At 60.9% G+C, this 56,614-nt stretch carries 57 protein-coding genes, 1 tRNA gene and 1 pseudogene (1 of these 59 running past the window's edge); 27 read left to right on the forward strand and 32 right to left on the reverse strand.

Annotation, left to right across the window (positions count from 1 at the left end; genetic code table 11):
* The first annotated feature begins 51 nt into the window (after window positions 1–51).
* The 4 genes from IVB19_RS20430 (at window position 52) to IVB19_RS20445 (ending at window position 4,658) form a co-directional block, all read left to right on the forward strand.
* Window positions 52–2,901 (forward strand): bifunctional DNA primase/polymerase, encoded by a 2,850-nt coding sequence (locus IVB19_RS20430; protein WP_247819849.1) that lies wholly within the window; start codon window positions 52–54, stop codon window positions 2,899–2,901.
* Window positions 2,902–3,196: 295 nt separating this feature from the next.
* A complete protein-coding gene (locus tag IVB19_RS20435) occupies window positions 3,197–3,712 on the forward strand; it encodes a hypothetical protein (RefSeq protein ID WP_247487660.1) in 516 nt (171 codons plus the stop codon).
* 139 nt (window positions 3,713–3,851) lie between these two features.
* On the forward strand, window positions 3,852–4,373 hold the full coding sequence (locus tag IVB19_RS20440) for a hypothetical protein (protein ID WP_247487662.1): 522 nt from the start codon (window positions 3,852–3,854) through the stop codon (window positions 4,371–4,373).
* 120 nt (window positions 4,374–4,493) lie between these two features.
* Window positions 4,494–4,658: a hypothetical protein gene (locus IVB19_RS20445; protein WP_247487664.1), complete on the forward strand. Its 165-nt coding sequence runs from the start codon at window positions 4,494–4,496 to the stop codon at window positions 4,656–4,658.
* Window positions 4,659–4,856: 198 nt separating this feature from the next.
* On the opposite strand, the gene IVB19_RS20450 is transcribed toward IVB19_RS20445, so the two are convergent.
* Window positions 4,857–5,138 carry a hypothetical protein gene (locus IVB19_RS20450; protein ID WP_247487666.1) on the reverse strand — a complete coding sequence of 94 codons (282 nt, stop codon included), beginning with the start codon at window positions 5,136–5,138 and terminating at the stop codon, window positions 4,857–4,859.
* A gap of 5 nt (window positions 5,139–5,143) precedes the next feature.
* Entirely contained in the window at window positions 5,144–5,500 is a 357-nt protein-coding gene (locus tag IVB19_RS20455) for a hypothetical protein (protein WP_247819850.1), read from the reverse strand.
* Between the two features lie 571 nt (window positions 5,501–6,071).
* On the opposite strand from IVB19_RS20455, the gene IVB19_RS20460 reads away from it, so the two are divergent.
* The gene (locus IVB19_RS20460; RefSeq protein ID WP_247487669.1) at window positions 6,072–6,656 is read left to right on the forward strand and encodes a recombinase family protein; all 585 of its coding nucleotides are present in this window, start codon (window positions 6,072–6,074) and stop codon (window positions 6,654–6,656) included.
* 286 nt (window positions 6,657–6,942) lie between these two features.
* On the opposite strand, the gene IVB19_RS20465 is transcribed toward IVB19_RS20460, so the two are convergent.
* Window positions 6,943–8,796: a caspase family protein gene (locus tag IVB19_RS20465; protein ID WP_247819851.1), complete on the reverse strand. Its 1,854-nt coding sequence runs from the start codon at window positions 8,794–8,796 to the stop codon at window positions 6,943–6,945.
* Between the two features lie 437 nt (window positions 8,797–9,233).
* Between IVB19_RS20465 and IVB19_RS20470 the strand changes: the two genes are divergently transcribed.
* Both IVB19_RS20470 and IVB19_RS20475 read left to right on the forward strand, forming a co-directional pair.
* Entirely contained in the window at window positions 9,234–10,622 is a 1,389-nt protein-coding gene (locus tag IVB19_RS20470) for a hypothetical protein (RefSeq protein WP_247366692.1), read from the forward strand.
* A 210-nt stretch (window positions 10,623–10,832) separates the two neighbouring features.
* Window positions 10,833–11,861 (forward strand): hypothetical protein, encoded by a 1,029-nt coding sequence (locus tag IVB19_RS20475; protein WP_247487673.1) that lies wholly within the window; start codon window positions 10,833–10,835, stop codon window positions 11,859–11,861.
* A 167-nt stretch (window positions 11,862–12,028) separates the two neighbouring features.
* On the opposite strand, the gene IVB19_RS20480 is transcribed toward IVB19_RS20475, so the two are convergent.
* A complete protein-coding gene (locus tag IVB19_RS20480; RefSeq protein ID WP_026233905.1) occupies window positions 12,029–13,399 on the reverse strand; it encodes an IS1182 family transposase in 1,371 nt (456 codons plus the stop codon).
* 719 nt (window positions 13,400–14,118) lie between these two features.
* Between IVB19_RS20480 and IVB19_RS20485 the strand changes: the two genes are divergently transcribed.
* The 5 genes from IVB19_RS20485 to IVB19_RS20500 all read left to right on the forward strand — a co-directional run bounded on the left by IVB19_RS20485 (window position 14,119) and on the right by IVB19_RS20500 (window position 18,129).
* Window positions 14,119–14,274 carry a hypothetical protein gene (locus IVB19_RS20485; protein ID WP_524536668.1) on the forward strand — a complete coding sequence of 52 codons (156 nt, stop codon included), beginning with the start codon at window positions 14,119–14,121 and terminating at the stop codon, window positions 14,272–14,274.
* A gap of 348 nt (window positions 14,275–14,622) precedes the next feature.
* Window positions 14,623–14,748 (forward strand): hypothetical protein, encoded by a 126-nt coding sequence (locus tag IVB19_RS40255; protein WP_256474559.1) that lies wholly within the window; start codon window positions 14,623–14,625, stop codon window positions 14,746–14,748.
* 77 nt (window positions 14,749–14,825) lie between these two features.
* Window positions 14,826–16,307, forward strand: coding sequence for a hypothetical protein (locus IVB19_RS20490; RefSeq protein WP_247819852.1), 1,482 nt, complete (start codon window positions 14,826–14,828; stop codon window positions 16,305–16,307).
* A gap of 104 nt (window positions 16,308–16,411) precedes the next feature.
* Window positions 16,412–17,701, forward strand: coding sequence for a pectate lyase family protein (locus IVB19_RS20495; protein WP_247819853.1), 1,290 nt, complete (start codon window positions 16,412–16,414; stop codon window positions 17,699–17,701).
* Between the two features lie 110 nt (window positions 17,702–17,811).
* Window positions 17,812–18,129 (forward strand): hypothetical protein, encoded by a 318-nt coding sequence (locus tag IVB19_RS20500; protein ID WP_247819854.1) that lies wholly within the window; start codon window positions 17,812–17,814, stop codon window positions 18,127–18,129.
* A gap of 719 nt (window positions 18,130–18,848) precedes the next feature.
* Here IVB19_RS20500 and IVB19_RS40260 read toward each other — a convergent pair.
* Complete coding sequence (locus tag IVB19_RS40260; RefSeq protein WP_256467330.1) at window positions 18,849–18,974, reverse strand: hypothetical protein; 126 nt, start codon at window positions 18,972–18,974, stop codon at window positions 18,849–18,851.
* A gap of 193 nt (window positions 18,975–19,167) precedes the next feature.
* Between IVB19_RS40260 and IVB19_RS20505 the strand changes: the two are divergent.
* The 5 genes and pseudogenes from IVB19_RS20505 to IVB19_RS20520 form a co-directional block, all read left to right on the forward strand.
* Window positions 19,168–19,303: pseudogene (locus IVB19_RS20505) on the forward strand (SOS response-associated peptidase); the annotation flags it as partial.
* Window positions 19,304–19,449: 146 nt separating this feature from the next.
* Entirely contained in the window at window positions 19,450–19,695 is a 246-nt protein-coding gene (locus IVB19_RS20510) for a hypothetical protein (protein ID WP_247487928.1), read from the forward strand.
* Between the two features lie 146 nt (window positions 19,696–19,841).
* A complete protein-coding gene (locus IVB19_RS40715) occupies window positions 19,842–20,096 on the forward strand; it encodes a DUF7662 domain-containing protein (protein ID WP_524536669.1) in 255 nt (84 codons plus the stop codon).
* A gap of 124 nt (window positions 20,097–20,220) precedes the next feature.
* Entirely contained in the window at window positions 20,221–20,919 is a 699-nt protein-coding gene (locus IVB19_RS20515) for a COG3904 family protein (RefSeq protein WP_247487926.1), read from the forward strand.
* Window positions 20,920–20,950: 31 nt separating this feature from the next.
* Window positions 20,951–21,232: a hypothetical protein gene (locus IVB19_RS20520; RefSeq protein ID WP_247487925.1), complete on the forward strand. Its 282-nt coding sequence runs from the start codon at window positions 20,951–20,953 to the stop codon at window positions 21,230–21,232.
* Window positions 21,233–21,238: 6 nt separating this feature from the next.
* Here the strand turns inward: IVB19_RS20520 and IVB19_RS20525 are convergent, their stop codons facing one another.
* Window positions 21,239–21,421 (reverse strand): hypothetical protein, encoded by a 183-nt coding sequence (locus IVB19_RS20525; RefSeq protein ID WP_247487923.1) that lies wholly within the window; start codon window positions 21,419–21,421, stop codon window positions 21,239–21,241.
* 412 nt (window positions 21,422–21,833) lie between these two features.
* On the opposite strand from IVB19_RS20525, the gene IVB19_RS20530 reads away from it, so the two are divergent.
* From IVB19_RS20530 to IVB19_RS20540, 3 genes are all read left to right on the forward strand, one after another.
* A complete protein-coding gene (locus IVB19_RS20530) occupies window positions 21,834–22,259 on the forward strand; it encodes a hypothetical protein (RefSeq protein WP_247487920.1) in 426 nt (141 codons plus the stop codon).
* Between the two features lie 12 nt (window positions 22,260–22,271).
* Window positions 22,272–22,754 carry a hypothetical protein gene (locus IVB19_RS20535; RefSeq protein WP_247819855.1) on the forward strand — a complete coding sequence of 161 codons (483 nt, stop codon included), beginning with the start codon at window positions 22,272–22,274 and terminating at the stop codon, window positions 22,752–22,754.
* Between the two features lie 124 nt (window positions 22,755–22,878).
* Complete coding sequence (locus IVB19_RS20540; protein ID WP_247487916.1) at window positions 22,879–23,379, forward strand: hypothetical protein; 501 nt, start codon at window positions 22,879–22,881, stop codon at window positions 23,377–23,379.
* Window positions 23,380–24,575: 1,196 nt separating this feature from the next.
* Here IVB19_RS20540 and IVB19_RS20545 read toward each other — a convergent pair.
* The 3 genes from IVB19_RS20545 to IVB19_RS20555 form a co-directional block, all read right to left on the reverse strand.
* Window positions 24,576–24,881 (reverse strand): addiction module antidote protein, encoded by a 306-nt coding sequence (locus tag IVB19_RS20545; protein WP_247487914.1) that lies wholly within the window; start codon window positions 24,879–24,881, stop codon window positions 24,576–24,578.
* A gap of 66 nt (window positions 24,882–24,947) precedes the next feature.
* Window positions 24,948–25,697 (reverse strand): outer membrane protein, encoded by a 750-nt coding sequence (locus IVB19_RS20550; protein WP_247288204.1) that lies wholly within the window; start codon window positions 25,695–25,697, stop codon window positions 24,948–24,950.
* A gap of 351 nt (window positions 25,698–26,048) precedes the next feature.
* The gene (locus IVB19_RS20555) at window positions 26,049–26,642 is read right to left on the reverse strand and encodes a hypothetical protein (protein WP_247819856.1); all 594 of its coding nucleotides are present in this window, start codon (window positions 26,640–26,642) and stop codon (window positions 26,049–26,051) included.
* A 340-nt stretch (window positions 26,643–26,982) separates the two neighbouring features.
* Between IVB19_RS20555 and IVB19_RS20560 the strand changes: the two genes are divergently transcribed.
* Entirely contained in the window at window positions 26,983–27,276 is a 294-nt protein-coding gene (locus IVB19_RS20560; protein ID WP_247454344.1) for a hypothetical protein, read from the forward strand.
* Window positions 27,277–28,055: 779 nt separating this feature from the next.
* Here IVB19_RS20560 and IVB19_RS20565 read toward each other — a convergent pair.
* The 3 genes from IVB19_RS20565 to IVB19_RS20575 form a co-directional block, all read right to left on the reverse strand.
* Window positions 28,056–28,301, reverse strand: a complete 246-nt coding sequence (locus IVB19_RS20565) for a hypothetical protein (RefSeq protein ID WP_247454190.1) — start codon at window positions 28,299–28,301, stop codon at window positions 28,056–28,058.
* Window positions 28,302–28,862: 561 nt separating this feature from the next.
* Window positions 28,863–29,039 (reverse strand): hypothetical protein, encoded by a 177-nt coding sequence (locus IVB19_RS20570; protein WP_247523762.1) that lies wholly within the window; start codon window positions 29,037–29,039, stop codon window positions 28,863–28,865.
* A gap of 418 nt (window positions 29,040–29,457) precedes the next feature.
* Window positions 29,458–29,664 carry a hypothetical protein gene (locus IVB19_RS20575; RefSeq protein WP_247487905.1) on the reverse strand — a complete coding sequence of 69 codons (207 nt, stop codon included), beginning with the start codon at window positions 29,662–29,664 and terminating at the stop codon, window positions 29,458–29,460.
* A gap of 583 nt (window positions 29,665–30,247) precedes the next feature.
* Here IVB19_RS20575 and IVB19_RS20580 point away from each other — a divergent pair.
* The 3 genes from IVB19_RS20580 (at window position 30,248) to IVB19_RS40720 (ending at window position 32,209) form a co-directional block, all read left to right on the forward strand.
* A complete protein-coding gene (locus tag IVB19_RS20580; protein ID WP_247487903.1) occupies window positions 30,248–30,460 on the forward strand; it encodes a hypothetical protein in 213 nt (70 codons plus the stop codon).
* Between the two features lie 424 nt (window positions 30,461–30,884).
* Window positions 30,885–32,038, forward strand: a protein-coding gene (locus tag IVB19_RS20585) for an IS3 family transposase (protein WP_088930867.1) whose coding sequence is annotated in 2 segments (ribosomal slippage) — window positions 30,885–31,134 and window positions 31,134–32,038 — 1,155 coding nt in all. Because the reading frame shifts where the segments join, the coding sequence is not laid out codon by codon here.
* A 36-nt stretch (window positions 32,039–32,074) separates the two neighbouring features.
* Window positions 32,075–32,209, forward strand: a complete 135-nt coding sequence (locus IVB19_RS40720; protein WP_524536670.1) for a hypothetical protein — start codon at window positions 32,075–32,077, stop codon at window positions 32,207–32,209.
* Window positions 32,210–32,592: 383 nt separating this feature from the next.
* On the opposite strand, the gene IVB19_RS20590 is transcribed toward IVB19_RS40720, so the two are convergent.
* The 3 genes from IVB19_RS20590 to ligD form a co-directional block, all read right to left on the reverse strand.
* The gene (locus IVB19_RS20590) at window positions 32,593–32,817 is read right to left on the reverse strand and encodes a hypothetical protein (RefSeq protein WP_247487889.1); all 225 of its coding nucleotides are present in this window, start codon (window positions 32,815–32,817) and stop codon (window positions 32,593–32,595) included.
* Between the two features lie 751 nt (window positions 32,818–33,568).
* Window positions 33,569–33,772: a cold-shock protein gene (locus IVB19_RS20595; RefSeq protein WP_085348421.1), complete on the reverse strand. Its 204-nt coding sequence runs from the start codon at window positions 33,770–33,772 to the stop codon at window positions 33,569–33,571.
* A 1,934-nt stretch (window positions 33,773–35,706) separates the two neighbouring features.
* Entirely contained in the window at window positions 35,707–36,585 is an 879-nt protein-coding gene (gene ligD, locus IVB19_RS20600; RefSeq protein WP_247487887.1) for a non-homologous end-joining DNA ligase, read from the reverse strand.
* A 614-nt stretch (window positions 36,586–37,199) separates the two neighbouring features.
* Between ligD and IVB19_RS20605 the strand changes: the two genes are divergently transcribed.
* A complete protein-coding gene (locus tag IVB19_RS20605; RefSeq protein WP_247819857.1) occupies window positions 37,200–38,729 on the forward strand; it encodes an SUMF1/EgtB/PvdO family nonheme iron enzyme in 1,530 nt (509 codons plus the stop codon).
* A 732-nt stretch (window positions 38,730–39,461) separates the two neighbouring features.
* On the opposite strand, the gene IVB19_RS20610 is transcribed toward IVB19_RS20605, so the two are convergent.
* The 7 genes from IVB19_RS20610 to IVB19_RS20640 form a co-directional block, all read right to left on the reverse strand.
* Window positions 39,462–39,539: transfer RNA gene (locus IVB19_RS20610), tRNA-Pro, on the reverse strand.
* Window positions 39,540–39,649: 110 nt separating this feature from the next.
* Window positions 39,650–40,228, reverse strand: coding sequence for a MerR family transcriptional regulator (locus IVB19_RS20615; protein ID WP_007611070.1), 579 nt, complete (start codon window positions 40,226–40,228; stop codon window positions 39,650–39,652).
* A 27-nt stretch (window positions 40,229–40,255) separates the two neighbouring features.
* Window positions 40,256–40,597 (reverse strand): integration host factor subunit alpha, encoded by a 342-nt coding sequence (locus IVB19_RS20620; protein WP_018456841.1) that lies wholly within the window; start codon window positions 40,595–40,597, stop codon window positions 40,256–40,258.
* Between the two features lie 133 nt (window positions 40,598–40,730).
* Window positions 40,731–41,711, reverse strand: a complete 981-nt coding sequence (locus tag IVB19_RS20625; protein WP_026233249.1) for a beta-ketoacyl-ACP synthase III — start codon at window positions 41,709–41,711, stop codon at window positions 40,731–40,733.
* Window positions 41,708–42,769: a phosphate acyltransferase PlsX gene (gene plsX / locus IVB19_RS20630; protein ID WP_247338762.1), complete on the reverse strand. Its 1,062-nt coding sequence runs from the start codon at window positions 42,767–42,769 to the stop codon at window positions 41,708–41,710. Before plsX ends, IVB19_RS20625 begins: the two co-directional genes overlap by 4 nt.
* Before the next feature lie 297 nt (window positions 42,770–43,066).
* Window positions 43,067–43,630, reverse strand: a complete 564-nt coding sequence (locus tag IVB19_RS20635) for a YceD family protein (RefSeq protein ID WP_247338764.1) — start codon at window positions 43,628–43,630, stop codon at window positions 43,067–43,069.
* On the reverse strand, window positions 43,627–44,178 hold the full coding sequence (locus tag IVB19_RS20640) for a ubiquinol-cytochrome C chaperone family protein (RefSeq protein WP_085383899.1): 552 nt from the start codon (window positions 44,176–44,178) through the stop codon (window positions 43,627–43,629). The genes IVB19_RS20635 and IVB19_RS20640 overlap by 4 nt, the downstream gene beginning before the upstream one ends.
* A gap of 98 nt (window positions 44,179–44,276) precedes the next feature.
* Between IVB19_RS20640 and IVB19_RS20645 the strand changes: the two genes are divergently transcribed.
* Window positions 44,277–44,762, forward strand: coding sequence for an outer membrane protein assembly factor BamE (locus tag IVB19_RS20645; RefSeq protein WP_018456846.1), 486 nt, complete (start codon window positions 44,277–44,279; stop codon window positions 44,760–44,762).
* A gap of 85 nt (window positions 44,763–44,847) precedes the next feature.
* Entirely contained in the window at window positions 44,848–45,849 is a 1,002-nt protein-coding gene (locus IVB19_RS20650; protein WP_026233252.1) for a Bug family tripartite tricarboxylate transporter substrate binding protein, read from the forward strand.
* A 79-nt stretch (window positions 45,850–45,928) separates the two neighbouring features.
* Here IVB19_RS20650 and IVB19_RS20655 read toward each other — a convergent pair whose 3' ends face one another.
* The 10 genes from IVB19_RS20655 to ribD all read right to left on the reverse strand — a co-directional run.
* Window positions 45,929–46,192, reverse strand: a complete 264-nt coding sequence (locus IVB19_RS20655) for an acyl carrier protein (protein ID WP_085353407.1) — start codon at window positions 46,190–46,192, stop codon at window positions 45,929–45,931.
* Window positions 46,189–47,667: a hypothetical protein gene (locus IVB19_RS20660; RefSeq protein ID WP_247476028.1), complete on the reverse strand. Its 1,479-nt coding sequence runs from the start codon at window positions 47,665–47,667 to the stop codon at window positions 46,189–46,191. The genes IVB19_RS20655 and IVB19_RS20660 overlap by 4 nt, the downstream gene beginning before the upstream one ends.
* A gap of 35 nt (window positions 47,668–47,702) precedes the next feature.
* Window positions 47,703–49,253: an amino acid adenylation domain-containing protein gene (locus tag IVB19_RS20665; RefSeq protein ID WP_256474560.1), complete on the reverse strand. Its 1,551-nt coding sequence runs from the start codon at window positions 49,251–49,253 to the stop codon at window positions 47,703–47,705.
* Window positions 49,250–50,458: a class I SAM-dependent methyltransferase gene (locus IVB19_RS20670; protein ID WP_247487882.1), complete on the reverse strand. Its 1,209-nt coding sequence runs from the start codon at window positions 50,456–50,458 to the stop codon at window positions 49,250–49,252. The genes IVB19_RS20665 and IVB19_RS20670 overlap by 4 nt, the downstream gene beginning before the upstream one ends.
* A 353-nt stretch (window positions 50,459–50,811) precedes the next feature.
* A complete protein-coding gene (locus IVB19_RS20675; protein ID WP_026233254.1) occupies window positions 50,812–52,932 on the reverse strand; it encodes a sodium-translocating pyrophosphatase in 2,121 nt (706 codons plus the stop codon).
* Window positions 52,933–53,167: 235 nt separating this feature from the next.
* Complete coding sequence (thiL, locus tag IVB19_RS20680; RefSeq protein WP_247487880.1) at window positions 53,168–54,166, reverse strand: thiamine-phosphate kinase; 999 nt, start codon at window positions 54,164–54,166, stop codon at window positions 53,168–53,170.
* 176 nt (window positions 54,167–54,342) lie between these two features.
* Window positions 54,343–54,840, reverse strand: a complete 498-nt coding sequence (gene nusB / locus IVB19_RS20685; RefSeq protein WP_007611091.1) for a transcription antitermination factor NusB — start codon at window positions 54,838–54,840, stop codon at window positions 54,343–54,345.
* Window positions 54,841–54,842: 2 nt separating this feature from the next.
* Window positions 54,843–55,334 (reverse strand): 6,7-dimethyl-8-ribityllumazine synthase, encoded by a 492-nt coding sequence (gene ribH / locus IVB19_RS20690; protein WP_018456854.1) that lies wholly within the window; start codon window positions 55,332–55,334, stop codon window positions 54,843–54,845.
* 72 nt (window positions 55,335–55,406) lie between these two features.
* The gene (locus tag IVB19_RS20695) at window positions 55,407–56,030 is read right to left on the reverse strand and encodes a riboflavin synthase (RefSeq protein WP_018456855.1); all 624 of its coding nucleotides are present in this window, start codon (window positions 56,028–56,030) and stop codon (window positions 55,407–55,409) included.
* On the reverse strand, window positions 56,030–56,614 hold the 3' portion of the coding sequence (ribD, locus tag IVB19_RS20700) for a bifunctional diaminohydroxyphosphoribosylaminopyrimidine deaminase/5-amino-6-(5-phosphoribosylamino)uracil reductase RibD (protein WP_247487877.1). It continues 564 nt past the right edge of the window; 585 of the gene's 1,149 nt are visible here — the last part of the coding sequence; its start codon lies beyond the right edge, outside the window; it ends in the stop codon at window positions 56,030–56,032. Before ribD ends, IVB19_RS20695 begins: the two co-directional genes overlap by 1 nt.

Genomic DNA, 56,614 nt, shown 5'->3' on the forward strand with positions numbered 1-56,614 from the left:
CGCCATTTGCATCGGCTTAAGCCGATCCGCTCACCCGTCGCGGTGTGACCAATGACCGGTACGACGAATGTAGAGCACGCGCTCGACGCCGCCCGCCGCGGCCTCCGCGTCTATCCGTTGGCCGCTAACGCCGAAGAACCTGCTTTTCCCGAGGCCGACACTGCGGCCACCGCTGACGAAAGTCAGATACGAGAATGGTGGGCCCTCTGGCCAGACGCCAATATCGGCATCGCAACCGATAATTTGCTCGCAATTCGGATTGATCCTCGATGCACTGACGAGGTGTTCCGCGACACGCTCGGCACACTATTCCAGCAGCATGGTGGTCGAACCGGTAGCCTCGTGCTCGTGGGAGAGCTCGTCGGCAGCTACGTCATGTTCGAGCTGCCGGCTGGCGCATTGGTGCAAGGCCAGTCTAACTTTCTGTCGGAGCACATGAGCATATTGTCGTCTGTCGATGATGTGCTGATCGGGCCAGGATCCACCATCAACGGTCTCGCCCCTTATCGCTTCCACAATGAGAGATCGCTATCCCCGGCGCCCCCGTGGCTGATGCAAATGTGCGGCGTCGAGCTGCCGGAAAGCAAAACAATGACCAACGTTGTACCTCTGAAGAGACCAGCGGCGGCGCCGACAGCTGCACCGATGAAAACAAAGCTGGAATGGGCTCTTGAGGCCTCGCACCATGTGCCGGTCCACCCCTGCCGCTGGTACGTCGACCCTGGCCCTGACGCCAACCCCGATGAACGCAAGAAGGCAATAAGGGCAGCGAAAGAACCGCTGACCAAGTGGAAGGACCTGGCCACGCAAGACTCAGAGCAGATTCGGAAATGGTGGGGCCAGTGGCCAGACGCCAACATCGGCGGAGTTACTAACCAACTCTTGGTGCTCGACGTCGACAAACAGAACGGCGGTTGCGAGACGTTTGAGTTCTTCCGGCTCGTTGAAGACTTCCCCGAGACAATGACGAACAACACGCAGGGCGGTGGCCAACATCTATTTTATGTAATGCGTGCAGGTGAGCCACTCAAAAACGGCACACATACGCTAGGCCCGGGCATCGATGTCAAGACCGATGGCGGATACGTCCTGATGCCAGGCAGCACGATTGGAGGCCGCTCGTACACGCGCGCCAACGATGCGCCGATCGCATTCGCTCCCACCTGGATTGTCGAGCAGTGCAAAAACGCAAAGCCGAAAGCGAGTGCAGCCGGCAAACGCATCGTTGAGGAAGATGACATCGCGATCGAACTGTTCACAAAGTGGATACGCGATCGAGCGCCATACGCCGAACTCGGCAAGATCGACGACACGACCTTTATTGTGTGCGCGCGAGGTTACGACTTTGCTTGCTCGCCGGAAACTGTCTACGAAAAAGCACTGGGTTGGAATGAAACCCACTGCAACGGGCTCGGTGACTTGGAGCGCTTGGCTGTAGTCGTCGAATCTGCCGGCCGTAACCGTCAAAGACCCATCGGGTGCGATCACCCGTTGGCACCAGGTTTCGATGCGGTTGAGATCGACGAATCCAAAGCGCCCCTTGCAGCCGAGATCGACGAGAGTGAGGCGGCCGCAGTGGACGCCACAATACCGACCGCGAGAAGCGGCGATGTAAGAGCGTGGGAAAATGAGCCCAATGCGATCTTCGTTGACCATCTGAAGCCCGGTGACTTGCCGGCCGGCGTTCTCCCGGAAGTGGTGGAGCAGTTTGCGCACGACAGTGCTCGCCGGCTAGGCGTAGACGCTGGCGCGCCTGCCGCGGCATTGGTAACCGCGCTCGGATCGCTTGTGCCTGCCGGGAACCGTCTGCAGATGCGTCAACGCGATACCAAGTGGACCGTGAAGCCCATCCTCTGGACGGCCATCATAGCCCCGTCTGGCTCGAACAAGTCGGCGACCATCAATGCCGCGATGGACCCCGTAAAAACGCTTCAACAAAAGTGGCGGAAAACGTTCACGGCTGACGAGCACAAGCGGAAGCTTGACGAGACGCGCCGCGCAACGGCTGAAAAGGCAGGCAAGGGCAAGCCGGAAAGCACTGACCAGGTGTTCGAGGGCGAAGCCGAACCGGAGAAGCCTAGATTCAGACAGAAGATTTACAACGACGCGACGACAGAAGCCCTGGCGGTGGCGTTGTGCGAGAACCCGGAAGGGCTGCTGTATCATGCTGACGAGCTTGCGGGTTGGCTGGCTGGCATGGACGCATATCGCGCCAAGGGCGGAAAGGACCGCGCCTTCTGGCTGCAGGCGAAGGAAGGCGGCGACTTCATCGTCAACCGGAAACTGTCAGAGCGGATATGCGTCGAAAACTGCGCCATCTCGGTCTTGGGTGGTATCCAGCCCGACAAGATCAAGGCGCTTAAAACCAGCATGTCGGATGACGGGCTGCTGCAGCGATTTACGCCAATTGTCCTTCATCGCCGGGATAGCGGCGCCGACATCAACCCCGATACATCCTTGGACGAAAGGGTAGGCACGCCGCCGGCCAGCATCAGCCGCGACACCGCGGTGCGGGCGCGACGGTATCTGACCAAGTTCGTCTATTCGCACGCGTTGACATTCTACCTGAAGGATCTGGGTGCATCCACGATGGACGAGCACGCCCTTTGGATCGCCGGCTTTGTGCTGGCGCGCGGGCTGCCTGCCATCTCGAGCCGGGACATTTATCGCGCCTATCCCGCCCTGAAGTCGCCGGAGAAGCGGAGCCTGATCATGGCGACGATGCGCGTCCTGGAAATGCACGATTGGGTCAAGCCGGCCCACATCGATCGACATGGCGCCGAGGACCGTTGGACCGTTAATCCGGCGGTACATGACGGCAGGTTCGCAGAAATCGCGGCAACGGAACGGAGCCGGCGGGATGGGGTGCAGGAACGCATCAAGCTGGGTGCAGCTGCATGATTGTCACCGGTGTCACCGCCTGTCACCGCGTTTCCAGACAGTCGCGGCGTAACGGTTTGTCACCATTGTCACCGTCTGTCACTTGCGCGCGTGAGAACCATAAAAGCCCTTCTTCTAATAATAGAAGCCAGAGACCCACTGGCCGTCTTTCCTGCAAATTCCCTCAAGTGACAACGGTGACAACCGGTGCCCGTCCTGAGCAATGCCAATTACGTCAACACTGGCCGATTCCAGAAAAGGAAAGCCGACTCGCCGCCGGCGCCCATCAATCGATCCACGAACCCGAGACCAAAACATGCGACGAACCGATACCGCCGCCGGTGCCAAATTCACCGTGCGCGGCCAAGTCTACATTCAGACCGGCCATTTTTATCACACCATGGGCAATGACCGGGAGGTGCGAGTCCTCGAGCTTCAAACCTCATGCCCGGAATGCTCGCAGCCTTTCGATGTCACGGCGTCAATGCGCCAGATCAGCACCCGTCAATTGGTCCGCCGTTGTCCGCGGTGTCGCAAGATCCACACAGGCCCGGTGTCGATCGCCAAGCCGGTCGCGCGCAAGACCGTCAAAAAGAACACCACTGGCCGGAAGATGCCGGCACCAGCCGCATCACGGCGAGCTGCGGTTCGCAAACTCGAGTCGCCTTCCCAAATCACGCTTTTAGAAATCCGGCCGGTAGATGTGCGACGAGGGGAAACGCCGGTGGCGGCGATGCAGCGGGCGTTGTCCGGGACGCTGGACGGACCAGCCGAGCCGCCGGCGGACTTGGCACAGCGCCATTGGTGCGACATCTCGGGCATGCTGGATTAGGATGAAGCGGTCAACGAATCGTCTTGTGTTATAATTTCGCGAGCTATTCCGTCTATCCAACCGCGTTTTTGTGGCGGTTACCAAGCCGTCTGCTGCGGATTAAATCGTTGGATGGATCGCATCACGACAAGGGGTAGGCATGCCTGCTTTCAATCTCCAGTTCCCGGCGGACCCGGAAGAATGGCTCGCACATATTTGGCGCCTGCTCGATGAAGCCGACCAAACGTGGCGATTTACGAAGAAAGGCGACAAGCGGCCGCTTTGCGACATCGGGGCGTCAGTCGAGGCGAAGCGCCGAAAGCGGGCTGTCCGGCAGGAAGCAGCTGCCGAACGCATCCTGGCTGCCGTTCGAGCGCGCAACCTGTGCCGAGCCCTTCCCGGTCAATCGATCGCCGATCGCATGCTGCGAGTAATGCGGCCCGGCGAATGGTTAGGCATGGGCGATATTGCGCGCATGGCCGGGATCCACAAAAGCGGCCGCGGGAAGGTGCACCAAGTTTTGCTGCGCCGGGGATGGGTCGAGAAGGCTCGCAATCCGGCATACCAGGGGATCCTAGACCCGTGGCAAATTAAGGCCGGCGCCGAGCCGGAGCCTTTGCACCTCTTTCGGCTGACAGAGTTGGGTGAGCGCGTGAAAGCGGCGCTGCCGGCATCACAGTAGTCTGGTCGCTGCGCGCCAAGCGCGTGCAGATCGATCATTGCGTTGGGTCAGAAAAACATTCAGTTGCCACCGACGCGGGTCGGGTACAAACTCGCGATTTACTCAACGAGGTTAGCCGCCATGACGGAAGCCATCGTGTGGATATTGGTTTCTTTTTTCATTGTTTTGCCGGCGGCAATCCTTGCCGGAAAATTTGTATGGTGGGCATTCCGGATGGTTTTCTGGTTGTGCATCATCGGAATATCGATCGCCGGCGCCGCGTGGCGCGGCGAGATGAAAGTCTAGTCGTTTCGGAACGTTGCACAGCGCGCTTTGACGTCGCGAAATCTGTCTCGAGCAAGAAACGTACGAACGCCGAATGGCGGAAAGCGGTGACGAGTTCTCATCCTGATAAATTCTGCCACGCTTGTGAGCGGAGCGGGTTATCGTTCGTAATTGCTGCGCACTTTTCGCGCGGCGTCGCCAGAAGCCTCTTGCAGCACGCTAGTCAGACTCTTCACCGTGATGATGTTTTGCCGGATTATCCGGCCCCGTGCGTTTGCCTTTTGCCTTTCCGGATTTAGGCGTCGTTGAATCCAGGCTTCGAACCGTCAGGCTCGAATTCTGAGGCGCCTGCACTTTTTTGGAATGAACGGGCAGTTTTTCTCGACTGGCCGCCTCTGATATCATTCTAAAAACGTCGACTCCGACGGAGAATGGAACGCAAGCGTTCAGGATCAAGTTTTCCCCACTCTGCGTGAAATCGAATGAGAAGAGACGCGCCATATTTTTTACTCCGGTTGTGAAAGGCCGCCATTTTTGGCGGCTCTCATTTTCTCGAAATCGATCGCCACGGCCAAAGGAATGCAGGCGTCGATAAGGTAATTGCCGTTGGGCTCGACCTGTGTGCATTCGAAAGCGAACGCATCCCGGTCGTGACGCAGAATGCTCGCATTTGGACAGGGCAGTGTTGACTTCCGCTCATAGTTTCCAAGCAAGGTCATGAGCTGAATCCCAAGGACAGGGGAAACGCATGCGTCCAGGATAACGAAGCCACGACGATCGACGGGTGAAACGTCTACACTGCCGTCGAGGACGTTGGACTCTTCCGTGTGCGCGAGCGGGAATTGCAGAACGATCGCTGACATTGGGTTAGACCTATCTCCGCGTTTCGAGCGGACTGCGTCCCGGCGCGAAAACGGCCGGTCTAGATGGCCTACGCGCGTCTTTGGCTTTCGCTTGGACATGCACGCGCGTCGCCGGGACACTTGATTGAATTAGGACACTGGGTTTTCGACCCGTGACGCGAAGATGCGCTCGGAATCTGGATGCGTCAACAGCAAGTCCTTGATTTTATTGATGTTCTCTCAGTTCACTGTATTTCTCGACAGAGAGAAGGCGCTAGAATTCAGTCGCTTAGTGGTAAATTCGACTGGCAAATTATTTTCACAACACGACAAACTCCATCTGCGCATCGCGCACGGTGCGCGCTACGTCGCCGACGCGGACGAGCGTCGCGGACCAGTTACGCACGCGCGTCGAGCCGGCGCACAAAAGGCGCGAAGAAGACTATACGGAAAACCCTGGCTTGCATTAGCGCCGCCAAGTGTTGCGATCGCTCAACAATTTTCGCGCGCTCGCGCCATACGCAAACCATTTGTTTTTCGTATGCCTCTCGCGTATCCTGTACGGTGACCAGACCAGCGTCAGGAGCTAGCCATGAAGAAAGTTGCGATCTATCTGCGAGTGAGCACCGACAGCCAAACGACAGCGAACCAGCGCCGCGAGCTCCAGGCAGTCGCGGCGCGCTCCGGCTGGGAAGTCGTGAAGGTTTATGAAGACGCCGGCATCAGCGGCGCAAAGGGTCGCGACAAGCGCCCCGGCCTCGACGCGATGATGAAAGCGGTTAACGCAAAAGAGTTCGGTATGGTCGCCGCCTGGTCCGTCGACCGTTTGGGAAGATCGCTGACGGATCTCCTCGCCATTCTCCAGGCACTCCGCGACAAAGGAGTCGATCTCTTCCTGCACCAGCAAGGACTCGACACCTCGACCACAGCCGGCCGCGCAATGTTTCAAATGCTCGGCGTCTTTGCCGAATTCGAGCGCGGCATCATCCGCGAGAGGGTCAACGCAGGGCTTGCGCGGGCTCGTGAGAAGGGTACTCGCCTTGGGCGCCCGCGTACGCCAGTCGCAGTCGAGAAGCGCATTCGCAGCCTGCGAGGCAAAGGCATGGGCGTCCTCAAGATCGGCCGCACCCTTGGCGTCGGCACCAGCGTGGTGCAGCGCGTTGTCGACGGCATGTGACCGGCGCGGGCCGATGGGGGTCCCCACCCCCACCCACCCCCCTCCTCGACGTTTGCAAGGGTGCCGTATTGCCATCCGACTAGTGCGCGATTTTTTGAGATTCAGGGTCGTGGGGAGGCAGTTCGAGAAAGTTTAGCTTGAAAAGACCAAGTCGATCGAGAGTGGTCGAACGGCTTCCGCTCTAATGCGCATACCGGACTCAACTTGAACATCGGGTAGAGTCGGAAAGAGGCCAGAAGCGGTCATCGTTCTCACTGGCGGCCGCACGCCGGACGGCCGACGACCTTTAACCACAAACCTCCATCATCGCCCTCGGCCTACCATCACCAGATGCTAGACCAGAACCACCCGGCACCAGCTTACAGCCGGACCGCACCGGCCTGCACCCGGCTCCATTGCAGAACATCTGCCCCGTGGTGGCCTGCGGCTTCGCCGGAGCGGATTCGACTTGCTTGCGCTGCTCGTCCCGGTTTTTTGTTTCATCCCTCGTCGCAATTGGCTTCTTCTCCGGAATCTTCTCGCATTCGTTGTCGTCATTGACGCGATAGCCTGCACGGCAGGTGATCTTGACGCAAGCATCGCCATCAACCCTGAAACCGCGCTCACAGATCAGCGGGCAAACCCGGCCCGGCCTGGTCTTGATCGCGTCGAGCGCGTCGAAGCTGGCGAGCTTGGTGTCGAACTTCGTGCCGGCGTACTTATTGAACAAAGTCAGCGAGCGCTGCGACGGTGCGTTCCAGTCTCCGTCGGCGGCCGTTGCGAGACATCCAACCCGACGCAGCTCCGATTGCAGCAGCTTTGCCGTCTCATTCGGAGTTAGGCTGGGCTGTGCTGCGGTCGGAGCGACTGCCGCAACCTTCGTTTCGCTATCAATCGCTGCCTTCTTCTCGGCTGCTTGTTTGGCGGCCAGCTCGGCGAGCGCCTTGTCGGTGGCGATCCTGTTGGCGAGCGCCTTCTCGGCCACCAGCTTGTCAGCCAAGACCTTGGCGACAGCGGCTTCAGCCTCCTTGCGCCGCTGCTCCGCAGCGGCTGCTTTCGCTTCCTCGGTCTGCCTGGCCTTCTCTGCCGCGAGCTTGGCAGTCTCGGCTGCCTTGGCTGCCGCGGCCGCCTTGTCCTGCTCGGCCTTGTTGGCGCGTTCGGCCGCAAGACGGGCCCTTTCATCCTCGGCCTGTTTGGCTTTGTCCGCAGCGGCGGCGCGCGCCTCTTCGGCCCCAATCCTGCTTAACTGCCCCTTGGCGAGGCTGGCGTAAAAGCCATCGGGATATTGTGCCACGAAAGCTGTCCAGACCTCGCGCGAGCCTAGCTGGAGCGCCAGCTCGTAGTCCCGGCGGATCGCATCTTGCGGGTTTGCCTGCGGCCCGGCAACGACCGGCTTGGCAGGGACGAGCGACACATCATCGCCACCAAGCGAACCGTAGACATAGGGCTCCTGCTTGTTACCGGTATTCTTCAGGACATCGTCGCGAACGAAACCGAACGCCTTACGCAAATCGAGACCGGGTGTCGGCAGCCGCTCGACGAGAGCTGCGGCGAACGGACTATTTTTTGCATCGCCGTCCGAGGCTGTCGAGCCGGCCTTCGCCGCGAACGCAATCATGGTGTTCGGGCTTGTCGGCTCAATCTTGGCAAGGCCGCGACCTATCGCGCGCGAGGCGATGGTGCGCTTCATGGTCTTGGCAAATGGATTGTCGCGGCAAGCATCCAGAATGATAAGGCGTAGCTGTTTCGCGGGCTCGACGGCAAACATCGCACGGTCAAGCGGAAGCGTTTCGTCGAGGACGTCGCTGTCGGTCTCTAGCGTCGCGTCCGTCGGGATCAGGTAGTTGGTGCCGTCCAGTTCAATGCCATGACCGGCGTAATAGATCACGGCCACCTCGGCGTCGCGTGCCCTGCCGCCGAACTCGCGGAGCGCCTTGCGCATCTCGCCCACGTTGAGGTCAAGCCTGACATCGACACTGTCGAACCCGGCCTTCTTGAACATACCGCCGACCAGCGTCGCGTCGTTGGCAGGATTGGCAAGCCGGGGCACGCTCTTGTAGGCGGAGTTGCCAATGACCAGGGCAACGCGATGCCCGGCCTGTGCAGAACTACAGACGAGCCACATGAAAAAGAACAATAAAAACCACCGAAACGCGCGCATCGTTGCCCCGAATAATCTCTGCGCAGGGTATGCGGAGACTACCGAAAGGCAAGCTTCGACTTCGTGACTTTGGTCACACTAAGGTCGCGATTCAAAAGGGACGTAGGCTCGGCGACTCGAAGTCTGCAACGGGTCACATGCGGGCGCCGCGGCCACGTTGGTCCGTTCGCACCCCGCAAGCCGACGTCAGGGGTAGAAACAGAGAGCAGCTACGGCCCATTCGCGACATTCTAGCGCTGCGCCGACGAATTCCGGTCTACCCCGATAGGCAGACATAACTCATTCGTGAACCGCCACAGGGCGACCGCTGTCCTTGCGAGTGAACACAAGGGACGGCAAGGGCGACCAACCCTACAGCGGGAAGACTTGCCACGGCGCCTGCCTCCGGCTGCATGTCAGGACGTTCGAGGCAGCATTCCCGTTCCGGGAGGCGCGATATGCTGCAGTTGAAAGACAAGGTCGGACGGTTCGCGACGACAGGGCGCAGCTGCCAGAACTGGAAAAAGGATCAGGAACTGGTTATTTCGCTGCTCAACAAGATCGCCATTTCCGACGGCGGCGCCGAGAACACGCTCAAACCACAGATGGTCGTGACCGGTTATGCCAGCGACGGCCTTTACAACTCGATTCTGTACTTCCAGAAGAAGAACTTTCCCGGCACGCCTGACGGCTATGTTCGGCCTGCCGGTCCGACATTCAATCGGCTCGTTGAACTGTCGACGAAGGCGGCCGCCAAGCCCGCCCCGCCAAAGGGCCAATGGGACGCAATCGCGACTCCTTCCGTCGATGCTGCACTTCGCAAAGGTCTCATCGACGATTCAAAGCTGGACTACGCAGAGGTCGTTGACATCATCCGGGCTACCGTCGCAGACGGCATGGTCACCGCATTCGAGCTGGACGACCTGACCACCATTGCGAACACCTCCAGAACGCTCTCCCCCACCTCGAAAAAGCTCATCACGCTCTTCGTCGGAGAAGAATACAAGGAGAAGCGCGGGATCGGACCGTATGATCTCAATTCCGACCAGAAAAAACTAGCCGCGGAAATGGTCTGCGATTTCCTGAAAAATACGAGGACGACGTTCTTTCCGAAGCTCGACCCACACCGCGTCGGCATAGGTATTCTCAGGCGCATTGCGAAACCGAGCCTCATCAATCAAGACCAGGGAAGTCTGTGCGGGCCATCCGCCCTGATGTTCGGCTACGCGTCGGACAAGCCAGGGTCTTACGCGCGCTTCGCGATCGATCTCTATCAGAAGGGGCAGGCGAATCTTGGCCGCCTGCTGATCAAGCCGGGAAAGGATGTGAGGAACTTCACGCCACCCTGGTCGCTGGACCACGTCGACTGGCTGACATGCGCCTCCATACGCGATTCGGAGAACTGGTTCCTGGATTTCGACGACACAGGCAAGATCAGCGATCTTGCGGGTGTCACCCTGCCGAGCGAAATGGAGCAATGGTTTCGCAAGGCAGGATACCGGGACGTGCGCGAGAATACCAACATTTCACGATTCAACAAAGACATCGACGATGTAAACGAAGCCAACCGGCTGCTCGACAGCGGATATCGCGTATGTCTTTTCATAAGCGCCAATATGATCGACTATGACGACCAGTCCGATAAAGGCTCCGCGCTTACGATGCACTGGGTCGTGCTGCGCGAGAAGATACAAGTGATGAACGGGTTCGTGAAGGCGAAGGTCTTCTCATATGGCGATGGAGACTATTTGATACCGCATCCGCAGGAAAAAACCCATGCCGTCAAGCCCCTCGCGGTTCGGGACTTTCTTATGAATTTCTATGGGTACGTTGCTGCCAAGGGGTGACCGGGGCCAGAAGCGCCAAGGCAAGACGATGCTGGCCACGCACGAGATGGCCTTCTCAGCCGATGTCTCCACCCCGCGTCGGCTTCATGAATGCCGGCATCATCGCCGAGGATCGGCACGCCCGAGGAAACCATCCGCCAGCCGCGCAGCGAACGGCCGAAGGTTCAAAATTTCGCGTTGACGGGCCGAACTAGAACAGGAGAACCGGACATGGCCGCTTTCCAAGAGGTTTTCCGCCGCTCCGGCATCGATGAGGGCCGCAGCCCGCCAGGCATGGTGGTGCCGTTCGGCGGCTCCAACATCGTGGCGCTGATCGATCCCGGAAGAAAGCTCAAAGTCGATCCTAACCCCCATGCCCTCGGGATCAAGGAGATCGATGGCGCCGATACTCTTAGACGCGTCATGCAGACCAAAGACACCTTCTCCGCACCCGACATCGATCCGCAGCTCAGGGCGGCGTCACTTCCCGCCACCTTCAATGGCGATGCACGGTTTTTCGAAATCAATGGCCGGATCAAGCCGATTCCCTTTCCCGGTCTGGAGGTGGTGGCCCGGTCGGCCGGCCGGAAGATCGAAGCCAAGCTCTATGTCGTCGTGCTGCCGGAAATCAAGATCAAGGTGGCGTTCCGCAACGTCATGATTCCGGGCAGCGGCGGCGCTCCGGCTTTTCACGCCAAGAAGCCCTGCAGTGAGCAAGATGAATTGCTGACGATGAACAATATATGGAGGCCGCAGGCCAACATCCGCTTCGAGCGGGTGCCAACAGACTGGCTGGTCATCGACGACTCGCAGGCTGCCGTCAAACAGGAGCTCGCCAATGCGACTGGCATGAAGGATGCGAGCCTTGCGATCCTTCCCGATGTGATCGATGTCGAAAAACTGAAGAGCTTCTTCGCCAAACACAAAGTTCAAGGCGCCCATCTCACCATTTTCTGTGTCGACAAGCTTCGGTCCAAGGGCTCCTTTCCCAATGGCTCGTTTGCTCGATCGCTGGACCTTGCCTTCATCAGCTCGCAACGCGGGCCTAACACGTCTGCCCATGAAGCCGGGCATTTTCTCGGCTCCTACTCGAAGAGCGCGACCAAGCCTTGGGACAGCAACGGCCACACATTGGAGACCGATCCGAAAACCGGAAAAGAAAACAGGGCGGAAGACATCAAGATGCTGATGCGCGACGGAGGCGCCGGGTGGAAGATTCCGTTTAATCTCGTCAAGGAGTTCCGCGACTTCCCCGGCTAGCATCCAAAGCTCAGACGGCAGCTGGAAATCACTCCTGACGTCGAATGTCGCCTTTGGGCCGATTTTGTTGCAAAAGTTGGCTGCAATGGATTTGGCCGCTGGGCCTTTTGTTGGGCCGCGCTTTGAAGCGCTGGCCCTGACGCATTTTACGCAACTTTGACGCTACGCTACGCGATGCGCAGAACCTGAGCCGGCGGCGGTCGTGCGACCAGCGATGCAAACCGCCTCAGATTCTGAGCGATGGCGGCTAGAACAAACTCATCCTGGGCACCTTGCGGGCCTCGCAATCGGAGCCGACCAAGCTTCAGGATGCGCTTCAAGTGTGCGAACCTCATCTCGATCTTCTTGCGCTGACGCCGAGAGAGCTCGAAGCCCTCGGTGCCAGCGAACGACCGGGCAACGTCTCGGGCATGCTCATGGATATCGCGCGGGATCTTGCGTGATGGTTCCTTTGGGCAGCACTGCGGTTTGAGCGGGCATACATCGCAGTCGAGCTTGCTGGCACGATACAGAAGGGTCTTGCCCTCGTGCACGGTACCGCTCGTCCCAAGCCGCTTACCACCCGGGCAGTGGTAAACGTCCCCGGTTGGGTCATATCGAAAGTCGCTCCGCGAGAAGGTGCCATCATCCCGCTTCGACTTATCGAACACAGGGATATGCGGCGCGATGCCCTTCTCCTCGACCAGCCAGTTCAGCATCGGAGCCGCTCCGTAAGCGGTATCCCCGACAAGTCGCTCTGGCTTGAGACCAAAGCGCTCCTCGGTTCGTTCGATCATGGTTTTTGCTGCACCGACCTCGGCCTGGCGAATGGCGCGGGAGGCCTCGACATCCACGATGACGCCGAACTTCACGTCGATGAGATAGTTGTCGGAGTACGCGAAGAATGCCGGCCCCTTGTGAGCGCCGGTCCACTGCGCTGCCGGATCGGATGGCGAGACAAACTTCGGGATGACATCGCTGGCGGCGCCCCACGCCGGATCGTCGAGGGTTGCCAAATACTCCTTCACCGCGCGGCTGGACCTGGCCGGATCGCGATCCCTGCGCCAGTCCTGACCTGCGATCGAGCGCTGCTTGTTCGCGTCGGCCGCAATCAGGCTCGCATCGACTGCAAATCCTTCGCCACCAACCAGACCGGCGGCAATGCATGTCTCGACAATCCGTTCGAACACGCGGCGGAGAACATCTCCATCACGGAAGCGCTCGTTGCGGGCGCGCGAAAATGCCGAATGATCCGGGACAGCGTCCTCGATACCAAGCTTGCAGAACCAGCGATAGGCGAGGTTCACCTGCACTTCACGGCAGATCAGCCGTTCCGAGCGGATCGCAAAGACATACCCCACGACCAGCATCCGGATCATCAGTTCCGGATCAATCGACGGGCGCCCCATCGACGAATAGTGAGATGCTAGTTCACCGCGAAGCCAGGACAGATCGAGAGCAGCATCGATCTTCCGCACCAGATGATCTTCGGGTATCGCGTCGCCAAGACGAAACTCGTAGAACAGTTGACCTTGGTCACTCTTCAGACGGCCCATCATGGATCGACCTCGCCGAGATTCGCGTCAACACAACGGAATCACGGTTCGTGACTTGTCTCAACCGACTTTTGCAACAAAATCGGCCACTTTCAGAATCATGCAAGGCAGCAAATGGAATCAGCCTGTCGGGACGCTAGTGGAATCAAAATCGCAGGTACAGATACCGTTGTTGTGCGGGCCGCTTCGTCATGTAGACCGAGCGGGGGGTAATCCAAATTCTCCAATTGCGGGTTTGGTGGACTGGCCGTCTAATCGCGAGGCGAGCAAAGCTGGCGTCAGCCTGCTCTGATCCAGCCCTCGGAAGCGGGCCACCTACTTCGGAAGCGCAGGCGCGTGGCCCGCTGGGCGGTTAAGCGATTTAGGGCACGCCATCGGACTGGCAACGCCAGTGACTTCGCGGACCATTGCGGTGCTGTGCGAGTGGACTGAATCCGGGCAACAGTTCCTCCCTGACCGATTTGATAGCCAACGATTTGGAATAAGTCGATGTTCCGTAATCTGTTCGCGGTCGCGCTGATGGTATCGACCAGCGCCGTGCTCGCGCACGATCACAATCGGCTTGATCTGTCGAAGTGGTTTGCGGAGCTTTATGACCGAAAGGGAGATCTGTGCTGCGATGGTAGCGAAGCGATGCATTTGTCAGAGGTAGATTGGGAGATCACCGGCAACCATCCATTACCGTGTCCGCGTGCCGACAACGCCTGGGGGCTTCGGGCGCGATGGCTGGCGCCACCAACGTGGAAACCGAGTGGGTTTACGTACCCGACGACGCCGTCATCGACGAGCCGAACAGGGCTAAAGCGACGCTGGTCTGGCCGCTCTATGGCCCGATGGGTGTGAGCATTCGCTGCTTCATACCCGGGACGATGATGTGAAGCGCCTCCGATTTTAATCGGCGCAAGGCGGAGTTCGGCTTAGGGTCATTCTCGACCGAATTGGGCTGTCCGCATGATGTCCGGTTTAGGCCCATTAACGGCCGAAAGGCGAACAATCTAAGGTCGGGCGCCTCCCCTCAACATCAGCCGGCGGCCCCAGAAGGTCGGCCTCGTTAGGGCCAATATTGTCGCCTCCGAGGAGGTCGCATCCGCCAGGACTATAGCTCGCGTTGAACAGCTGCGACCTTAGAACGCTGACTTTCCCACCGGTTGTGCTACACTCCACTCTCCGCTGACGCCTTCCGGGATTCGCGAACCCGGCCTCTCAACATCAACTTGAGGCGCTGGATGCCCCGCATCATCAACGCATACGCCGACAATTCGCCGCTGGCCAACTCGCTGAAGGATCTCGGCGAGGCGATGTTCGGCGACCAGGCACAGAAGAAGTTTACCGGCAAAAGGCGTTCGGGCTGAAGCGTGAGAACGACAGCTCCGAGCCCCTCGCCGCTGCAGTACGCGCCGGCAATCGCAACGACATCGGCTACTACGGAGTGCTCGCGGGCAAGACCGGCCAGGACGCGGCCGACTTTGGCCGGTTCTCCGCTGCGAACCATGCATCCAGCTTCGACGATCCCCGCCTCGCAATCTCGATGATGGGCGCCGGCGGCCCCGCAGCAAGCACTGCCATCGGTCAACGTCGCTCTCTCGACAACGTCATCACGACCACCGGCATGAATAACGCCACGACGCTGGAATCGCAACGCATCGCCTCGGACCGCGCACGCGAGACTCAGCTTGCGATCGATCAGCGTACGTTGACGCCGGTCCTCGATGATGCCGGCGTGGCTCACTATGTTCCCAAGTCGCAAGCGGTCGGCGGCGAAGCGCCAATGACTTCCGACAACGTGGTCGCAAACATGCTGCGTCGGCAGGCCGCTGCGGCGCAGCCGAGTCAGACGTCATCGGACCCGCTTGGTGCCCTCGATCCGCGCATCCTGAAGAAAGCCGGTCTGGACCTAGCGGAGCAAACGTTGATCGAGCCGCGCACTGGCCAAACAGCGATCTCCCGCGACGGCGGCCGGACAGCGATCCTGCCCGACGGCAGGACTGTTTCGGCGACCGGATTTCAACCGGTAGGCACGGACGCGGCCCTGGCCCAGGCTCGCGATAACAACGTGCGCTCGAGCGCGTCGACGCCACTGGTTGTTGGGGACCCGAAGAAAAGTCAGGCGGCCGCCGACGCGTCGAGGACATCGGGAATCGGCCCGAAGATTGCAACGTTCTTCAACGAAGAGCTTGGCGCGCTACCTGCTGCAACGAGCGTGATGAAGGCGGCCACTGGCTCGTCTGAAATCGCTCCGGACATCCAACGGGCGCGATCGTCACAAGATATTCGGAACAACCAAGCGCGGGCCGTGTTGCTCGGCGGACCCGGACGGCAGACTGTTCAGGCACAGCAATGGGTAAACGACTTGCTTCCGCAAGGCAACGCACTCAGCAATCCGGAGACCGAGGCGGCGAAGATCCCGACGATCGTGAATGCGCTCAAGGGCGACCACGAACAGATTCGCCAGCTTGTCATCGATCCCAACACGCTGCCCGCCGAACGCGTGAAACTGTCCCAACAGCTTCACCAGATCGAAAACACGATCCGGATGTACACGGAGCCTCAGCAGCAGGCGCCTGCTACGCAAGCTACTGCAGCACCTGCTGCACAAGCCGCGTCGGCTTCCGCAGCGCCGACGCAGACAGCCACCAATCCACAGACTGGCCAGAAACTCGGCTTGGTAAACGGACGGTGGGTGCCGCTATCGAGCGCCGGCAGCGACCCGGCATCGCCGAAGAGTTCGGCAACGTCGGGCAGCGATCCGCTATCTCAGGCACGCGACGCGATTGCACGCGGCGCCGACCCGGCAGCAGTGAAGCGGCGGCTGCAGCAAAACGGCGTCGATCCGGCAGCCCTCGCCAAACCGCAGACAGTTCTTCAGAACGGGCACACGTACAATCTGCAGCCGGACGGAAGCTATCAGTGACGTACGTCGTGCTAGATTGCGGACGCTCTGCGTTTATCGTATAATTCTGGCATAGGCTGATTTAGTCGCGTCGCCGGCGGCGTCCCTCCTTCCGAGGATGCCCCGTGTCTCAGCCGTCTTCGTACTCGCCAGCGCACGCGTTCGTCAGTGATGCCGCGACCATTTCCAATTTCCCCGGCCAGCAGCTCGACTTCGAATTCAGCGCGCTCAAGACGACCACCGACCAGATTCGCACCAATCTCGCGTTGATCCAGCGCGACGATGGCGCGCTGTTGAACGGCGTCGTGACGTATGACAGCCTTTCGGCGTCGGTGCAGTCGAACGGCCTGGCGCCGGCGAATGCGTGGGCGACCGGTACGCTGTGCACGGTCGGCACTGCCGTTTTGCAGAACTACAACCTGTATCGGTGCGCGGTGGCGCACACGGCAGGCACGTTCGCGACCGACCTGGCCGCAGGCAAATGGACGTTCGTGATTGCGCTGCCAGTGGCGGCCATGCCTATGCCAGCGCCGACCGTGCTCGGCGGCGTTTTCAGCCATACCGCGACCACCCACCAGTTCGTCACCGCCATCAACACTGACGGCACGGTCACGACCGCGCAGCCGGCGTTCACCGACATCTCCGGCACACTGGCCGCCGCGCAATTGCCGGCCCCGACTACCTCGACGCTGGGCGGCGTAAAGGCAGCCACCGTGGTCGCCCACAGTTTTGTTAGCTCGATCGGCACTGACGGCGCGCCAGGGATGACGCAGCCCGTCGCCGCCGATGTGTCGTTCACGCAGACCGGAACTGGCGCTACCGCCATCACGGAAGACACGATATGGCGCAAGATCTATACGCCTGAGATGTTTGGGGCCGTGTCGTCTCCCTTGGGAACGGCTGCGGGTTCTCTAACCAACAACCAGACCGCTATCAACGCCGCAATTACGGCGCTGGGCGCCATTGGCGGCGGCACGCTGTTGTTCGGTCCTGGCGCATACAGCGTCGGCAACGGAATCTCTGTCGCGAGCAGCAACGTGTTCCTCAAGGGCGCGGGGATGCACGCAACGACGCTGGTTCTTGTCCCGACTGTGCCAACTTCGGCAGTCCAGTTTGGCAATGCTGGTATCATCGGTAACAACGGCATAAGCGACATGACCGTTGGGTCTTCGGATACCACAACGACAAAGAACGGCATTACGCTGATCGATACCACGCAGTTCACGATGCGGAACGTCATCGTGGATCGATATGGCAAGGCAATGGTATCCTGGCCGCAACGTCAGGTGCCGTCGGTCTTTCCGTGCAGGGCCGCGAGCTCGGCCTGGTCGAGAACTGCCAGTTCTACGCCAACCTTCCCATTCAGATTTCGCAAAACCCGCACGCCGTTGGCACTGCGTCAATCGTCGGTCTAAATGTCCTCAGTTCGGACCCGCTGCCCGCAGGCACGGCGACAATCCCACCGACCGCCACCTATAGCGCGATCTCTGGTGCATGGACGGCGTATACCCCAACCCTTGTCAGCTTGGCTGGTGGAGCCATCGGAACTGGCAACACGCTGACCGGACAATATCGCCAGGATGGCAAGACCATATCTATTCGCGTCAATATTACTATCGGAGCTTCGGGTATGGGCTCCGCAACTCAGGCCGGGTTCAGTTTGCCGGTTACGGCGGCTTCGGGCGGTGCAATCCTCGTCGGCAAGAGTACGACCACAGGGGCGATCCACTCTGGTGATATCCCCACGGGCGGTCTTACCAATGCGCTGATTTCAAGTTCGACCGGCGGCGCGGCAGCCAACAGCAATGTTTACGTTTTCAGTGGCGTGTACGAGGCAGCTTAATGGGAACAGAGCGCTTCTATAAGCCTGGATCGTTCTATCGGATCTGCGATCGAACGGGCGGAAAGCAGCCAGCTCTGCCGCGGCGAGGATAGCCTGCAATACCGGTGCGGTGGCGAGGCGGCGAACGCCCTCGCCGCCTTCATCGCCGATCGGCTGGTAAGCTGTTTGCCGGTGAGCCTCCATCGATACCGCCGCATCGGTCGCCACTTGCTCCGTCGGCGGCGCCGACTTCGGGCGAATGGCTGGTGCAGAGCGGCCTTTGTGCTGGATTGGCCGCAGCATTAAAGGAAGCGGTATGACGCCCCCCAAAGGGCCGCGGAGCAAGCGAGCCCGCGGCATCTGGAAGGGCAGCTACGTCGAGCCCTGGCTCTATCGTGTCTGCACCCGCGGCGGCCATCGCAGTGCTCTGAGGATGCCCAATGCACATCCTTAGCCGGCGCTTGGCGAAGGCGACGCCTCGACGAATCGACTTGTCCACATAGCCCACGCCTAGTGGGTCATTACAGTGCTTCTCCACCAAATCTAGCGGATTGGACGACGGTTCTCGCGTGCGCTTTTATCGTCGACATGTCCGCCGCCCGCATTATCACCCCGCCTCTGTCCGGCGGCGATCGCAAACACTTCGCCCGCGAGCTCCACAGGGCCGAAGTCGCCTATCAACGTGAGCTGCGCGAGGCCGTCGCGGCGCACGCCGCCGCCGATGCCGCTCTCGCAAAGGCCTATGCGCTCGATTGCATCGCCTGGACGACGCGCCAGTTCATTGGCAGCGGAGAGGATCCGTCACCGACGATCGCTGCGGCATCGAGGGCGAGCACAGCCTCCTCGAGGTCCGTTGCTGCCGCCACACAGAGCTCGTCGAACTAACTCTGGTCCTCTGGCCGCGCGAGCGGCCTGTGCATACGCTAAAGAAGGCGTTGTACTGCGGCCTGTGCCAGCGTACCGCCGGCCGTAAGCACCGCCCCGAGCTGATTGGATTGCGGCCGGTTGGTGATCCGCAGCCAGCCGCGCCTTCGAGGCGCTCGAAGAAGGCTCCTGACGATGTGCAATCTCTGCACCATCACCACCAACCAGGCCGCCATCATGCCGCTGTTCAGCGGTCGTCAACCGCTACGTTGGCAACCGGCCGGCGATGCCGTCAGTGTTTCCGGACTATCCGGCGCCCATCGTCCGCAACCCGAAAACGGTGAGCACGAGTTGACGCCGGCACCGCGGCTCGACGGTCGGAGCGTTCCTTGCGACTAATCCTATGGTCGAACTAGCCTGCCGGCGGACTTCATGGTTGCATCCCCAAACTGATAAAACCACTTGGGGGGACTGGGAATGAAACGACTCCTTTTGGCCGTCGCATTGACGCTCGCCGCAACGGCTGCCCAGGCGCAATATCTTAGCGGCACCGGTTCCAATCCGAGCACGCACACGTCATCCGGCTATACACGTGGCAACGGGACCTACGTCACGCCGTACATCGCCACGAATCCAAACGGCACGCAGCGCGACAATTTCGGCACCACCGGCAACTACAATCCATCCAGTGGCCAAACCGGTCACCGGACGCCGAGATACTGATCAGGCTGATGAGGCGCACCGGCGGATTGGGATTGTCGGGCGCGCCCTAATCCAACTCGTTAGGCCACGTAAATTCAAGGCACGCCGACTTCTCGGAGGGGCTTTCCATATCCGCGCTCAGGCCAACGGCACCAGGTAGGGAATTGATGTCCGTGTACGACCCTCTGCGAGCGAAGTTAGATAGCATGCGGGGGCAAACCGTTCGGCTCACATTTCTAGAAATAGAAGACCTGCTCGGAAGGTCATTGCCTGCGTCGGCCTACAAGTTCAGTGCCTGGTGGGGAAATGAGAGCTCGCGCAAAGCTGGTCACACGCAATCCATGGCATGGTTGGACGCTGGGTTTGCGGCCAGGGTTTCGCTGAAGCAGCGATCCGTCGAATTCATTCCGAAACGTCGGTAGCGATCCAGCTATGCAGTCGCGGCATGTCAAAGGCTCGTTGCTGTCAATCCACCATTCATTGCCATGCGTTTCGCTTGCGTTCGCGCTTGGGTTGCGAAACAGTATGCCCTAGAGGGAGTGGGCGATGGTCAAACTGCGTGCGACGATTTCAGGGGCGTTCCTGCTGCTTACACCCGCCGTGTTTTCGGACGACGGCCAGTCTGCTGAGGTTAAAGTTGGCGTGGGCAAGTCAGGCCAAGCAACCATTTGGATCACTGGAGAGATTGTGCCTGGAGACGCCGACAAGTTTTCGCAGTCAGTTCGCCGAGCCAATGATTCCGGAAAATTTGTTGCTAACGTTAGGCTGGATTCTCCCGGCGGAAATTTGCTCGAGGGGGTCAAGATTGCCGACGCCATCAGGTTCGGAAAGACATCCACCAACGTGGGCAAGACAGCGGTCTGCGCCTCGGCTTGCTTTCTGATGTTCGCCGCCGGTTCAACCAAGAACGCCGGCTACGGTGCTCAAGTCGGCGTCCACGGAGCGTCAGGAGAAAATGGAGAGGAAACGGCGGCATCAGGCGCTGCGACGGTATCGATGGCCAAAATCGCAAAAGAGTTGGGTGTCCCATCCGCCATCATTGGCCGCATGGTCGTTACGTCTCCACAAGACATGGTTTGGCTAAGTCCGCAGGAGCTGCAGTCGATGGGCGTCACCATGATGGGCCGTCCCTCTCAACTCACTCCGCCAGTTGCTAGTCTGCAGCAAACCCCGCCGAATTCGCCTTTCGTCGTTATCCCCATCGGGAGCGGAGCTTTCCGCTGCACGGACAACACCAAACGCTAGTCCTGCTTGGGCAGAAATCGTCAATAGGGCGATGGAAAAATCCGCAAGTCAGAATAGCGGGAAGCCGCTTTTTAGCCGCTCCTGCCAGCCCGAATTGAAAGTGTGTAACGTCGGCCTAAGCTACTTGGATAGTCAGGGCAAAGTCGCGTTCTTGAAAACAGTCGAGGACATGAACGGTAAGGTCATTGCACGTGAGGCATGCACTTTGAACGACTTCAAGGATGTTCGAACCTGCATCAACTGGGACGATGGCACCAGCCATCGTGACATGAAGGACAGCAATGGCGTTTGGTCCAAGGTAGCGGACCAATAGAGGCCCCTATTCCGTCACCTCCGAAGATTGCTCCACGGAAACGACGGGGTCCTCACCCGCGTGGCGGGAAAGCGCAACGTATTCGTCGGTGCATTCATCGACGGCTATTGCAAGGTAGTCCTCGTCGTCGGCGACGAATATCCCGACCAGATCGCGGGTGTCAATGATGCGGACGAGATAGGCTGGCACGCGAAGCTTCCAAGGGAGCAGGCCGCAGCATGCCTGTGGGCGCGGCACATGCCAATACCTTCAGCCCCTTGCGCTCGCTCTCCGGTTGCGGGACATTCCGCCTGGGGAATCATCATGCCATTTAAGCCATGGGCTCGGGCCGAATTTCGCGATGCCTTGCGTTGGCTGCGGACAAATCTTCTCTTTGTGCTGTTTCTTCTGCTAGCCGTTCTGCAGTTCATGACATGGCGATCCGTCGTTGATCTTGCGCGTGAACTCCCGCGAGATCCGCCGGACTGCCGCACCTACAAGCCGTGCATGGTCGAATTGAGCGAATACACTTTACGCCAACTACGGCCCCGCTAATGAACCGCATCGACGGCGCCATGCTGGTGCTTTTGGCCGTTGCTCTCGTTCGGGGCTCGTTTCACCGATGAAGCTTAGGATCATAGAACTCCCTGACGATCACGCGTTCCTCTCGCCGGTGCGCTCGCTGGTCGATGGAGTGTTTAAGGTGATCGGCTGGTTGGCGCTCTCCGCAACAATCCAAGTCGCTGCAGAGGCGGCGCAGAGCGCGCCGCTCTTGTGGCTTGCCTACATCGGCTGTTTTACAGTCCTTTTTTATCTTCAAAAATTTCTCAACTGGCTTACCCACGGAAAGTTACCAGGAATGACTGTGGCGCTTCGAGATGCGAGGCCCGGAAGATCGTCGAAGCTTGCGGGGATCCGCTTACTAAGTCGAGTGGGCGTGCCCTTGCTTGGCTTGGTAATCTGGATATCGATTATTGCAGCCATCCAGGTGACCATTGGAAGATCGGCAACATCGATCGTTGAATATCAGAAATCATCAAAGAAATAGCGAGTCTCCCTCGTGGACCCTCAAACAAGCGAACTCGCAATTAAACTCGCAGCGCCATTTGCGACCATTATGGCAGCCATCGTAGCCGTGTGCGCGACGGTCACGTTTGGCGTGATCCAGTTCCGACTTGGAAGAAGACAAGCTGACATCGCGCAAAACAAACTAGCGTTGGACTTATTTCAGCGTCGCATCGAGGCGTTTTCGACGACGCGAAAGGCGGTCGGTCAAATAGCGACTTTAGGAGCCTCCAGCCCGAGTATTGAGATGACGCTCATCGAAGCCATCGATGCATCTCGGTTTTTGTTTGGGCCAGATCTTCGTAAATACCTGGACGGTCTATATCATCATCTCATCAAGTTGGATTACTGCAACAAGGCCCTAAACGATCCGAATCTTTCTGCAGCCGACCGCGGCAAGACGGCAGATTCCCGGAGCGAACATTTTTTGGCGATCACGGATTTCTACAAGCAGATGGACGGATTGTTCGGTCCATAATCTTTCGGCGGAACACGTACGCTTCGTAAAATGGGGCCGATAGGACTGATCAACGCTTTTAGTAAAGTTCTCACCTTCCGAGACGGTCTCGGCCAATTTTAGGTTAGATCAAGAGAGATCTTCAATGGACAGCGGTGGTGCAGTTGAATTTGTAAAGTTGTTTGGTGGTCTCTCTGGCATCTGTTCGGTCGCATTCCTGATATTGGAGAAGTTTACAAAGCACTATCCTGTGGCATTCATTGAAGCGCGCCCACTGATTGACGGCAGCAGAAACATCGTGCCGTTTTTATATTTGAAGAATGTCAGTGAACGACCAATTTTGATTTCGTGGCCGGACGGCGATCTTAGCCGATTCAGGGTCGCGAGGGATGACAGCATAGATGGGATACTTGCGACCATGTTCGAAGGCGAAACTACCATTTCGTTGTCGGCAGGTGCTGACGCGGTGCTGCCCTTGCATCGACCTCGGTCATATGAAGAAATAGACCCCGAAAATGTGTTGGAGTGGATCGCGACTTGGCAATTGGCTCAGCCAATTTTGTGGCGCACTCCTAGGAAACTTCGCGTCCAAATTCGAAAACGCGACTTTGAGGCTTTGATCGACGGCTACGTCGCAAAGCATTAGCCCTTTCGTTTCACGCTCTCATCGGCACCACGTTGCTGGCGCCGCCCTCCACCAGCCCCATCGGGTGCGCCGCCCATAGGTCCAGCGCCTCGCGCTTTTACTTGAAGTAGGGATTCGTGTCATAGGTGCGCAGGAGCTTGGCGGGCAAGTGGTTCAGCAGTGCTCGACGACGTGCGGAGCGAGTCCGAGAATCCCGACATCGGCCCGGCCGGTGCGGCGAAGGTAGGAGCGTCCTGGGCGTCTTGAGCTTCACGCCTGGTCCATCTGCTCGTTCGCTTCGACCAGCCGGAATAGCCGCCCTTGCCGGAGCCGAAGACAAAGTCGCGCTCGTCGCGCTCCCGGATGCTCTCGAGAACGCCTGTCCCCATTATTTGCCGGCGCATGTCTCCGCGCCGCTAGGCCGCCTCGACTCCATCCGACACCGTGCGCGCCATCGCCATTTCGGACGTCTCGTCCGGGTAACCGGTCCGTTCGGCTCCCCAGTTGAAAGTCCAGGCAAGGCGTCCTGCCCGACTTGGATCGATCCAAGGAGCTCACCCGGCCGCCCGAGCCTCCGCCATGCCAGCTATCATAACGGGCGCTTGCGCCGCGCACCGCTGCCGAACCTCGGACATGTCGCGCCTTTGCGCTTGGCGTCAGGAGCGTATGGCGTCAATCGTGTGGGCGATCAGGATCGCAACGCTGACCGCGATGATGATGAGGAGCAGCCAAGTGATCACGTTCGTCTCCATCCCGCCGCGGAGTGAACGCGCTCAATCGCGCACAGTCAAAAACAACCGGCCGACAAGCTTAACCTCGGCGCTGGGCTGAGGATTCAAGGCAACTCTTGCGTCCCGATTCGGTCCTATCGGCGGAATGCGAGTAGGAGAAGAACACCAACAACGCACGCTGCCAGCGAGAGTAAGAAAATACCCACGGCACACCCCGACTCGTTAGGGTTGGATCCGACCTATACCATGCGGGAGGCGCCCCCAAGTACACCAGGTGCCTCGTTGCCATCCCTTGTCTCTGTAAGAAGAATGGCGCGCCAGCGGGAACCGGGGCCCGTCCGAAGATCGCCCCTCAGCTCTGCCTCCGTGCATCCAGGCGATCACATACTGTCGGCTCACGCGAGCACCTGACGGCGTGAACCGGCGGAGCTTCAAGGGACTTTTCCCACCTACGACGCGCAGTAGCTCTCGCCCCCTGAGTGATGACTACTTCTTCGTTACGCGAGCCGCGGCAGCTGTCGATCGCTCGCCCTTGGGAGTTACTTTGAGTTGTAAGCCCATGGCCGAGAGCACTGCAAGAACCGTGGAAAAATTCGGAAGCTGTGTGTTGGTTTTGAAAGCTCGATAAATACTCTGCCGGCCTAAACCCGTCTGTCTTGCCATCTCGGCGATGTTAAAAGCGCCAAGTGCCTCGCCGATAGCCTTACAAATTATCTTGGGTTCAGCTGAAGCAAATGCGCTGTTTAGCTCGTCGGCTAATTTCGAAGGGGTCGGTCGGTAAGTTTTCGTCATTCCAATCTCCCCAAAAAAGAAAGGCCGGCTCAAAGAGCCGGCCCCTATTTTTTTCAGTGATGCTGCTCAGTACCGGCCGATGCTCGGGCCGCCGAACTTGTAGTTCACGCGAACCGTGACGAGATCGACGTCCTGACGGATGCGATCCGCACCGAATGCTACGCCCGCGGGACCCGTGAATGCGAGCGTACGATCCTGCATAAACAGATGATCGTATTCGACACCAGCCGACCAGCCGGGAGCAAAGCCGTATTCCAGGCCTACCCCGACGGTACCGCCCCAACGGGTGTCATCACCGGTGGTGGCAAGCACAGCGCCAGTTGCAGTCGAATAGATCCGGTTGCGATTATCGGTCACGGCAGCACCGCCCTTGACGTAGAACAGGACGTTGTTGGTGGCCCAGCCGAGCTGACCCGTGAACAGACCGAACGCATTGATCCGTGAATCGTTGCGGAAGCCCGGACCAAACAGGGTGCTCAGGTTGCTGCCTCGCAAGTCGGCCCAGTCGCCCTGCGCTTCGAGGCCGAACACCCAGGTCCCAGTCTGCCAGCGATAACCAACCTGACCACCCGCAACTCCGCCCGTTGCATCGTGCGAACCTTCGGGACCCACCAGGAAGGGGGCAACCGAATCCCAGCTGTTGCGGCTTGAGCCCCAACCGCCGTTGGCGCCGATGTAGAAGCCACTCCAGTCATAAATCGCGGCGACCATCGGAGGCGCCTTGGTGTAGGGACGCGCTGCCATATCCGCCGCGCTTGCCGGAGCCGATAGGCCGAGAGCCAGTGTTCCGGCCGCAACCGCAATAAGTTTCTTCATTCGAGTCTCCCCAAAGATAATCAGTTTTAAGAGTCGCTAGTTCGCCCACCTGCCTTTCAACAGTACTCGCTCGTGGGTGTTTTGCTGTAGCTGGCCTGCCACACTCGCTATCGAAGGCAAGCCGGAACTCTTTATAACAGTTAAGTAATTGGGAACTTTATGCACGTTGGCATTCACAATGAGCCAGCGTTGTTCGCCCGGCTGCTGCCGGAGTCGGGATACAGCCCTGTAGTTGCGGCTTCTCGAAGCCAGCGGGTTCTCTATGTCTTGTGTGTCTCGGTCCTCGTCACCAATCCGCAATGGCTAATCGTGTTGCGATAACTTGGTAGCCATGGCGGGCGTCCCCTCGTCTCAGTTGAACGGATCGTGGATCGATGGCGCCGACTGCCTGATGCGGCGCACGCTCACCGGCGAGCCGTCGGAGACGAACAGCAGCTCGTATCGGCGGCCTTCACTGTCGGTCGCCGAGCAGGTGATATCTGTCACCTTCCTCGCAGCGAAATTGCCAGTCTGGCGGCAGGTACCGGTTGATGGCTGCTCGGCCGGCACCTGCAGTCCGTCAACTTTGGGCCGATCCTTGGAATTGAGCAGCATGCGATCAATCGGCAGCTGGTAGGAATTGTCGTCGGCCCGTTTGCCGTTCTCGCCGGAGAACGATACGACGTGGCTCTCATCGTCGGGATCGTCGACGGCTACCGCAAAATTCACCCGCCCTTTGTCGCCATGGGCGTAAGCCACCGTCTTGCATCCGAAGCTGCGCCCGCCGACCTTCAGCGTCTTGCAGTGCCCGGACATCAGCGCCAACAGATCGACAAAAGCGTTCGGTCCGGCACCGAACGAGGAGCTCAAGGATTCTTCCTTCTGAGGAGATTGAGCAAAGCACGGCGCAAGGTAAACTAGAAAAACAAGCGCTGCGGCAGTCGAATATTTGGGGCATTTGGTCACTTACGAGAGTATCCGTGTATCTCAATTGCGCAACAGGCAGACCACATCAGCATGGAAAGCGCAACGTACACGAAGTCCGGTCACTATCCGCCCCGCAGCCCCGCTGAATGGTTGGCTGAGGGGCATGTGACATGCAGCATCCAGTGCCTGAACGGCCGCTGTCGTCGCAGGGCCGACGTGCGGCTCGATACATTCCCGCAGGATCAGCCTGGTCGCGCGTCGGCTTACGCCTGGTCTGCTCGGCATGCGCCGCCGCAGGATCTGTGCATATCGTCCCGAACTGGCATGACAGTCGCGGGCAAGTCAGGCCAAGCATGGGGTTGAGGTTTTGATTCCAGCAATGAAACTCGTGACAGAACGTCCCTTCGCTGATCCGGAAGTCGCCGCGCGTAAGCTGGTCGAACTTGCGGCCTCCATTCAGCCGGTACAGGACGGTCGCATCCACACCGAGAAGGTCAACTATCCCTTCCTCTACACGCTCAAGGCAAGCGGCGCGGAATTCGGCCCCGGCATCAGGTGCGCTGTCGAGAAGGGCTGGCTCGAGCTGCATGAGAGCGGCACGTATGTGCGGGTGCTGACGCCCGGCCGGGATCTGCTGGGACTGTTAGGAACCGAGCGGGCAAATTCTGCTTGAATCCGCGCTGGCTCGGCGCCCTGAGCTGGCGGAGCGGCCCCGGCATTAGCCCCAGGTCTCCCGAAGCCGGGGCCGTCCCTCGGTTGGACGTCCGCTTTAGCTGGTTTTTGCAAGGTTCGCTCTCGCTCACGGCCAACCTCGCACACTAAGCTCTCGCCTAGGTGGCGGCATTATTCCTGACGGTCGACACAGCTTCGATGAGGACCGGGCACTCTTCATATTCCTTAGCATCGCCCGCAACAGTACCGCGAAGCTCCCTGCACTCGCCGCCATCGAAGAACCACTTGGCTTTGCCAATGGCGACGATCACTTTGCATTTTGGGCATTGCACCTGCATCTGCCTACCATGCGCTCAGAATCGGCGCATTTCCAGCCACTACCTCAGCGAGTTTGGATAAGAAGGCTGCCAAAAAGAGCCTCGAAATGAAGGTCAGCCTATGGGAAAGGCCGCAGGGTGGTTCCAGCCCCCACTGCGGCCATCCGGGACAACTGCAAATTGATGAGTACTTAAATCTCGCCGGTGTTCTCACAGTAGAACACCCCGTTGCGAAAATGGAGTCGGTACAACTACCGGAGTACGCCGTTCTGCCCATTGTCGTTTAAGCACGAACATGGCACGGCCCGGCTTCCAGCCCCCAATGCTCCCGGCAACCGATCCAATTGCGGATTAGAGCGCCAGGAGTGCCACAGGCCCGCCAGTGTGAACCGGCGGGCCTTTTGCTGCCAGATGCTGGAGATCTTCTTGCGGGTGGCGAGACACGCCCTGAGCTTTGGACCGCCTAAGTGCGTTTCCGCCGTTCGCTTTCAGCCCTATTCGCTGCCTTGAGCCGGTCCCTAATGTACTCGGAGATTTCGCCGATCTCCGCCTGCAGGGCGGCTTCCGAAATGCCCTGCCCCTTGGCAGCCTGGATTAGCCGCCGCGTGAGTTCCGCTACATCCTGCGACGCGCCGGCAGTCCGGTACTGCTCGGCAGCGTGGATGCTGTTCTCGGTCCAGAAGTCCATGAACTCGCGAACCTTGCTCACCGTATTCCCCTACGCGGTCTTAGGGCTCAGCGTTAACGACCGTGGGTGACCGGAGCAAGGCCGAGACGGCGCATAGCAAGATTGGGAAGCAGCACCCGTCTGAAGTAAAAGCCCGCCCCAACTTGCGCTGAGGACGGGCCCTCAGCGGCGCGGTGAAACTTGGGGGCAACATCACGCCGCCGATTGGAGTCCTTACCACAGCGCCTCTGCGCCGACCACCATGCGGTTGGCGGCTAGCTTCATTCGTGCCCTTCTACGGGGAAGCACAAAGGCCGCCCCAGCTTTGCGGCTGGGAAGCCGCTCCACTAATTCCCCACACCCGCAATACGCAGTAGCTCTCGCGAGTATGGAGCTACTAGCAATCCAGTCCAGCGGGCGGCCTCGGCGCGACAATTTGCTGCAATTTCGAGCAGAGCGGCCTGCTCCAGTGGCAGCGTGCTCTCCTGGGCCTGCTCCAAGCAGAGCCGCTCGAAGGTCTTGAGCTCGTCGATGATGCGCTGATGCTGCTCCATGGGGGGCGATTAGACTGCGCCTGCGCGGTGCCCGTCAAGGGCGGCTCACCTAAGTTGTTTTGATCGCCCGGATATCCTTGATCTGCTGGATGTATTCGTCTGCGAGATCAAGCAGGCGTTTAGCGGTCACATGGTCACCGATTTGGCGTGCAAGCCTTCGGCATTGCTCCACCTTAGCAAGCATCTGAAATTCTAGCTGCGGTTGGTCGTCAAATGTTGCCACCATGCCCGGTGTATTACACCGACGACGAGCAGCGCGCACCCAAGTCTATGCCAGTAAGGCTACGGTCTAGCGTCGCCGGCAGGAATGAAGCCGCCCACTGAGGCGGTCTTACTCCTTAGTCTCCGTCCAAGTCTGCGCACCGCATTCGCGCTTGAACATACGCACGATTTTACCGTTTTGCGTGTTTAGCATCTTCAAGACTGATCTCGGCTTCCTGCCGCACTCGCCGCAGGGCTGAACCGGATTTGGGTCGAAGCTCGAAAAGATTTCGTTCTTAAAATCACGGTCCACGGTACTGCCCCGCCAGTGAGTACTCGGCTAAGTCCCGAAGTGCACACTTGCTCCCTCGCAGGGAAAAGCCGGGCGGAATTCACCCGGTTGCGTGGCCCATAGCGCGCTGGTCGTAATGCGTATTCCTGCGCTACCCGGCGCTCCGCCTCTGAAATGCCTCGTCCAGTTCCGCAAGGGTGACGACCTGCTCGGCGCGCTGGGCTAGCTCCTCATAATTGTTTGCAACTTGACGGAGCGTCTCTCGGGTCTGCGGGAATTCGCTGTTGTCGGCCTTCGTGCGAAATTCTTCGGCACGCATCCGCCAGTACTTCGGGGAGTGCATTCGTTCCACGCCCATGGCCGATCCCTCGACTGAATTCTTCACTCTTAATGCAGGTTAAGTCTGCTGGTTCCGGGATGAACGTGAAACAGCAAAACAGGCTCCCTTTACTGTTTTTGGCTCAAACCTTTCGATCCTGGTTGCGCCTTCCCAAAGCTCAACAGCATGTCCATCGACGAGGTGCTTCGCTCTGTTCCGGGCTGTCGTTTCATCGGGGACCACCAAATCGACCCGAAGCTGTATGTGCCCGTCAGCCCCGATTACGTAAGCTCGATATTCGCCCATGGTCGCGCCGTTGAATGCTTTCATCCCGCCGAGACTAGGGCCGGTCTAAGATGGGGGTACGATCAAATGAGACGCGCCCGTAATTTTACTGAGGGCACACGCTGTCCCAACGCAGCGGCCCTTCACTTTTTGAAACCTTGCTGCTGATGCCAAGTTTGCCCGATGCCTTCCTAAAGGGCGACCCAGATTGGCCCCAGCTCCTTCGCCGCCATTGCCCCGGGAGCCGGGGCCATATCCACGGCGCTTAGCGCGATCAATCTGGCCGCCGCCCTATTGTACCAAGGAGCTCGGCGTCCTGTGCATTGGAGAACGTATCGTGCCCAAACAAAATTGCCTGATCGTTCGTGCTGCCGGAAGACAATTAGATCTTTTACGCGGCGAAGCCTCCCGCATCGCGAAAGGCAATAACGTCGACTGGTGGGCCGATCAGGCGCAGGTCGGCACTCGCTTCTGCTTCGAGGATGCAAAGGCAAAAGAGTCATTCGCTGTCGCCTGTGACAACTTCGGTATTCCCTGCCAAGACGGCTAGCCTGACGAAGGCCGCCAGAGTGAACCGCTCGGCGTGCTGAAAGTAAAAGGCCCGCCCCATTGCTGGAGCGGGCCGTCGTCGCATCTTACTGACGAACGCCCAGCAGGATGATCTCGTCATCCGAGGCCCGCCCCGCCCAAACGGCACGTGCGTGCTCGATCCGCAGGGTACCTTTCTGATCGTGGTGCGCAGCCCATTCGTTGAACGCCCTCTCGGTCTTAGATCCTACGAGGCTTGGTACAGCCCTCTATTAGAAACAAAGGGATCGCATCCGGCTTCGCGCAGCCCGTGAAAATACGTCCGGAAAAAGCGAGGCCCTCCTTCAACCGGCAAGGGCACACAGATTCAGGTGCGCTTACATACTGAGCTGCTGCCGGTTTGATGGACACCGAGATTGGGTGTTTTATCGAGCCAGAGGTGGGTCATGCAGAGACGGAAGTTCAGTCGAGAGTTCAAGATCGAGGCGGTCAAGCTCGTCAGGGAGCGCGGGGTATCTGTGGCGCAAGCTGGCCGAGACCTGGGCGTTCATGAGAACGTGCTGCGCAAATGGGTGAAGGAGTTCGGCTTCGACGCTGCGCAGTCGTTCCCCGGCCACGGGCAACTGAAGCCTGAGCAATTGGAGATCGAGCGGCTGCGGCGCGAGGTCAACAAGCTGAAGGCGGAGCGGGATATCCTAAAAAAGGCCGCTGCCTACTTCGCGAAGGAAGCGACATGAAGTTCGGCTTCATCGCGAAGCACCGGGGCATCTGGCCGGTGGCATGGCTATGCGAAGCGATGGGCGTGTCGCGGTCGGGCTTTCATGCCTGGCTGAACCGATCGCCCAGCGCCAGATCCCGGAGCGACGAGACCGTAGGCCAGCAGGTCAAGGTCAGCTTCCTTGCCAGTGACCGGACTTACGGCGCGCGGCGCGTCTGGCGAGACCTTCTGGCGGACGGCGTCGAATGCGGCCTGCACCGGGTCGAACGGCTGATGCGCCTGCAGGCCCTGCGGGCGCGGCCACGACGCCGGCGTCTGCCGAAGGACGCAGGCCATCGCCAGATTGCGAACGTGGCGTCGAATCTTCTGGATCGGCAGTTCGAGGCCGAGCGCCCGAACCAGAAGTGGATCGCCGACTTCACCTACATCTGGACGGCTGAGGGCTGGCTCTATGTGTCGGCGGTGATCGACCTGTTCTCGCGCCGGGTGGTCGGCTGGTCGATGAACGCCAGCATGACCGCCCAGTTGGTTGCGGACGCCCTGTTGATGGCGGTCTGGCGGCGCGGCAAGCCGGATGCCCTGATGCATCATTCCGATCGCGGCAGCCAGTACGTCAGCGAGCAGTTCCAGCGCTTGATGGCTGATAGCGGCATCGTCTGCAGCATGAGTCGGTCCGGCAACGTCTGGGACAACGCGGCGATGGAGAGCTTCTTCTCGTCGCTGAAAACCGAACGCACCGAGCGCAAAACCTATCGCACCAGGAACGAGGCCAGAGCAGATGTGTTCGATTACATCGAGCGGTTCTACAACACGACCCGACGTCACTCGACGATCGGTTACCTCAGCCCTGTTGAGTTCGAGCGCAAGGTGGGATTAGCTTAACCCGGTGTCCATCAAACCGGCAGCAGCTCAGAGGGCATGACTGCAGCCGAGTTGGCCGAGCGGTTGGGTCGCAGTCGCCAGGCCGTCTACGGTCGGTTACAACGTTTCCGCAAGCAGCGAGGCCGAGTAAGCCGCACCAGCGGACGCGCCTTCGCGCAATGGGTTGGTTAGCCGGGGGTCCTCCCCCGGCACAACAGCCGCCGGCTTTGCATCGTTCACCGCGGCAACAACCTTCCTCAGCAGTGCGGCGCCGTGCTGCGCGCGCGCCAGCTGGACGATTTGCAACCGTCGAGGCGACGTACCCTTAAAGGGTGTGGATTTGCGCTGCCCCTAAGGGAATGGACGGGATAGCGGAGAATTGCCTAAACTGACGCGATGCACCGCGAAATCAAAGAGATGCTGATCGGTTCAGGCATCATAATCCTACTCGGCATCGGCATCATCGCATGGCCGCCCCTCGGCCTATTCGTTTATCGCTACTTTTTCTCGTACCTGAGACTGGCGCTGCAGTGGCTCATCTCTTGAACCAAGTCGGCACCGACCCTGAGACAGTTTCAGATTCCCCTCGCCGCGGCGTCCAAGGAATGCCCGAAAATCCATTGAGTAACGAAAACGTCGCCGAAAGGCTCAAGGTCGTGCGAAAAGCCGTTGCCGGGACGCAGACGGCGTTTTGTAAACGGATCGGGATTGAAGTGCAGCGCTGGAACAATTTCGAACGGGGCCTGCCAAACAGCGTCGGCCTTTTGTTGGTGCAAAAGATTCCTGGCCTTACCTTGCATTGGTTATTCTTAGGGAAAAGCGGATGGGTTGCCACTCCAACTTCGCGATGAGTTGGAGTCCCACAACGCCGCAGCTACAACCCTGAACATGCGCGTCACTCCTTCGGTGAAGGCGCGTTTAAATTTTCGTTGCGCGTAGTGGGTGAGTGCGCGGCTTGCGAACTGCGCCCTATGTTGTTAGAGACGCGCCTTCAACATCGAAGGAGCATCGCTTTGCCTAAAAAGAAACAAGTAGTTCGCCGCGAGTGGACGAAGAATGACATCAAGGAACTTAAAGCGCACTCAAAGGCGCGAACGCCTGTCGCCAAAATATCCAAGGCAACCAAGCGCACCGTTGGTGCGCTCCGTCAGAAGGCGCTCAATCTCGGAATAGGCCTCGGGCATCAGCGCTAAATTGACGCTGGTCTAGGTGATACTGAGTCCGTTGAGCGAGCCGCCAAAAAGCGATATGGTTTAACGGTCGCATCTGCGCCGATCATGTGCAGACTGCTGCATCCGTTAAGGCCGCCGGAGAACTTCGCGGCTTTGGGGTTGAGGGCTCGCCATCCAGCCCCGGCGGGCCCTCCCTCCGTCAGCAAGACTTGTTCCCCGAGTGTGACATCGACAACATTGCGGACTCGTGCCGTCGCTGTAGGCTTATCTCGCCGGGGCTGGAATCAATATTTCACGCTTCATTTTACCCGGCTGGCCGCAGTGGTACGCCGCTGCGGCCTTTTCGTTTGGCGCCTACTTCACGGCGCGTTTGGAGGGCTCACCCCATCCGTAGATTTTCAGCCGAGTCTTTTCCGCGGTTGTTCACGACATCGAAGCTAACCTTAGCTCCCTCTGCCAAGGACGTGTAACCAGCCTTCTCAACCGCTGAGATATGGACGAAGACGTCCTTGCCGCCGTTGTCAGGTTGAATGAACCCGTAACCCTTCGTCGGGTTGAACCACTTCACGGTCCCCATAGCCACATGCTAGTTTGTCTACGGCAGCAAGACTGACGTATTGAAGTCCGATGTACGATGATAGTCTTCTGTTTTTGCTGCTCGCGCTATTTGCTCTGACGCCGTCCTGATAGTGCTTTTTTGTGCTGGGGAGGACATTATGCGAGGCTCTCGCGCAATCCTTTACGAACGACTTAGCGAACTCGCTTCTCAACTCTCAGAGCTGGAGGATCTTCGAGATCTGGTGGAAGAAGCTGAGCGATGCGCCCGCGGTGTGCCCCCGCTATGCTTGAGACGTCTTGCTACGCGCCACCTTCGCAGTCGCAAACCGCGCGCCCTGTCTGTCCGCTTACGTCGCCTCGCGCCTCCAAGCAGGAATGCAGGAGCTATCTGTACGCCTGACAACGACAACCAAGTCGAGTGGACTTTGCTGGAGCCATTTCCCGAGGGATGGTGGGCTTCATCCTAAAGCCCGTGCACTGAAGGGCCTTTCCCCAATGGACGAATTCGCGATGCTTCTCGCCGAGCTGGGCCGGTGCAAGGCAGTTCCAGCACCTGCAGAACGAACTCGATCTCGCGACTGGTGCGGGGCCGACCGACATTGTAGCGCTTCAACACACGGCGCGCCGGATGAGCAGCATCGCAGTCCGCCTCGAGGCTTTGACGCGCGCGATCTCGAAAGGTACGGCCAGCGGAGTACATTGAGCACTCCCGTCCCTTCTCCTTGAGGAAGTGGACGGACGATGCGGCCTTGGTCCAAAATGCCCTAGCCATGGAAGACGACTATTATTTTGTTTGGGTACTCGACCGATCGGGTAATGCCTGCCCCCAAGTTTGGGCGGGAGATCAGTTTGAGCGCCCAGATTGGCAAGTCAGTCACGTCATAAGCAACCGCCTCCTGAACGCAGCCGAACGTGCGATGCCGCTGGACCGCCTCGCCGCGTTGTACCCGTTCGCCTGAAGGGAGCGAGCCGACACCCTGAGGGAGTGAACGCTAGACCTGCCTCCTATGTGAGCAGGTAGCCTCAACTTTCGGCGAACGATGATATTCGCGTCGTGCTAACTTTCCGCATTCCCGCACGTTTCGCGGAGGAAGCGGACCGGCACCTGACAAAGTGCGAAGTCCAATGCGGCTGAAAATGTGCGCTGTTTCATAAAAGTGCACAGACTGCGGGGCTAAAGTCATACACGCTTACTTTCCCTCGTACGTTGCGCCTGCACTATTTTTTGGCCTTTTCATTGTTTTGTGTTGGAGGCATTGATGAAGAGCTCTCGCGGACTCCTTTTTGCCCAGCGGTTGAACGAACTCAATTCTCAGCTCTCGCAATTGGAAGAACTTCGAGCTCAGATCAAAGAAGCGGAGCAGCGCGTCAGCGGTGCACCGACACTACGATCGGCCAAAAAATCCGAAGTCTCGCGAAGATCGATATCTGTCCTGACACTCGTTACCGGGCGCGCCGCTTCTATGCGACGGACTTCCTGAAGGGCGCGCCCTGCGCCCTGATGGAGTGGACGGATTCACCTATGAAAACGCTGGTACGGGAGAGGACTGCAAGGTAATCCTAGAAGCGCGACCAGCTTCAGTGTCGCGCAGTGATCATTCCCCAAATGCCAAGGCCCGTAAGAAGGGCGTGTTCCTAAAGGGAAGGCCTCCGGGAGGACGGAGGCCTAGTCTGGGGAGGTTGCATATGCTGAAAAACTTGACATGTTGCGTCTTGTTCCTACCGCCGCGCATGGAGCTGGCGCCTCCGCGCTGATCGCTAAATCTGCGTTATAGGAGCACTTGAGCAGGAGCCCTGCTCTCGGCCGGCAGCGGGCTTGTCCTGCCTTTAGCGAGCAATAGCGAGAGGCTTCAATAGAGCTCATCTGCTTGGATCGTTGGCGCTTCAACGGCAACTCATCTTCGTCGCTGACGCGGAGGCATCGCTAGCCCGCATGCAGAGGCGCCAAATGTACATGAGTTATTTCTTGGATAACCCTTTGAACGAACTGGCCCGCAGCAGGCCTTCAGAGGTGATGTCCCGGTATTCAACGTCCGCAAAAAACTTTGGCTCAACCCAGGTGGCTTTCGGTTTCTTGATGCGCTTAGTGAGCTTTTGCTTCGGGCTGACAACCGTATCAAGCGCCTTGCGGATCTCCGCCGATTTGGTCCGGCTCCAGCCAGTCCCGACCTTCCCCATGTAGCGCAGCTCTTTCCCTTCCTGCTTGCCGAGGTAGAGCGCGGCGACACCGGACGGGTCTTTGACGAATCCAACAACGGGGAATTTATCGCGCTGCACCGTCTTGATCTTCTGCCAGGCCTCAACCCGCTCCGACCGGTACGGCGCATCAACCCGCTTCGAGACGATGCCCTCGTAGTTCAGCTTGCTCGCGGCCTCGAACAGCGCCTGCCCGTCACCTTCATGGTGCTCGCTGTAGAAGATGGGGGCTTCCAGTCCGTTCTCATCTATCAGCTGCTTCAGCAACTCCTTACGGGCAAGCTGAGCCATTCTGCGAAGATCCTTGCCGTCCAGCCACAGGAGATCGAAGGCGAAGTAAACCAGACGGTCCTGGTCGCCTCTGCCAAGGTCTGCCTGAAGCTCGGAGAAGTTGGTTCGCCCCTCGTGAATGACGACCACCTCACCATCGACAATGGCTTGCCCTTCGATGTTGAACGCGCCGGCAATGACCGAGAACCGGTTGACCCAGTTATGGCCGTTGCGGGTAAAGGCTTTGCGGGTGTCGCCGTCGATGTGGAGCTGGATGCGGTAGCCGTCGTATTTGACTTCGTGAATCCACTGAGCCCCCGAAGGAGCTTTCATCTTCAGTGTCGCCAACTGGGGCCTGATGAAGCCCGGCATGGAAGCTCGCGGCTTCTTGGCCGGTGCTCGGGTACGCTTTGGCACTAACGCTACTCACAAAAAGCCCGCCGCCGGTGTTGGGAGCCGACGGCGGGGCAGTCTACCTTCTTAGATTAGTCACGAGACTCCTAACTTCGAGATCGGCAGCGTGTTCCGCGCAGGGCAATACAACCGGATCAGTGCTTTCGGGTTGTGAACAAAGCCGAACAGTAAGCGAACGCGGCCCGATAATCCGTTCTCGGTTACGCGGGCTGCGGCGCGCCACACCGACAAGAGATCGATGCCGATAACGCAGGCCGGCGTAGCGGCAGTTTGCTTGCACCACTGATTGACCGCGGAGATTACGCCGAACGTCAAAAGCCATGGAGCAGGTTATGTGAAGGTCGGGGATCGGCGCGCTCTGGTCGCCGGCCCTAAGCCCTATCCCTACGCACGAGGGTCATCGGCCGCGACCGCGTCGACGACGGGCAGGTGATCTGGGATGGCATTTCAATCGGCAAGGCGATGCAGACGAGTGCTTCGATGTTGTGTGCGTTCATCGATGTGATATCGTCGCGGACGATCCTTTTGATGGGTTGTATGCTGGGTCGCCTTGCAGTTTTGTGGGTCCCGCTATGGGCGAAATTCGCAACTTCCGATCCGGGAACAACGGTGGCCCCCCTTCACATGGCGTCGGGCCTCGTCGTCTCGCAGCGATCATTGTCGGTGACATAGCATCCTACAGTCGCTTGATGCAGACCGACGAGGAGGGCACGCACGCCCGCGTCAAGCGGATTGAGCGGGATCTCATCCAGCCCAGCATCATCGAGCATCATGGAAGCCTAGTGAAGACGACGGGCGATGGCTTCATCGCGATTTTCGACAGTCCGGTCGAGGCCGTGCGATGCAGCATCGTCATCCAGCAGAATCTCATCGGGCGCAACGCCTCGCTTCCGAGGGATACGCGGATCGAGTACCGGATTGGCGTCAATCTGGGCGACGTCATCGTTGAGTCGGACGATATCTACGGCGACGGCGTCAACATCGCCTCACGCATCGAGGGCATTGCGGAGCCTGGTCAGGTCTTTATCTCCGGCGCGATCTACGAGCAGATCAAGCACAAGGTCGTGTGCGGCTACGAGTCGCTGGGGGACCGTAAAGTCAAGAACATCACCGATCCCGTGCGCGTCTATCGCGTGCTGCCGGATGCAGATGCGGTCGGCAGGACCAAGGGCCGGCGCGAGAATATCTTGATCTTCCTCCTGAGCCTCACGTTGCTGGTCATTGCCACCGGCGTGCTATGGTACCTGCTGGCGCAGGCGCCGGGCAAGGTGAGCGAGCAGGCCACCCTGCCCGCCCCTTCTTCGGCCGCATCGCCGAGCCCGCAGCGTCCGCCGCGCGAAGCGGCGCCGCAGACGCCGCAGCCTTCTCCCTCGTTGGCTTCGTCGCCTCCCTCGCCCGCTCCGGTGCCAAGTCCATCGACAGTTCCTGTCCGCGAACCCGAGATGGTCGCCATTCGCGGCGACAGCTTTGCGATGGGAAGCAATGACGACCCGACCGAGCGTCCCGTCCATCAGGTGACGGTCAAGCCGTTCTCGATCGGAAAATACCCGGTGACCGTGCAGGAATGGAACGAGTGCGCCGCTGCAAAGGCGTGCAGCTTCACCGCCATCGGCAAAGACGATGCGCCGATCAGCAATGTGAGCTGGACCGACGCGCAGCAATATGCGGCCTATCTCGCCAAGGCGACGAAGAAGACGTATCGGCTTCCGAGCGAAGCCGAATGGGAATATGCCGCGCGGGGCGGAACGCAGACCAAATATTGGTGGGGCGACAAGCTGCAGCCGGGCATGGCCGGTTGCAAGGATTGCGGTGATCTCGTGGCCGAGCAGCCAGCGAAGGTCGGTAGCTTCAGGCCAAATCCGTTCGGGCTCCACGACATGGGCGGCGGTATCGATCAGTGGGTCGAGGACTGCTGGCACAAGACCTATCAGGGCGCGCCCGGCGACGGATCGGCATGGAGCAGCGGCGACTGCAGCGCTCACGTCCTGCGCTCCGGCTCCTGGAAGAACGATTCGAGATATGTGCGGCCGTCCAACCGCGATGGCTACGACACCAATGTTCGCTATCCGACGCACGGATTCCGCGTGGCGCTCAGTCCTTAAGTGGTGGAGTTGGTCTGATGCTGATCCTTCGTTGCGTCAGCGAAGACGGTCGCAAGCAGCAGTGCGATCGGAGCAGCACGCTCGGCGACATTTGCGGAAGTGCCACTGCGGCCGCGGCGAGCGCGGCGGTTGTGGCGAGGACGACCACCATGGCGGCCCCAGTTCGGGAGTAGGTATCCCTAGAGGACGACCGGCTGTCTTCGTCGGTTCGCTATCGTTCTCTCGGACTGCCGGGCGCGACGGGGAAATAGGGTGCAAGCCGAGTTCGGCCGCAAGCCGGCCGGGCGGTCACGATCACCTTAACCTGCATCCGAAGAGCTTTGGATGGATGCCAGCGCGAGACGGCTTCTCAAGCTCGGGACGCGGTCGATCGCGATGCACTCGCTTTCGAGGCTGCCGAGATCAGCGATTGTGAGCTGGCGAAGCTTCGGCAGCACACGCTGCCATTCGGGAGTCGCCGCCCTGCTCTAGAGGAGGCGGCTCTGTCGCCGAACAGCCAAGATGGCCAACTCGACGGAGACCAACACGAGACTATGCGAACCTACAAGCCGGCCACGACGGCGGCGGTGCGGCAATTTGAGGAGGCGCCGCTAAAGGGGCGGCGAATTGCTTCCGCAGGTCAGTGCTTTTGCCAAACGGTTCGCCCTCCGTGCGGCCAGTGCAGAGTTTCCCCGAGGTTTCCCGGAGGCGAACCAAGCCCTTGGCCCGCTCAGATTAAGTCCTTGATTTTATTGGTCGGAGCGAGAGGATTTGAACCTCCGACCCCTAGTCTCCCAGACTAGTGCGCTAACCGGGCTGCGCCACGCTCCGAACGTCGTTCCATTAGCTAGGATCGCCGCTTTGCGCAAGGCGAGGTGACACCATTTTGCTGTCTCCGCCGAAAGGCCTCGGAACTGGCCCAAAGCCGACGGAGTCCGGCGTCAGGCGTCCTTCAATGCCTGATCCAGCATTTCGCGGCAGGCGATGAGCTCGGCGAGCACCCGTCCGAGGCGCTCCCGGTCGATGGCGCTGGGGCCTGCGGGCGCGGCGGGGGTGCCGCCCTTGCGGAAGGTGGTGAGGATTTCCTCGTCATCGGTCTCGGAGAAGCGGAAGTCGATGCCCTCCTCCTCCTCGCCCTGGTAGTCGTCATCGTCGCTGTCGCGGGCGCCGCGGACGCCGGTCTCCTCCTCGGGCTCCATCAGGCTGGCGCCGACGGCGTCCTCGATGGCGCCGAACGAGACCGCGGCCGCGCTGTCGGCGAGGCCCTGCACCGATTTGACGCCGTGCTCTTTCAGGATCCGCTGCACCCCGCGGATGGTGTAGCCCTCCCCGTAGAGCAGACGGCGGATGCCCTTGAGCAGGTCGACGTCGTCGGGGCGGTAATAGCGGCGGCCGCCGCTGCGCTTCATCGGCTTGATCTGGGAGAATCGGGTCTCCCAGAACCGCAGCACGTGCTGCGGAATGTCGAGTTCCTGCGCTACTTCGCTGATGGTTCGGAACGCATCCGGCGCCTTGTCCAAATGCCAAATCCTTATCCAGAGGGCGGATTACGCCTCGGGTTGCGCCTTGCTGGCGTCGCCATTGGTGCGGTGCTGGGCGTTGATCCGCTGCTTCAGGATCGCCGACGGCTTGAACACCATGACCCGGCGCGGCGAGATCGGCACCTCGGTGCCGGTCTTCGGGTTGCGACCGATGCGCTGACCCTTCTTGCGGACCATGAAGGAGCCGAACGAGGACAGCTTCACCGTCTCGCCCTTCTCAAGGCAATCGGTGATCTCCTTCAGCACGAGTTCCACGAAGGCAGACGATTCCGTGCGCGACAGCCCCACCTTCTGGTAGACGGCTTCGCACAGATCGACACGCGTTACGGTTTTACTTTGATCGGTCATCGCCCTGCCCCACATCACGGCGAACAATTGTTGTCTGAAATTATGAGCTTACGATACAGCGGTCAACAGCGCTCATCAATGCAGGCGCATCGATAATCCGCGCTGATTCGGGCAAAATTTTACCGAGTGTGGCTTACCAGCGCACCAGCGCGGAGCCCCAGGTGAAGCCGCCGCCCATGGCTTCGAGCAGAACCAGGTCGCCGCGCTTGATGCGGCCGTCCTTGCGCGCCACCGACAGCGCCAGCGGGATCGAGGCCGCCGAGGTGTTGCCGTGAAGGTCCACCGTCAGCACCACCTTCTCCGGCGCGATATGGAGCTTGTGCGCGGACGCATCGATGATTCGCTTGTTGGCCTGGTGCGGCACGAACCAGTCGATGCTGTCGGCATTGAGCCCGGTCGCCTTGAAGGCGTCGACGATCACGTCGGTGATCATGCCGACCGCGTGCTTGAAGACCTCGCGGCCCTCCATGCGCAGATGGCCGACAGTCTGGGTCGAGGACGGGCCGCCGTCGACGAACAGCTTCGCCTTGTGACGGCCGTCGGAGCGCAGATGCGTGGTCACGATCCCGCGGTCGGTCGCGGCATTGCCCGGCTGCTCCTGCGCCTCCAGCACCACCGCGCCGGCACCGTCGCCGAACAGCACGCAGGTGCCGCGATCGGTCCAGTCGAGGATGCGCGAGAAGGTTTCCGCGCCGATCACCAGCGCGCGCTTGAAGGCGCCGGTGCGCAGGAAATTATCGGCGGTGGCGAGCCCGAACACGAAGCCCGAGCACACCGCCTGAAGGTCGAAGGCCGCGCCATGGTTGATGCCGAGCCCGTGCTGCACGGCGACCGCGCTTGCGGGGAAGGTGTTGTCAGGCGTCGAGGTCGCGAGCACGATCAGGTCGATCGACTGCGCGTCCACGCCAGCGTCCGCGAGCGCAGCCTGCGCCGCCTTCAGCGCCAGATGCGAGGTGAACTCGCCCTCGGCCGCGATATGCCGCTCGCGAATGCCGGTGCGTTGCACGATCCACTCGTCGGACGTGTCAATGCGCGCCGCCAATTGGGCGTTGGTCACCACCTGCTCCGGCAAATAAGAGCCGCAGCCCAGCACGACCGAACGAATTTGAGTCACGAAACAGCCTCCTGCGCGGCCTGCACGGAACTGAGTGCACCACCTTCGCGATTGAGCATCTGATTGATCTTGTTGAGGAGATCGAATTTGACCATCTCATAGCCAACATCGATCGCATAGGCAAAGCCTTCGGCAGCGATTCCGCCATGGCTCTTGACCACGATCCCGTTCAACCCCAGCAACACGCCGCCGTTGGATTTGTTCGGATCCATCTTGTTGCGCAGGGCCTGGAAGGCGTTGCGCGCAAAGAGATAGCCGAGCTTTGACAGCCAGCCCCGCTTCATCTCGTCCCGGAGCAATTCCGCCATCTGCCGCGCGGTTCCCTCCGCGGCCTTCAGCGCGATGTTGCCGCTGTAGCCCTCGGTGACGATGACATCCGCCACCCCCTTGCCGATGCCGTCGCCCTCCACGAACCCGAGATAGTCGAGCTCGGGCAGGTTCCTGGCGCGCAGGATTTCGCCGGCCTCGCGAATCTCCTCATGCCCCTTGATCTCCTCGACCCCGATATTGAGCAGGCCGACCGTGGGACGCTTTTTGTTGAACAACACGCTGGCCATCGCCGCGCCCATGATGGCGAGCGACACCAGATGATGCGTATCGCCGCCGATGCTGGCACCGAGGTCGAGGACGACGGAATCGCCGCGCCTGGTCGGCCACATGCCGGCGATGGCCGGACGGTCGATGCCCGGCAGCGTGCGCAGGTGGAAGCGCGACATCGCCATCAGCGCCCCGGTATTCCCGGCGGAGACCGCAACATCCGCCTCGCCCTTTTTCACCGCATCGATGGCAAGCCACATGGACGAGGTCCTGCGGCCGCGCCGCAGCGCCTGGCTCGGCTTTTCCTCGCCGCTGACCGCGACATCGGTGTGGATGATCTTCGAGGCCGCCTTCAGCGTGGGGTGGCGGTCGAGCTCGGGTTCGATCTTGGCGCGGTCCCCGATCAGCAGGAATTCGATCTCGCGATGCCTTTGGAGCGAGATGGCGGCGCCTGGGATGACCACCGCGGCGCCGGCGTCGCCCCCCATGGCGTCAAGCGCGATGCGAACCTTGCTTGGCATAAAAGTCCTGGAAACCTGGGTCTGGTGCGGTCTTGAACGAGCGGGGCCGCAAATGGGTTCGCCACGAACATGGCGGTCGGTCAAGCGCCACGCCGCACCCGGACCGGGGCGCGACAATAGCGTTTTGTTATCCCGAAACAACCTCTTGCCCCCAGCCTTTTGCATTCGGGAGCATCGGGCTGCGGACGGACTAATTCACAAGAAGTACATCAAAATCAAACGGATAATCGAGCTTTTCAAACCACCGCCGCAAACATCTCGCCCCGTCCCGAAGCGGTCCTCTGGAGAAGGTGGCACCTATTTGTCTTTCTTCCCGTCCTGAAGTGCCTTCAGGACCGCAAAGGGGTGGTCCTCCGGATCGGGAGCGATAACCTCGGGCTCAAACACGACCCCCGGCTTGCGCGGATAGGGATCGACCGCCAGGAACAGGGCATCGGTGGCAAGTCTCCCAAGGTCGATGATGCCATTGACGATCGCCTCCGGCGGGTCGGCGACCTGCTCCTGATCGTCGTGCCCCTCCTCCATCAGGTCGGCCAAGCGGCGGACCTCGGCCTCGGGGGCGAATATCAGGTCCACCTCCTCGTCGATGTCGCTCTCCATCGGATCAAGCGTGACCACACAGGTCTGGCCGATCCGGGCGCGAACGTGCCCCGTGACCTGGATCCGGTTGCCGCTTTTCGGCACGACATCGAAATCGGCCTGGACCGAGACAACCTCGCGCAAGCCTGCCGTCTCAGCCATAGCCTGTCGCTCGGCGGCCGAGGCCTCGAGCTTGCGATGCAGGCCGGTATCCGGGATCTGTGCAACGATGACGGGCACCCGCCAGGGATCGGGCCCGGATGCTGGTATCGGTCGGGTCATGGCGTGACATCCTCAGGAAGCGCTGGAGGAAACTTGAAGGACGCACCCAGCAGTGCGGCCTCGCCGGTCTGGGCGAGGTTGGCCTCGGCCGCCCTGGCATAGGCCGCGAGCTGCTGCGCCTGGTCCATGCCGGCCCCGTTCAAGATATTCTTGCAGATCGCGGATGCCAGCGCCTCGCCGCCGCCTTCCATGGCCTGATCGTAGGCCTGGACCCGGCCATAAAACGCCTCGCCGAAGGCCCGCATCCGCTTCGGCACGGTCTGGTCGCCTATCCCCATCTCGCGCAGATTGTCGTCCATGTCCTCGCAGAAGCGGTCGAACAGCGCCTGCGACAGCTCGGTGGCGCTCTGGACCGTGCGCAGGCGGCGCAGCAGCAGCCAGAGGTGCAGCAGCAACAGATCGAAACGCCCGTTAACGGTATCCGGCACGCCCAAGTCGCGGTAAAATATGGGTTCTCGCGCCTGCGTCACGATCATGCCATAGATGGCTTCAATGGTGCCCGGCGAGGCTAGGCGGGGTTTCCTGAAGTGATTGAACGGCCAAAGCATTGTGGTTTCCGCAAGCGGGCGCGCGCGTGTTGCATTCAGAGCCTCCGCCCGGTACTTCAGCGCCTCGCGCGACGCAAGGGGACGGAATCAGTTCCGCTATGACGATAACGAACCAGACCAGCCTGCGTGCAGACAAGCCGCGCGGCCTTCATGCACGTTGGCGCGGCTTGCGCCTGTTCGCGGCCGCGGCCCTGGTTGGCGCCGCGCTTGCGGGCTGCACCGGCGAGCAGTTCCAGAAGGGTTACATCCTGCCGCCCGGCGCACTGGAGCAGATCCCGATCGGTGCGAGCCAGGACCAGGTGCTGATCGTGATGGGCACCCCCTCCACCGTCGCAACCCTCGACGGCGAGGTGTTCTATTACATCTCCCAGCGCTCCGAGCGCATTGTCGCCTTCATGAACCAGAGGGTGGTCGACCAGCGCGTCATCGCGGTCTATTTCGACAAGAACCGGCGTGTGCGCCGGCTTGCGAATTACGGTCTCCAGGACGGCAAGATCTTCGATTTCATCAGCCGGACGACGCCGACCTCGGGCCAGGAGATGAGCTACCTCACGCCGATCTTCAAGCTGCTCAGCTTTAACTGAGCCTTCAGCCTGCGGCTTCGTGCGGCTTGCCGTTGCGCATACGCTTCCATACGCTCCTGCAAAATAAGATGCAGGGAGTGGATTCGTGCCCAATCAATTGCTGTCCCGCCGTCGCGTGCTCACTGGCGCTGCCGCTATCTCGGCCGCAGCGATCCTGCCGCGATCGAGCTTGGCGGACTGGAAGCCGACCGAAAACGTCCGCCTCGTCGTGCCGGCTGCCGCCGGCGGTTCGACCGACGTGATGGGTCGGCTTCTGGCGGCGCATCTGCAGGCCGCCTGGGGCCAATCGGCCGTGGTGGAAAACCGGTCCGGCGGCGGCGGTACGATCGGCACGGCCGAGGTGGTCCGCGCCAAGCCGGACGGCCACACCATCCTGATCGGCAATCCCGGCCCGAACGCGATCGCCTACAGCATTTTCAAGAACCTCACCTACAAGCCGGACCAGCTCCAGCCGGTCTCCAACATGATCCGGATCCCGAACATCGTCTCGGCGCATCCCAAGACCGGCATCAAGTCGATCGCCGAGCTGGTCGCCTATCTAAAGGCCAATCCGGACAAGCTCAGCTACGCCTCCTCAGGCGTCGGCCAGAGCCCTCACCTCACCGGCGCCTGGTTCCTGCAGCTCACCGGGCTGAAGATGACGCACATCCCGTTCCGCGGCGCCGGTCCCGCGCTCCAGGCGGCGCTCGCCGGCGACATCCAGATCCTGTTCGACAACCTCTATCCGAGCCTGCCGCAGGTACAGAACGGCACCCTCACCGGCCTCTGCGTCACCACGACGGAGCGCAGCGACCTCGCGCCGAACCTACCGACCATGCGCGAGAGCGCGCCGGAGCTTGCGGCTTTCGACGTCTCGTCGTGGTTCTCGGTGTTCCTGCCGAAGGGTGTGCAGCCCGCCGTTCTCGAAGCGCTCAACCTTCAAGTGAAGGCGATGCTCGAGCGCGACGACATCAAGAAGAACATCCTGGCCATGGGGGCCCGCGCCGACTACGGCACGCCCGACCAGTTTGCCGCCTTCGTGGACGCCGAGACGAAGAAGTTCGCCGGCATCATCCAGAAGGAAGGGCTGCAGATGGACGTGCAGTAGCTTTCGCATCCGCGGACGCGGCCCAACATGCAGCGCCGGGCCGCGCTTTCGCGGTGAGCGCGTGGCGACACATCGGTTGCTACGCAAGCTCGGCCGACGGCTGTCCCACCAAAGCGGCAATCGCCGAAATCGAGTCCAGGCGCGTCAAATCGAAGCCGATGTCGGAGAAGTTGATCCCGTGGTCGGTCTCAATGCTCATGATCAGCTCGACCGCGTCGAGCGAATCGAGGCGGCCGCTGGTGAACAGCAGATCATCGTCACCAAGCGGCGCGCTGTCGCCCTTCATCAGCAGCCGCTGCACGATGTAGCGTCGCATCTGCGATCTGACTTCATTCGTGGTCATGTCGAGACTCCCAGGAGATAGAACAGGAATTCGGCGCGTTGCCCGAGCGAATGCTCGCGGTCGAGCGGCGCATCGAAGACGTGAATGAGACAAAAGAAGCTCGACACCCACAGGCAAGGCAGCAAGCGGCCACGCAGCCATCCTCGCGGCGCCAGTTGTGGGGCGCGGCGCATCTGCGAGAGCCCGACGCTGATGGCCAGGACAAACGTGTAGAACGCGTGCGATTGCTGACCGACCACGGCCCGCCAAAGGCCCATTTCGCCGACGAAATGAATATCTCGGATGAAGTGAAACAGCAAATTGCCGACACAGGCCGCGGCAAAGGTGGCGAAGAACATGCGAAGCCGGCGATGGCCGCGGAGGCAGCGAACAAAGGTGGGGTAGAAGAAATGGTCGACGAGCAGTTCTTTGTAATAGAAATAGTAGCGATTCCAGAATTCCGCGAGCGTCGTTGACTCCAGAGGCCGGTAGGTGTTGCGCAGCAGGCGAAAGCCGGCAAGTCGCGCCGTGGCGATGATGACGCCGCCGAACACGGTCATGCTCAGCAAGTCCTCGACGAAGAAGCTGACGAGGCTCGCCCATCCGACGAAACGCGGCCAGGGATGGCCCACGAGATATTGCAGCAGGTTGTCGTCGAACATTGGAAGCTGCAAACGCCCGTGGACGATCTCGACGAGACAGACTCTGACGATGGCGAGCACAAGGATCCAGACCGCAAGCTTGACGCCCTTGAGCTGCGTCACTGCAAGCTCCTCGGGTGTCTTGGCCTCGAAGCGGTCGAGATAAGACAGCCCCTTCCCGAACGGCGTCAGCGACGATCCCCAGAAGGGGTGGAAAACGCTCAGGTGCCGCCACACCGGAGATCGCTTCCTGCCCGCATCGGCCAAACCATAGGCAAGAAACCACAAATAGGGCTGGAACGTCATCAGAAACGACCACAGCAGAACACGCGGCAGGCCGGCCATCATCGTGGCCTGCGTCAGCGCGACGAGTGCCAGGAACGCCAGCAACAGGCTGAGCGTCGGGCGGCGGAAGACCACCGTCCCTGGCCCCTGCATGATCAGCAGGCCCGCGAACAGCGCAAACACGACGACCAGCATGACCGCTTCCAGCAGCGGCTGATGGATCCGGTCGCCGACGCCTTCGTCGATCGTCAGCCGTTCGAGAAAACCGCGGTCGATCAGGAAGCCGCTGTGATAGAGCAGCAACAAGGTTGCGAGCAGGATCAGGACGCGCCGGTACCGGCCGGCATAGGCGCACACCAGCGCGAGTCCCGCCGCTGAAAAATCGATACCTATCTGCCGAAACAAAACCGCGAGCAGTCCGACCGCGCAGCAGAGCAGCACGCGGCCACCGATGTCCTGGACCCCCGCCACGAGCCTCGGGTGCCGATCGATCTTGGGGATCAACCGCCACGACGGCTTCGCAGGAAGACCCGATGGCGCGTAGCCGTAGGGCTGGCTTTCAACACTCATCGGACAACGCGCGCGATTACTACGAGCTGTTGCATCTACGAGGCCCTTGCAACAGCTTCGCCGAGCAGTGACGCTACCGAGCGCCGGTCCGCCTTGCCATTGGCATTGACGGGAATGTCTTCCATCCAGATGAACCGGCCCGGCACCATGTAGGCGGGAAGGTGCGCAGTGCAGTGCTGGCGCAGATCGCTTTCCGCCATTCTTGCACCCGAATACGCGGCCAGCAGCCGACTGGCGCCACTGGCGTCGTGCTGCACCACGGCGAGCGCACGGGTTATTCCCCTGCACGCCATCAGCGCGTGGTCGATCTCCTCCAGCTCGACCCGATACCCCCGAAGCTTGACCTGATTATCCGCGCGACCGCGGAAACGCAGGACGCCGGTTTCAAGGTCGGCCTCCACGAGGTCGCCGCTCCGATAGAGGATCGACCGATAGCCGTCGATCAGAGGGTCCTGACAGAAACGGCGGGCGGTCTCTTGCGGGTTGTTGATGTAGCCGAGCCCTACCCCAGGGCCTCCCAGCCACAACTCGCCGGCAGTGCCCGCAAGCGCCGGCTTCATCTCTTCGTCCAGGATCCGGTAGCTGAAATTGGGATTGAGCCGCCCCAGTGGCGCCAACCCGTCCTTGGTCTCAAAAACGGATTCGACGATCTCGAAACCGCTGCAAATGCAGCTCGTCTCGGTCGGGCCGTAGCAATTGATCAGCTTCGCCGTGCCGGCAAACGCGTCGTGGAACCGACGAAGCCGGGCCAGCGGAAACCCTTCACCGCCGAACATGAACCGGCTGACGCTCGGCAGCCAATTCGGGCTCAGAAGGTGCATGGAGTCCAGGAACATGAAGAGGGTCGGCACGGCGAAGAAGAACGTGCACTGATGCTTGGTGATCTCCGACACCAGCTCTGCAGGGGGCCGCCCCTTCTGCGCGTCCAGCGCGACGACCGCCGCTCCGTTCAGGAAGCCGGCATAGATGTCGAAGACCGAATTGTCGAAATAGATCGGGTTGACATTCGTCAGCCGGTCACCGGGTCCAATTCCAAGATCGCTCTTCGCCCAGGCGATCAGGTGAAGCACCCCTTGATGGGGGATGACCACGCCCTTCGGTTCGCCCGTCGATCCCGAGGTGAACATGACATAGGCCGGATCGGCCCCGGTGATCAGGGATGTCAGCGGCAGATTGTCGTCTTCAAGCTGCGACAGGGCATGATGCAAGGCAGCCCGGGCAATTGCATCGCCGATCAATGTCCGCGGCCCAGCTCCCTCGCGCACGCTGACGATCAGCGCGGGCCGGCATCGCTCCAGCATCAGCCGGGCACGTTCCTCGGGGGCCGCAGGATCGAGGAAGACACAGGGTGCTCCGATCTTGATGCAGGCGATCGCGAGCGCATAGGCCTCGGCGATTTTCGGCAATTCAAGGCACACCACGGCGCCCTTGTTGACGCCCCGCGATGTCAACCAACGCGCCAACCGGTTTGCCAACCGGTTGAGCTCCGAAAAGGCAAAGCTGTCGCCTTCGCACAACAGGGCGACGGCGTCCGGCGAGGACGCAACGGTCTCTTCGAAATGCAGCGCCAGATTATGGGCGGTCATACCGACGCCTCGACCAATTCATTGTCGCCGCGATCGCCCGGCGCGTTCGACGAGGCCTGTACGATCTCGGCAAAATCTCGCTGGTTGAGCGCGATCACGGCCGCCGGCAATTTCGCCTCCGGAAACTGGGCCTGCAACACGTCCCCGAGCTCCATGCCGAGATGCTGAAGGAACGCGGCGGCCATCGGATCGGTCGCCAGCGGCCTGCCCTCACTTTCCCCTTGCTTCATGTCCGGCACGAGGCTGCTGTTCTCGCTGTCAGCTGAAGCAGCTTCGCGATCGACACGCAGCACCACGTCGTAGCGATAGCGGGTCAGTTCGTAGCTTGATCCGCGCTTGAGCAGGATTTCCGCACCCGATATCCGCGGGATGGATCCGAAAATACCCTGAAAGTAGCGGGGGTCGATCACCAACTCGCGCTCCTGGGCGATCGACAGGAAGATCTTTCGCGCGAGCGCGGCATCCGTGGCTCCCGAAACTTTCGCGGATTGAACTTCGCGATGGAAGACCGGCAGGAGCTCGAGGTTACGAACGTCGCCGACGAAGATGTGCCCCCCAGGAGCCACCAGGCCTGCGGCTTGCTCCAAGACTAAGTGCAGGTATTCGATGCCGGGAAAGTATTGCACGACCGAATTGAGCACCACTGCATCGAACGAATTCAGCGGCAAGCCGCTCAAATCGGCGGCTTCCCGCTCTAGAAACTCGACATGCCGAAGCTCGGGCTTCGACTGCGCGAACGCACGCAGCCGCTGAACGGCCACCGGCGAGAGGTCGGTCCCGCAATATACGTCACAGCCGGGCGCAAGCTTTTCGACGAGCAAGCCGACGCCGCACCCGATCTCCAACACCCGCCTTGCGCCAAGAGCACGAATTTGCAGGATCGTATGATCGAGCCAATCGACCATATCGGGTTCGGGAATGGGCCTGTTGGTGAAGTTGCTGGTCCAACCGACGAATGACGGCACAACACCGTCGGCGTCATGGCGATATGCTTGATCGAAAGCGCGACGCCATTGCGCAACTCTGCGATCCGACTCGGCCTGGAGACGCTTCGCCTTGCCGGCGCTCAGATGATCGGGGTCAATTGCGACGAAAGCGACCTCGGACTGACCGCCGTGGCCAGGCTCGGCGCTGAGGAAAGCATCCGCCACGCCCGGATGCGCCATCAATGCCCGCTCAATCTCGTTCACAGGCCGTGCAGGCAACGGAACCTCCCTCTCGCGGACGGCAGGCAGCGAACCCTGAGCATGTCGAGAGCGCGCCGCGCGCGGAGCACCACACGCGTGCTGCGGAGCTCCCTAAGATGTCGCTGACAGTCTCTCGTATTTCTAGAACTCGGCCGGTTAAGCAACCCTAAATGTGCGCACGCGTAGGGTGCACATTTTCGGGCGGCTTACGCCCTCGGCATCGATGGATCGCTCTGATGACCGGATTGTTGCGTTCCGCGTCCCGCCGGGCGGGTTTCATGTTCAGATGATGCGCCGGCCTCCGGCAGCACACACGCAAAGAAAGACCCCGCAGGCCTGCGCCGCGGGGTCTTCGTTCAGCAACGTCTACCTCAGTGCGCCAGGACTGCCAGCAGCAGCAACGCCACGATGTTGGTGATCTTGATCATCGGGTTCACCGCCGGGCCGGCCGTGTCCTTGTAGGGATCGCCGACGGTGTCGCCGGTCACGGCCGCCTTGTGGGCGTCACTGCCCTTGCCGCCGAAATGACCGTCTTCGATGTACTTCTTGGCGTTGTCCCAGGCGCCCCCGCCCGAGGTCATCGAGATCGCGACGAACAGGCCCGTCACGATCACGCCGAGCAGCATCGCGCCCACCGCCGAGAACGCCGCCGACTTGCCGGCCGCCCCGCCCCCCGCGATCGCATAGATCACGAAGTAGACGAAGATCGGTGACAGCACCGGAAGCAGCGAGGGGATGATCATTTCCTTGATCGCCGCTTTGGTCAGAAGGTCGACCGCCTTGCCGTAATCCGGCTTGTCGGTGCCTTGCATAATGCCCGGCTTCTCGCGGAATTGTCGGCGGACCTCCTCGACGATCGCGCTCGCCGCGCGGCCCACGGCGGTCATGCCCATCGCGCCGAACAGATACGGCAAGAGACCGCCGAACAACAGGCCTACCACGACGTAGGGATTGTTGAGCGAGAAGTCCGGTTTGACGCCGGCGAAGTAGGCGTGGTGCGCGGAGTCCGCAATGAAGAACTTGAGATCCTCGTTGTAGGCCGCGAACAGCACCAGGGCGCCGAGACCGGCGGAGCCGATCGCGTAGCCCTTGGTCACCGCCTTGGTGGTGTTGCCGACTGCATCGAGCGCGTCGGTCGACTTGCGAACCTCCTTCGGCAGGCCCGCCATCTCGGCAATACCGCCGGCGTTGTCGGTCACCGGACCGAACGCGTCGAGCGCGACGACCATGCCGGCGAGCGCCAGCATCGTGGCGGTCGCGATCGCGATGCCGAACAGGCCGGCGAGGCTGTGGGTGACCAGGATGCCGGCGATGATGACGATCGCGGGCAGCGCGGTCGCTTCCATCGAGATGGCGAGGCCCTGGATCACGTTGGTGCCGTGGCCGGTCACCGAGGCCTGGGCGATCGACTTCACCGGACGATAGTCGGTGCCGGTGTAGTATTCGGTGATCCAGATGATCAGCGCGGTGACGGCAAGGCCGACCACGCCGCACTCGAACAGCGCCATGCCGGTATAGTCGACGCCGGCGAGCTTGCCGAAGCCGATCAGGTAATGGATCACACCGGCGATGCCGACCAGCGAGAGGACGCCGGTTGCGATCAGACCCTTGTAAAGCGCGCCCATGATCGACTGGCTCGGCCCGAGCTTCACGAAGAAGGTGCCGATAATCGAGGTGATGATGCAGATGCCGCCGATGGCGAGCGGCAACGTCATCATGTCGGCGAGGATCGGCGTCTTGGCGAAGAAGATCGCCGCCAGGACCATGGTGGCGACCGCGGTCACCGCATAGGTTTCGAACAGGTCGGCGGCCATGCCGGCGCAGTCGCCGACATTGTCGCCCACGTTGTCGGCGATGGTGGCCGGGTTGCGCGGATCGTCCTCGGGGATGCCGGCCTCGACCTTGCCGACGAGGTCGCCGCCGACGTCCGCACCCTTGGTGAAGATGCCGCCGCCGAGACGAGCGAAGATCGAGATCAGCGAGGCGCCGAAGCCGAGCGCCACCATGGCGTCGATGACGACGCGGCTGTCAGGCGCAAGCTTCAGCGAATGGACCAGGAAGCCGAAATAGAGGGTCACGCCAAGCAGCGCGAGACCCGCCACCAGCATGCCGGTGATGGCGCCCGCCTTGAAGGCGAGCTCGAGACCACCCGCGAGCGACGTGGTCGCCGCCTGGGCGGTGCGCACATTGGCGCGGACCGAGACGTTCATGCCGATGAAGCCGGCCGCCCCCGACAGGATCGCGCCGATGGCAAAACCGATCGCGACGTAGAGTCCCAGGAAATAGGCAAGCAGCACGAAGATGACGATGCCGACCATCCCGATCGTGGTGTATTGACGCCGCAGGTAGGCCTGGGCGCCTTCGCGCACCGCTGCCGCGATTTCCTGCATGCGCGGAGACCCCGCATCCGCGCTCAACACCGAAGACGTCGCCCAGATCGCGTAGACGACGGAAAGCACTCCGCAGAGCACAATCAACCATAATGCTGTCATGTGATTTTTTGCCTCAGATCCTTGATGAACGTACCCCCGGCGCCTTTTGTTTTCCGTCGTGCGGTGCGGCGCCTTGATTTTGAAGAAGGCCGCTCCTTGCCCGAAGGCGCGGCCTTAGTCGGTCACGACCTTGCCAAAATCAAATTGAGGGTGCAACGCCAGATAAGGCCGAAAAGCCGATCTCGGCAGGTATTTAGCCTGTCTTGGCAGCCGGGACGCCGGTTTGGAGCAATTCCTAGAAGTGGCTGTAGGAGAGCCGCTTCAAGACCAGCTCCTGGCCCTGCCCGTCCAGGAAGCGCGGCCGCTCATGGCCCGCGACGATCGTGCCGATGGCCGTGACGGCAAGGCCTGCCGCACGCCCCAAGGCAATCAGCGCGTTGGCTTGCGCTGGCGGAGCGGTGAACAGCACCTCGTAATCGTCCCCTCCGGCCAGCAGCGTCTCGACGGAAACGACCTTGCCTGCGATCAGGCCGGCGGCAGCGGCCGAGAGCGGCACGCTCGTCACGTCGATCGTGGCCGAGACGCCTGATGCCGCACAGAGCTTGGTCAGATCTCCAGCAAGGCCGTCGGAGACATCCATCGCAGCCGTCGCATGGTCACGCACGGACTGCGCGAGAGCATTGCGCGGCTGCGGCACGCGATAGCGCGAGATCAGCGTCTCGCGCGCGTGCGGATCGGAGGCCAGCGCATTCGCGACCGCGCCGCCCTTGAGCACGTCAAGGCCAAGCGCGGCGTCGCCGATCGTCCCCGTCACCAGGATACGGTCGCCCGGTTGGGCGCCGGTGCGGCCGACCATCCGCCCCTGCGGCACGCGGCCAAAGGCGGTAATCGAGATCATCTGCGGCCCCGGCGTCGACACCGTGTCGCCGCCGAGCAGCGGACAGACGAAGGTTTTCGCATCCTCGCCGAGCGCGTCCGCGAACGGCCTGAGCCAAGCGTCTTCCTTGCTGCGCAGCGCCAATGTCAGCACGAAGCCGGCCGGCACGGCCCCCTTGGCGGCGAGATCGGACAGGTTCACCCGCAGCGCCTTGCGCGCGATGGTATCGGGAGGATCGGTGGCAAGATAATGCACGCCCTCGACCACCGCGTCGGTGGTGACGACGATGTCGCTGCCGAGCGCCTGCAGGATGGCGGCATCGTCCACCAGCCCCAAGGCGCCGGGATCAGTCGCCAGCGGCTTGAAATAGCGCGCGATGAGGGAGTCTTCGGCGGAGGGATTGTGCGGGTTTGTCATCAGCGTCAGCCACACACTTCGCTGTCATCGCCGGGCTTGACCGGGCGATCCAGTATTCCAGAGACGATCGTGTGACATCGATAGGCCGCGGCGTACTGGATCACCCGCCTTCGCGGGTGATGACGGCGGAATATGGGGCAGCCACATCGCATCAATTCACCGCCCTGCGCCTCAATTCACCCCCGCCCGAACTCGTCACCGCGAAACTGGCGGCCGATCTGGTCGAGCACCGCGTTGACCATGCCGGTCTCCTCGCGGTCGACGAAGGCATTGGCGACGTCGACATATTCGGACACGACGACGCGGCCCGGCACGTCCTTGCGGTGTTCCAATTCGTAGGCCCCTGCCCGCAGCACCGCGCGCAGGATCGCTTCGATGCGCTTCAATGGCCAGCCCTTCGACAGCGCCTCGTCGATCAGCGGATCGAGTTTCTTCTGGTCGCGCACGACGCCGGAGACGACGTCGCGGAAGAACGCCGCTTCCGCCGGGAGATATGTGTCGCCCTCGACCTCGTTGCCGAGCCAGTGGCTCTCGAACTCGGCAAAAATGTCGTTGATGCCGGCACCGCCGATATCCATCTGGTACAGCGCCTGCACGGCTGCGAGCCGCGCCGCACCGCGCCGGTTCGCCTTCTTCTCCGTGCCGGCCGGCGGCTTCTTGTTGTTATCGGCCATGATCAAGCCCGCGCCAGCCGGCGCTTTATGCGCAGCATCGCAATCGCGGCCCGCGCGGCATCGCCGCCCTTGTTCAGCTCGCTGGCGCGCGCCCGCGCCCAGGCCTGCGCCTCGGTGTTGACGGTGAGGATGCCGTTGCCGAGCGGCAGCTTTCGCGCCACCGCCAGGTCCATCAGCGCGCGCGAGGATTCCTGCGAGACGATCTCGAAATGGATGGTGTCGCCACGGATCACGCAGCCGAGCGCGATCGCGGCATCATAGGGCTTGCCATTGGTCGCCGCGGCGTCAACCGCGATGGCGATCGCCGCAGGAATCTCCAGTGCACCGGGAACCGTGATGACGTCGTGGGTCAGACCGGCCGCCTTCAGCTCGGCCACCGCGCCTTCGAGCATCGCGTCCTGGAGATCGTCATAGAACCGCGCCTCGACGATCAGCGCGCGTGCGCCGGAAACGTCGGTCTGGTCCTTCAGGGGTGCGCGCCGCGCGTCTGCCATCGTCAAATCCGTTCCACAGGGGTTGGCGCTATGTAGTCGCCACCAGCGGGTAAGCCAAGTTTAAAGACGCCGTCACTTCATTTCCGTCAGCCGCGCCGCGTAGCGGGCCATCAGATCGACCTCGATATTGACCTCATCTCCCGCCTTCCAGCCGCCGATCGTCGTGACCGTCAGGGTGTGCGGGATGATCAGCACCGAAAAGGTCACGTCCTTCACCGTATTAACCGTCAGCGAGACGCCGTCGAGCGTGATCGAGCCCTTGGTCGCGATGAACCGCGCCAGCTCCCGCGTCGTGGAGAGCTCGAACCGCGCCATGTCGGGCAGGTCCTCGCGGCTGACGAGGGTCGCGATGCCATCGGCATGGCCGGCGACGATATGCCCGCCAAGCTCGTCGCCGATCTTGAGCGCACGCTCGAGATTGAGCCTGGTGCCGACCCTCCAATGCTTTGCGGTCGTCAGCGCCAACGTCTCGGCCGCGGCATCGACGTCGAACCAGGTCCTTTGAGCAGAGTCCTTGCCGCCTTCGACGCCGGAAGCAACCACCGTCAGGCAGACGCCGTTGCAGGCGATCGAGGCGCCGTCCGCAATGGTGGTCTGCTCGTAGCGGCAGGCGATGCGCAGCCGGTGCAACTGGCCCTGCGCCGTCGGCGTGAAGCCGACGATCTCGCCGATATCGGTGACAATGCCGGTGAACATCACGCGCGCTCGTAGATGGTGAGAGTATCCTGATCGAAGGTCTCGCTAGCATGAACCTTGTAGGCCTGCGACTGCGTGATTTTCGACAGGGGCAATGCAGCGAGCGCATCCACCCCGTCGGCGCCCACCGCTTCCGCGCCGTGGAACAGCCAGATCTCGTCAACGAGGTCCGCGGCGATGAAGGACGCCGCGACGCGGCTGCCGCCCTCGATCACCAGCCGCGTGATGCCCTTGCCGGCCAATGCATGCAGCACGGCCGCAAGATCGAGTCCCGAGGCATTGCCGGGCGGCACGCGGATCACCTGCGCACCGGCCGCACCGAGCCGCGTGGCGGCCGCGGCCTCCGCGAGTTCAGAACCCACCACCCATAGCGGAATCTCGCGCGCGGAGCCCACGAGCCTGCTTGCGCCGGGAATACGCAGATTCTGGTCGAGCACCACCCGCACCGGCGAGCGCACCGCCATGCCCGACAGGCGGCAGTCGAGCTGCGGATCGTCCGCCAGCACGGTGCCGATGCCGACTAGGATGGCGTCGCTTTGCGCGCGGAGGAGATGCACCCGGTTGCGCGCCGCCTCGCCGGTGAT

Origin of the sequence: Bradyrhizobium sp. 187 (assembly GCF_023101005.1) — a bacterium.
Taxonomy (GTDB): domain Bacteria; phylum Pseudomonadota; class Alphaproteobacteria; order Rhizobiales; family Xanthobacteraceae; genus Bradyrhizobium; species Bradyrhizobium canariense_D.

Coding starts and splice junctions, on each gene's coding strand:
- IVB19_RS20430 (WP_247819849.1), top strand. CDS start 52: ATGACCGGTACGACGAATGTAGAGCACGCGCTCGACGCCGCCCGCCGC.
- IVB19_RS20435 (WP_247487660.1), top strand. CDS start 3,197: ATGCGACGAACCGATACCGCCGCCGGTGCCAAATTCACCGTGCGCGGC.
- IVB19_RS20440 (WP_247487662.1), top strand. CDS start 3,852: ATGCCTGCTTTCAATCTCCAGTTCCCGGCGGACCCGGAAGAATGGCTC.
- IVB19_RS20445 (WP_247487664.1), top strand. CDS start 4,494: ATGACGGAAGCCATCGTGTGGATATTGGTTTCTTTTTTCATTGTTTTG.
- IVB19_RS20450 (WP_247487666.1), bottom strand. CDS start 5,138: ATGGCGCGTCTCTTCTCATTCGATTTCACGCAGAGTGGGGAAAACTTG.
- IVB19_RS20455 (WP_247819850.1), bottom strand. CDS start 5,500: ATGTCAGCGATCGTTCTGCAATTCCCGCTCGCGCACACGGAAGAGTCC.
- IVB19_RS20460 (WP_247487669.1), top strand. CDS start 6,072: ATGAAGAAAGTTGCGATCTATCTGCGAGTGAGCACCGACAGCCAAACG.
- IVB19_RS20465 (WP_247819851.1), bottom strand. CDS start 8,796: ATGCGCGCGTTTCGGTGGTTTTTATTGTTCTTTTTCATGTGGCTCGTC.
- IVB19_RS20470 (WP_247366692.1), top strand. CDS start 9,234: ATGCTGCAGTTGAAAGACAAGGTCGGACGGTTCGCGACGACAGGGCGC.
- IVB19_RS20475 (WP_247487673.1), top strand. CDS start 10,833: ATGGCCGCTTTCCAAGAGGTTTTCCGCCGCTCCGGCATCGATGAGGGC.
- IVB19_RS20480 (WP_026233905.1), bottom strand. CDS start 13,399: ATGATGGGCCGTCTGAAGAGTGACCAAGGTCAACTGTTCTACGAGTTT.
- IVB19_RS20485 (WP_524536668.1), top strand. CDS start 14,119: ATGGCTGGCGCCACCAACGTGGAAACCGAGTGGGTTTACGTACCCGAC.
- IVB19_RS40255 (WP_256474559.1), top strand. CDS start 14,623: ATGCCCCGCATCATCAACGCATACGCCGACAATTCGCCGCTGGCCAAC.
- IVB19_RS20510 (WP_247487928.1), top strand. CDS start 19,450: ATGAAACGACTCCTTTTGGCCGTCGCATTGACGCTCGCCGCAACGGCT.
- IVB19_RS40715 (WP_524536669.1), top strand. CDS start 19,842: ATGTCCGTGTACGACCCTCTGCGAGCGAAGTTAGATAGCATGCGGGGG.
- IVB19_RS20515 (WP_247487926.1), top strand. CDS start 20,221: ATGGTCAAACTGCGTGCGACGATTTCAGGGGCGTTCCTGCTGCTTACA.
- IVB19_RS20520 (WP_247487925.1), top strand. CDS start 20,951: ATGGAAAAATCCGCAAGTCAGAATAGCGGGAAGCCGCTTTTTAGCCGC.
- IVB19_RS20530 (WP_247487920.1), top strand. CDS start 21,834: ATGAAGCTTAGGATCATAGAACTCCCTGACGATCACGCGTTCCTCTCG.
- IVB19_RS20540 (WP_247487916.1), top strand. CDS start 22,879: ATGGACAGCGGTGGTGCAGTTGAATTTGTAAAGTTGTTTGGTGGTCTC.
- IVB19_RS20545 (WP_247487914.1), bottom strand. CDS start 24,881: ATGACGAAAACTTACCGACCGACCCCTTCGAAATTAGCCGACGAGCTA.
- IVB19_RS20550 (WP_247288204.1), bottom strand. CDS start 25,697: ATGAAGAAACTTATTGCGGTTGCGGCCGGAACACTGGCTCTCGGCCTA.
- IVB19_RS20560 (WP_247454344.1), top strand. CDS start 26,983: ATGAAACTCGTGACAGAACGTCCCTTCGCTGATCCGGAAGTCGCCGCG.
- IVB19_RS20570 (WP_247523762.1), bottom strand. CDS start 29,039: ATGGTGGCAACATTTGACGACCAACCGCAGCTAGAATTTCAGATGCTT.
- IVB19_RS20575 (WP_247487905.1), bottom strand. CDS start 29,664: ATGGGCGTGGAACGAATGCACTCCCCGAAGTACTGGCGGATGCGTGCC.
- IVB19_RS40720 (WP_524536670.1), top strand. CDS start 32,075: ATGACTGCAGCCGAGTTGGCCGAGCGGTTGGGTCGCAGTCGCCAGGCC.
- IVB19_RS20590 (WP_247487889.1), bottom strand. CDS start 32,817: ATGCAAGGTAAGGCCAGGAATCTTTTGCACCAACAAAAGGCCGACGCT.
- ligD (WP_247487887.1), bottom strand. CDS start 36,585: ATGCCGGGCTTCATCAGGCCCCAGTTGGCGACACTGAAGATGAAAGCT.
- IVB19_RS20605 (WP_247819857.1), top strand. CDS start 37,200: ATGGGCGAAATTCGCAACTTCCGATCCGGGAACAACGGTGGCCCCCCT.
- IVB19_RS20620 (WP_018456841.1), bottom strand. CDS start 40,597: ATGACCGATCAAAGTAAAACCGTAACGCGTGTCGATCTGTGCGAAGCC.
- plsX (WP_247338762.1), bottom strand. CDS start 42,769: ATGCCAAGCAAGGTTCGCATCGCGCTTGACGCCATGGGGGGCGACGCC.
- IVB19_RS20635 (WP_247338764.1), bottom strand. CDS start 43,630: ATGACCCGACCGATACCAGCATCCGGGCCCGATCCCTGGCGGGTGCCC.
- IVB19_RS20640 (WP_085383899.1), bottom strand. CDS start 44,178: ATGCTTTGGCCGTTCAATCACTTCAGGAAACCCCGCCTAGCCTCGCCG.
- IVB19_RS20645 (WP_018456846.1), top strand. CDS start 44,277: ATGACGATAACGAACCAGACCAGCCTGCGTGCAGACAAGCCGCGCGGC.
- IVB19_RS20655 (WP_085353407.1), bottom strand. CDS start 46,192: ATGACCACGAATGAAGTCAGATCGCAGATGCGACGCTACATCGTGCAG.
- IVB19_RS20660 (WP_247476028.1), bottom strand. CDS start 47,667: ATGAGTGTTGAAAGCCAGCCCTACGGCTACGCGCCATCGGGTCTTCCT.
- IVB19_RS20665 (WP_256474560.1), bottom strand. CDS start 49,253: ATGACCGCCCATAATCTGGCGCTGCATTTCGAAGAGACCGTTGCGTCC.
- IVB19_RS20675 (WP_026233254.1), bottom strand. CDS start 52,932: ATGACAGCATTATGGTTGATTGTGCTCTGCGGAGTGCTTTCCGTCGTC.
- thiL (WP_247487880.1), bottom strand. CDS start 54,166: ATGACAAACCCGCACAATCCCTCCGCCGAAGACTCCCTCATCGCGCGC.
- nusB (WP_007611091.1), bottom strand. CDS start 54,840: ATGGCCGATAACAACAAGAAGCCGCCGGCCGGCACGGAGAAGAAGGCG.
- ribH (WP_018456854.1), bottom strand. CDS start 55,334: ATGGCAGACGCGCGGCGCGCACCCCTGAAGGACCAGACCGACGTTTCC.
- IVB19_RS20695 (WP_018456855.1), bottom strand. CDS start 56,030: ATGTTCACCGGCATTGTCACCGATATCGGCGAGATCGTCGGCTTCACG.